Here is a 57671-nt window from a genome sequence, read left to right on the forward strand (position 1 = left end):
CAATAAAGTTAGTTTGTCTAGCATCATAAAAATAAAAATTGACGTTTCACGTTGTTTGTTTCGTTTAGTTTTCAAAGTTCAACATCGCGTTTCAGCGACTTTTATAATTTAACATAATATATTGTTTTCGTCAACAAGTTTTTTTGATAACTTGTATCTCTCATTTGCTGACTTCGCCTATTATATAAGCTTTCTCCTTTCAATGCAAGTATTATTCCAAAAAAAATAAGAGAAGGGAAATCCCTACTCTTATTCTTCTGAAGATTCTTCGCTAACTTCCTCTTCTTCTTCATCTCTTTGAGCTTTCGCTACCGTTGCTACTTCTTGCTCAGTTTCCAAACGAATTAATCGAACACCTTGCGTGTTACGTCCCATTTGAGATATTTGGTCAACTGGCATACGGATAATAATACCCGCAGCTGTTATTAACATAATATCTTCTTCACCCGTTACAGATTTAACAGCTACTAACTTACCGTTCTTATCTGTAATATTGCATGTTTTTAGACCTTTACCGCCGCGACTCTGCAAACGATATTCATCAACTGGTGTACGTTTTCCGTAACCATTTTTCGTTACAATTAGAACATTCATATTCTCTTCAACAATTTCCATGCCTACAACTTGATCTTCATCACCTAATGTAATAGCTTTTACACCTGCGGCATTACGTCCCATAGAACGTACATCTTGTTCGTTGAAGCGGATTAACATACCGTTACTTGTTCCAACGATAATATCCTTGTCACCAGATGTTAAGCGTACAGAAATCACTTCATCCTCTTCACGAAGGGAAATTGCAATCAAACCATTCGTACGGATATTCGCAAATGAGGAAAGAGGTGTCCTCTTAGAAATTCCGTATTTTGTTGTAAAGAATAAGTATTGATCATCACCGAATTCACGAATCGGAATAATAGCGTTGATCCACTCACCTTTTTCCACTTCTAACAGGTTAATAATTGGTATACCTTTCGCTGTACGACTATATTCTGGAATTTCATATCCTTTCGTACGGTATACTTTCCCTTTGTTTGTGAAGAATAAAATATGATCATGAGTGGATGTTGTCAATAAATGCTCCACAAAGTCATCATCATTTGTCCCCATTCCTTGTACACCACGTCCCCCGCGATTCTGCGTTTTGTACGTAGACGCTGGTAGTCGTTTAATATAACCGTTATGGGTAAGTGTAATGGCAATGTTTTGCTCAGGAATTAAATCTTCATCCTCAATCGATTCCATACCACCAATTGTAATCTCTGTTCTTCTTTTATCATTAAAGCGTTCTTTTACATCCGTTAATTCTTCACGAATAATTTCAAGAACTTTTTCTTCGTCCGCTAAAATTGCTTGTAATTCAGCAATTAACTTCATTAAGTCTTGATATTCTTGTTCGATTTTTTCACGTTCTAATCCTGTTAAGCGTTGCAGACGCATGTCTAAAATTGCTTGTGCCTGCTTTTCACTTAGACCGAAACGTTCCATCAATCCTTGTTTCGCAATATCCGCAGTTTTTGAACTACGAATTAACGTAATAACTTCATCAAGATGATCTAATGCAATTCGTAATCCTTCTAAAATATGAGCGCGCGCCTCCGCTTTCTCTAACTCATAAGCAGTACGTCTACGAATAACTACCTTTTGATGTTCTAAATAATGATATAAATTTTGTTTTAAGTTTAATACTTGTGGCTCTCCATTCACAAGCGACAACATATTAATACCGAAGCTTGTTTGAAGTGCTGTATGTTTATATAAATTATTTAATAGTACATTTGCATTTGCATCACGGCGTACTTCCATGACAATGCGCATACCATTTCGATCTGATTCATCACGTAAATCTGTAATACCTTCAATTTTCTTATCGCGAACTAATTCCGCAATTTTTTCAATCAATCGAGCTTTGTTAACTTGATAAGGCAGCTCTGTTACAATAATTGCTTGCTTTCCGTTTGTCTTTTCTTCAATCTCAACCTTAGCACGAAGTATAATAGAACCGCGCCCTGTTTCGTAGGCTCTTCGAATTCCACTTCTACCTAAGATTAGACCTGATGTTGGGAAATCTGGTCCTGGAATAAATTCCATTAATTCTGCAATAGTAATGTCAGGATTATGACTTAATGCTAATACACCATCAATTACTTCACCAAGTTGATGAGGCGGAATGTTTGTCGCCATACCAACCGCGATACCTGTTGTACCATTCACTAACAAGTTAGGAAAGCGTGCAGGTAATACAATTGGCTCTCTTTCAGAACCATCGTAGTTATCTTGATAGTCAATTGTATTCTTTGTAATGTCACGTATTAATTCCATCGAAATTTTAGACATTCTTGCCTCTGTATAACGCATCGCTGCCGCTGAATCTCCATCAACAGAACCGAAGTTACCGTGTCCATCAACAAGCATATAACGTTGACTAAAATCTTGTGCCATACGTACCATTGTTTCGTAAACGGCTGAATCACCATGTGGGTGATACTTACCAATTACTTCACCGACAATACGAGCTGACTTCTTATATGCTTTATCAGCAGTAATCCCTAAATCATTCATTGCGTATAAAACCCTGCGATGTACTGGCTTTAATCCATCACGAACATCTGGTAGTGCACGAGATACGATAACACTCATTGCGTAATCTAAAAATGAGGTACGCATTTCATGACTAATATTAATTTCTCGAATTCGTGCTTGTTGTTGATTATCTGACATCAACGAGCACCTCCTCTTACATTTCCGTTACACATACATTGATTTATACGTAGAAGACAGGAATGCTTAGATTCCTGTCATTACTTACTTAAATATCAAGGTTTTTCACGTATTTTGCATTTTCTTGGATAAAGTTACGACGCGGTTCTACTTTATCACCCATTAGAATTTCAAATGTTTCATCCGCTTCAATTGCATCTTGCAGAGAAACTTGAAGTAATGAACGTACTTCTGGATCCATTGTCGTTTCCCATAGCTGAGTTGGATTCATTTCCCCAAGACCTTTGTAACGTTGAATCCCCGGTTTCGGCTGAGCCGGTAATTCTGATAGTATCTTTTCAAGCTCTTTATCATTATAAGCGTATTGAATTTTTTTACCTTGTTGTACTTTAAACAATGGCGGCTGTGCGATATAGATATAGCCGTGCTCAATAATTTGACGCATATAACGATAGAAGAACGTTAATAATAGGGTACGAATATGCGCACCATCGACGTCAGCATCGGTCATAATAATAACTTTATGATAGCGAGCTTTTTCAATATCAAAATCTCCGCCAATGTTCGTACCAATTGCTGTAATAATTGTACGGACTTCATCATTTGATAAAATCTTATCTAAGCGTGCCTTTTCAACGTTAATAATTTTACCTTTTAACGGTAAAATAGCTTGAAAATGACGATCACGTCCTTGTTTTGCCGATCCTCCCGCAGAGTCACCCTCTACGATATAGATTTCACTAATTGCCGGGTCCTTAGAAGAACAATCTGCTAATTTCCCTGGCAAACTAGATACTTCTAATGCACTTTTTCGGCGTGTTAGTTCACGTGCCTTTTTCGCTGCTACACGTGCACGTGCCGCCATTGTTCCCTTATCTACAATTTTACGAGCGACGTTCGGATTCTCAAGTAAAAACTTTTCAAATGCTTCTGAGAATACAGATTCTGTAATCGTTCTCGCTTCACTATTCCCAAGTTTCGTCTTTGTCTGCCCTTCAAACTGTGGATTAGGGTGTTTAATTGAGACAATTGCCGTTAAACCTTCACGTACATCTTCACCTGTTAAGTTACTGTCCGCATCTTTTAAAATATTATTTTTTCGTCCATAATCATTAATTACACGCGTTAAAGCCGTCTTGAAACCAACCTCATGTGTACCGCCTTCATACGTATGAATGTTATTTGTAAACGAATAAATATGATTTGTATAACCTTCGTTATACTGAAGAGAAACTTCAACTTGAATTCCATCTTTTGAACCTTCTACATATACAGGTTCTTCATGAATCGGTTGTTTTGAACGATTTAAATGCTCAACGTACGATTTAATTCCGCCTTCGTAATGAAATTCTTTCTTTTGCTTATTTTCACGTTTATCTTCAATTGTCAATTTAATATTACGATTTAAAAATGCTAACTCACGCATACGTGTTGCTAATGTATCAAATTCATACTCTGTTGTTTCTTTGAAAATTTCCGGATCGGGCTTGAAACGTGTGATTGTTCCTGTACGATCTGTTTCACCGATCACCTTTAAATCTGCAACTGGAATACCACGTTCATATTTTTGATAATGGATTTTTCCATCGCGATGTACAAATACCTCTAATTCTGTTGATAAAGCATTTACGACAGATGCACCAACACCGTGCAAACCACCAGAAACTTTATAGCCGCCGCCGCCAAATTTACCGCCGGCATGAAGAACCGTCATAATAACTTCTACGGCAGGACGTCCCATTTTTTCTTGTATACCAACTGGAATACCACGACCGTCATCTGTTACAACAATGCTATTATCTTCTTCAATACTGACATTAATCTCATCACAATACCCAGCTAAAGCTTCGTCGATACTGTTATCAACAATTTCCCATACAAGGTGATGAAGACCTTTTCCACTTGTAGAACCAATATACATCCCCGGACGCTTTCGAACTGCTTCCAGTCCCTCAAGCACCTGTATCTGACTTTCATCATATGAATTTTCCTGCATTTGCTTTTGTTCCATTGACACAAAGATCACCTACTTTTCCATTTAAACAGAAGTTAATTCCTGTCTATTTCACAATCTACCGTGCCGTTCGTTACATGAATTGTTTTCGCTTGCTTTAATGTTTCGTGCTCAATTCCGTCGACACTCGTCGTTGTCACAAACGTTTGCACTTTTCCTTGAATTGTATTTAACAGATGTGATTGACGATAATCATCTAATTCTGACAGCACATCATCTAATAAGAGAATTGGATATTCCTTAACTTCTGAATAAATCAATTCAATCTCAGCTAATTTTAGGGAAAGTGCGGTTGTTCGTTGCTGTCCTTGCGAACCAAAGACCTGAACATTCTTGTTATTAACGAAGAATTGTAAATCATCACGATGAGGACCAATTAAAGTCGTACCACGGAAAATTTCACGTTGTTTCACAGTTTGAAAACTTTCATAGTATACTTCTTTTATTTTCGACAAGTCCATTGATTCTGATACATCTACACTTGGTTTATAGACGATTTCTAATTCCTCTAATCCTCTACTAATACCACGATGAATAGGAGCTGCCCATTCTTGTAGCAACTGCAAAAACTCAAAACGTTTTCGCAAAATTTTCGTACCGTGTTCAATAAGTTGAAGTGTAAACACATCCAACATTGTTTCCTCATTTTTACTATTCCCTTGCATTTTCTTAAGCAAGTGGTTTCGCTGCGTGAGCACTTTTTGATACTGACTTAATTCATACAAATAGACAGGAGCTATTTGTCCAAGTTCCATATCTAAAAAGCGTCTTCGTACTTGAGGGCTTCCTTTTACAAGATTTAAATCTTCTGGGGCAAACATAACAACATTCATTTCACCAATGTATTGACTCAACTTTTGTTGTTCAAGTTGATTCAATTTTGCCTTTTTCCCTTTTTTAGAAATATTTAATTCTAAAGACAAGGAACTATTTCTCTTTTGTAATCTACCTTTTATTTTACCATACTCCTCATCCCACCGGATAAGTTCACGATCATTCGAAGTTCGATGAGATTTGGCCATCGCTAATACATAAATAGCTTCCATCAAATTCGTTTTCCCTTGTGCGTTTTCACCAATAATGACGTTAACTTTATCCTCAAAGGAAAGATCTAGATGTTCATAATTGCGATAGTTTTTTAATTGTATTTCTGTAATAAACAAAGGGCTCCCCCTTTATGATTGAACTTGAAATGTTCCGTTTCCCGGAATTTCAACAATATCATTTGCATATAACTTTCGGCCTCTTCTATTTTCAGGCTCTTGATTCACGTACACTTCATACTCTTGCAAGAACCATTTCACAGCGCCACCTGTATCAATTACATCAGCTAACTTTAAAAATTGTCCTAGTGTAATGTACTCTGTTGAAATCTTAATACGTTTCATAAAATCGCTCACTTTCTGAAAGTGTTCATTCTTTCATTGTACTAAATAAACTAACATTAGGAAAGTAATACCCTTAAAAGTACATGTTCAAAAAGGAGGATAAAGATAGCCGAGCAGTTCGAGGCGCGGAAGCCAGGAGAGTGCGGAGTGTAGATGGAACTACATGAGTACCGGACTGGCGACGTAACGAAGAAATGCGACAGCTATTTTTCCCAGACTTTTTGAACATCCCCTAAAATCAAATAAGGGTCACTAGCACATTTAAACTAGCAACCCCGACTCTTACTTAGTAAGTACGAACTGGTAAAATTAATTGGATGATGGAATTATCATTTACTGTACGAATTAAGAATGGTCTCATTGCACCAGTAAAGCTAATTTTAATTTCTGTACTGTCTAATGCTTTTAATGCATCCATCATATATTTTGCACTAAAGGAAATTTTTAATTCTTCCCCTTCTATCTTTTCACATTGAACTTCTTCTACTACCTTTCCAATTTCAGGTGAATTTGAAGAAAGCTCTAACATTTGTTGTTCTAACGTTGATAATTTCACAACGTTATTTCGTCCATCTCTTGCTAATAAGGAAGCACGATCAATTGCTTGTAAAAATTCTTTTGTATTCACAAATATATCAGTTTTACTTTCTGCTGGAATTAAACGTGTTGTATCTGGGTAATTACCTTCTAATAATCTAGAGAAGAATAATAAATGCTTAGTTCGGAATAATACTTGATACTCCGTAATAACGATATCCACCATTTCTTCAGATTCATCTAAAATTTTACTTAATTCATTTAAGCTTTTACCAGGAATAACAACATTCGCTTGAAATTCATCAGAAATTGTATGTCCTTCAATCTTTGCTTTACGAAGTGCTAGCCTGTGACTATCTGTTGCAATACAAGTCAACTCACTGTTATATACTTTCCAGTTTACACCTGTCAAGATTGGACGAGTTTCAGAAGTTGAAACAGCAAATACTGTTTGACGAATCATATGTTTTAGTAAATCTGTTGGAATTTTAAACACATGATGTTCTTCAATTTGTGGTAATAAAGGATACTCTGCAGAATCTAAGCCATTTAAATTAAACTCTGATTTCCCAGATTTTATTTTTGTCATAAAATGATTTTCTACAGAAATCTCTACTGTATCTTTTGGTATTTTTTTTACGATCTCACTAAAATATTTTGCTTGTAAAACAATACTTCCTGATTGTGCAATTTCCACGATCTCTTTTCCGTCTTCTTCAACTGGAATAAAAGATTCAATTGAAATATCAGCGTCACTTCCTGTTAAAGTAACACCTTCTTCAGTAGCTACAACTTTAATCCCTGTAAGAATGGGAATTGTTGTACGAGAGGAAATAGCCTTCATTACATCTTGTACACTTCTTACAAGGTAGTCTTTTTGGATTGTAAAACGCATAACGAAAACCTCCGGTAAGTATAAAATTTTATTTATTTAATAAAGATAAAAAATAGTAGTAATAGTAATAGGGCTTGTGGATATGTGGATAACCCTCTTAAAAGGATGTAAAAACAGTCTATCTACATGTGGATAGACTGTGTGTAAAACAAGAGAAGTTATTCACACTATTCAGCTACTACTTTAAAATATCATTAATTTCTTCAACCTGTTTTTGCAATTGCGTATCCGTTTTTAATAGTTTTGAAATCTTTTCATGTGCATGAATGACTGTTGTATGATCACGTCCACCAAATTCCTCGCCAATCTTAGGTAAAGAAGAATCGGTTAGTTCACGTGATAAATACATTGCAATTTGGCGAGGGAACGCAACAGATTTTGTGCGTTTTTTTGCTTTAAAATCCTCTAGTTTAATTTGATAAACATCTCCAACAGCCTTTTGAATATCATAAATAGAAATAATTTTCGGCTTAGAATTGGGAATAATGTCTTTAAGTGCCTCGGCAGCTAAATCTGCATTAATATCTTTATTAATTAAAGATGAATAAGCAACAACTCGAATAAGTGCACCTTCTAATTCCCGGATGTTTGAATCGATTTGATTTGCAATATAGAGCATAACCTCATTTGGGATATCAAGGCCTTCAGCTTTCGCTTTTTTGCGTAAAATTGCAATTCTTGTTTCTAAATCCGGTGGTGTAATATCTGTAATAAGACCCCATTCAAAACGTGAACGAAGGCGGTCCTCTAAAGTTGGGATTTCTTTCGGTGGTCGATCACTTGAAATTACAATTTGTTTGCTTTCTTCATGTAATGCATTAAATGTATGGAAGAACTCTTCTTGTGTTTGTTCTTTTCCAGCAAGGAATTGAATATCATCTATCAATAAGACATCTACATTACGGTATTTATTACGAAAATCGACGGCCTTATTGTCACGAATTGAATTAATAAATTCGTTCGTAAACTTTTCTGATGATAAATAAACAACTTTTGCATTTGGATTATGCTCGATTACATAATGACCAATGGCGTGCATTAAGTGTGTTTTTCCAAGTCCAACGCCCCCGTAAATAAACAGTGGATTATATGCTTTTGCCGGTGCTTCAGCAACCGCTAAGGAAGCTGCGTGTGCAAAACGATTACCAGAGCCGATGACAAATGTATCAAATGTATATTTAGGATTTAACATGCTCTGTGGTAAGTGATTAGATTCATCATTTGTTTTTTTCTTTTTAGCAGGAGGATAGTCAATCTCCTCTTCAGCTTGACTTTGAGGAATAATAAAGCGAATTTCTAGCTTTGCTCCTGTTAAATCGTAAAGTGTTTCTGAAATTAGCTCTGAATAATGAGATTCTAACCAATCACGGGCAAATTCATTTGGAGCCGTAATAGTTAATATATCTTTCTTCAAAGCGTGTGCTTTTGTTGATTTCAACCAGGTTTCATAACTTGGTTTACTGACCTTTTTTTCTAGTTCTTTCAAGGCACTATTCCATAAATCAGAGATATTTTCCAAAGGTGTCCCTCCTTTACAAATATGGTAAAAGAATAAGGTTGTGCAACGATTGTACAACCTTTAAAAAAATAAATGTATATTTATACGAAACGTATTTTAAAACCTAAAAACGTCGTTTGTATACGAAATAGGGTTTTCGACAAAAAAAGCCAATGTGGACAACTGTTTACCCACATGTGATTATAACTGTCCACATGTTATGCACAAATTGTGGATAAAATACATATGTGGAAAACTTGTTCAAGGTGAAAACACAACTATAATATCAAAAAAAAGTAGCTATAGCAATGAATTTCAGAAAGTTATCCACAAAATCAATACCTTGTGGAATAAACTTGTCCACAATACGATATACTGTGTAAAAGTGAAAAAAATTTTTGTGGATATAAAAAACCGAAAAAAACATTATCCACAGGAAAATAAAACATCTGTGAAAAAAATTGTGAATAGGTTCAAAATGAATATTTGATGAAAATTTGGAGAACCATTGACATTTTCCTAGTTGATTAACTATAATTTATAAGACTGTCTTTAACAGATATTCCTCAGGGAGGTGTCATATAATGAAAAGAACTTACCAACCAAATAAACGTAAGCGCAGCAAAGTACATGGTTTCCGCAGCCGTATGAGCACAGCGAACGGACGTAAAGTGCTAGCAGCTCGTCGTCGTAAAGGAAGAAAAGTATTATCTGCGTAGACCACTGATCGTTCAGTGGTCTTTTTTTCTAGTAATAATGAATTTCCGCTGATGAAATACAGGAGTGTCAATTGATATGAAGAAAAAAAATCGTATAAAAAAGAATGATGAATTTCAGGCTGTTTTTCAAAATGGAAAATCGAATGCAAATCGTCAGTTTGTTGTTTACCAGCTTGAAAAGGCAAAACAACCATACTTTCGAATCGGTCTTTCTGTTAGCAAAAAAATAGGAAATGCAGTAGTACGTAATCGAATTAAGCGTATGATTCGCCAATCGATTATAGAATTAAAAGATGAGATAGATTCTGGAAAAGATTTTGTTATAATAGCAAGGAAGCCTTGTGCAGATATGACATACGAACAATTGAAGAAAAGCTTAATTCATGCCTTCAAGCGCTCTGGTATTAAAATAACAAACAAGTAGCGTAGGAAAAGGAAAATGAATTACACTATATACATACCGAAACAAGGAGGAGCAGGCTGTGAAAAAGAAGATAGGCTTACTAGCCATGGTTATTGCTTTAATGGCGATTACTGCAGGCTGTAATGAAGTGAATCAGCCGATTACGCCGAAAAGTACAGGTATTTGGAATGAATATTTCGTATACCCACTTTCTATGCTAATCACGTATTTTGCAAACTTATTTGGTAGTAATTATGGTTTAGCAATTGTTGTCACAACTCTTATCATTCGTTTTGCATTGTTACCATTAATGATTAAGCAGACGAAGAGTACGAAGGCAATGCAAGCGTTACAACCAGAAATGGCGAAGCTGAAAGAGAAATATAGTTCTAAAGATCAAGCGACGCAGCAAAAGCTGCAACAAGAAATGATGCAGTTGTATAGAACACACGGTGTAAATCCATTAGCAGGTTGTTTACCAATATTTGTTCAAATGCCGATTTTATTCGCATTTTACCATGCGATTATGAGAACGGAAGAGATTAGTAAACATACATTCTTATGGTTTGATTTAGGACAGGCAGATCCGTACTATATCCTTCCAGTTGTTGCGGCAATTACAACATTTATTCAGCAAAAGGTTGCTATGGCAGGAACTGTAGGACAAAATCCGCAAATGGCAATGATGCTATGGCTTATGCCAATTATGATTTTAATCTTTGCAATTAACTTCCCGGCAGCATTATCTTTATATTGGGTAGTTGGTAACATCTTTGGTATCGCTCAAATGTATATGATCAAAGGGCCGGAAATTAAGGCTAGTAAGGCAGGAGGATCAAGCAAGTGAGTATAATTACTGCTAAAGGACAAACAGTCGAGCTGGCAGTACAAGATGCTTTAAGACAATTAAATGTTTCAAAAGATCAAGTTGATGTGAATATTATCGACGAGGGCAAGAGAGGATTCTTAGGTTTATTTGGGAATCGTCCTGCCACCGTAGAAATTGTATTGAAGAAGGATCCAATCCATGAAGCTGAACAATATCTACAAAATGTTGTTCAAAGTATGGGGATGGATGTAATGATTACGAAGGTTGTAAAAGGTCGAGAAGTTGAATTTACGATTTCTGGTAAAAATGTTGGTGTTTTAATTGGGAAAAGAGGTCATACATTAAATTCTTTACAATATTTAACAAAACTGGTTGCGAATCGTAGTACAAAACAGTACATCGGTATAACAATTGATGCCGAAAATTATCGTAGTAAGAGAAAAGATACGTTAGAATCGCTCTCTTATCGATTAGCAAAACAGGTAGTTTCTACCAAAAAGAATGTTGTATTAGAGCCAATGCCTTCTTTTGAACGGAAAATTATTCACCAAGCATTATCCAATCATCCAAATATAGTTACAACTTCTGAAGGTAAAGAACCGCATCGACATGTTGTAATATCTTCCAAATAACCGGTAGCTCATTTGAGCTCCGGTTTTTTTATGCGTATATCTTAATCGGTGAATGATAATTTTTTTAACAATCAAGGCTATATTGTAGGGGAAGTAGGTTGTGGATAACTAAAAATCACTAAACTTATCCACTGTGAATAAGTTTAGTGATTTTTACATGAGGACATAATAAAATGAGTTATTATTCTTTTGTAGATAGGTTCATTATGGTATCCTAATAGTTTAGTGAAGAAAAAATCATGTTGAAATAGAGAGAAATAAGCAAGTGAGGTGAAAGGACATGGAATTTGATACAATTGCTGCAATTTCCACAGCACTTGGGGAAGGGGCAATTGCCATTGTTCGAGTAAGTGGAGAAGATGCGATTGAAAAGGTCAATCGCATTTTTAAAGGGAAGGATTTAACGACAGTTCCGTCCCATACGATTCACTACGGTCATATTGTTGATTTAGATAAAGATCAAGTTATTGAAGAAGTCATGGTGTCAATTATGCGAGCACCAAAGACATTTACACGTGAAAATATTGTAGAAATTAATTGTCACGGTGGTCTTGTTTCAGTGAATAAAGTATTACAACTCATTTTGGCCCAGGGAGTACGTTTGGCAGAACCGGGTGAGTTTACAAAGCGTGCATTTTTAAATGGGCGTATCGATTTATCACAAGCTGAGGCTGTAATGGATTTAATTCGTGCGAAGACAGATCGAGCGATGAGCGTGGCGATTAATCAAATGGAAGGACGTCTATCCAAATTAATTGGACGTCTTCGTCAAGAAATTTTAGAAACATTGGCTCATGTAGAAGTGAATATAGATTATCCTGAATATGACGACGTAGAAGAGATGACACACAATATTTTAATTGAAAAGGCTACGAATGTTCGTGGTGAGATTCAAAAGATATTAGAGACATCTAAGCAAGGGAAAATTTTACGAGAAGGTATTGCAACGGCAATCATCGGGAGACCAAATGTTGGAAAGTCCTCACTACTAAATAGCCTTGTTCAAGAGAAAAAAGCGATTGTGACGGATATAGCAGGAACAACACGTGATGTCATTGAAGAATATGTCAATGTGCGTGGTGTACCACTTAAACTAATTGATACAGCAGGAATTCGTGAAACAGAAGATGTTGTTGAACGAATTGGTGTAGAACGCTCAAAAGAAATGATGGGGCAAGCTGATTTAGTTTTAGTTGTAGTAAACTATAGTGAGGTACTGACAAATGAGGATGAAGAATTATTCCGTGCTGTGCAAGGGAAAGACTTTATTGTCATTGTAAATAAAACCGATTTACCAAAGGTAATTGATATGGACCGTGTTACACATTTTGCGGGTAAAAATCGAATTATTACAACGTCTTTAATCGAAGAAAAGGGTATAGATGATCTTGAAAAAGCGATAGCTGATCTATTCTTTGAAGGAGCAATAGAGTCTACAGATATGACTTATGTTTCTAATGCGAGACATATCGGTTTATTAACACAAGCGGAAAAGACAATTGGAGATGCTATTGATGCAATAGAGAACGGTGTTCCAATTGATATGGTTCAAATCGATTTAACAAGAACGTGGGAAATACTTGGTGAAATTACTGGTGACACTGTCCATGAAAGCTTAATTGACCAATTGTTTTCTCAATTTTGTTTAGGCAAATAACATATAGGCGCTTTAAGGATAGTTAATCTTAGGAGGAATAAATAATGGGATACAATGCCGGTTCTTACGATGTCATAGTAATCGGTGCAGGTCATGCAGGATGTGAAGCTGGTCTTGCAGCAGCACGAATGGGCTCAAAAACATTAATGTTAACAATTAATTTAGATATGGTAGCCTTTATGCCATGTAACCCTTCTGTTGGTGGACCAGCAAAAGGGATTGTTGTCCGTGAAATCGATGCATTGGGCGGCGAGATGGGACGTAATATTGATAAGACTCACATTCAAATGCGTATGTTGAACACAGGGAAGGGTCCAGCTGTGCGTGCTCTTCGTGCACAGGCTGATAAATTTTCATATCAACATGAATTAAAGAAAACTATTGAAGAGACACCGAATCTAACCTTGAGTCAAGGAATGGTAGAACGCTTAATAGTTGAAGACGATATATGTAAAGGGGTAATTACACAATCGGGTGCTGAATATACAGCGAAAACAGTCGTAATTACAACAGGTACATTTTTACGCGGTGAGATCATTATGGGAGATTTGAAATATTCAAGTGGTCCGAATAATCAGCAACCATCTATTACATTATCAGAGCATTTAGAGGAACTTGGATTAGATCTTGTTAGGTTTAAAACAGGTACGCCTCCTCGTGTAAATAGTAATACGATTGATTATAGTAAGACAGAAATTCAACCAGGTGATGATAAACCACGTGCTTTTTCGTTTGAAACAACAAAATTTATTATGGATCAAATTCCGTGCTGGTTAACATATACGAGTGAAGAGACACATCGTTTAATTGATAGAAATCTACATCGTTCAGCTATGTATTCTGGTATGATTAAAGGAACAGGTCCTCGTTACTGTCCTTCAATTGAAGATAAAGTGGTGCGATTCAATGATAAACCACGTCATCAAATTTTCTTAGAACCAGAGGGGCGTAATACGCAGGAAGTATATGTACAAGGCTTGTCAACGAGCTTACCAGAAGATGTACAACGTGAAATGCTTAAAACGATTCCAGGTTTAGAGAATGTTGAAATGATGCGTACAGGTTATGCAATCGAATATGATGCAATTGTACCAACTCAGTTATGGCCAACACTTGAGACGAAAAAAATTAAAAATTTATATACAGCAGGTCAAATTAACGGTACTTCTGGTTATGAAGAAGCAGCTGGACAAGGAATTATGGCTGGGATTAATGCGGCATGTCGTTCTTTAGGTAAAAAAGAAGTTATTTTAGGTCGTTCGGATGCTTATATTGGTGTATTAATCGATGATCTTGTAACGAAAGGGACAAATGAGCCATATCGCTTATTAACTTCACGTGCTGAATATCGTTTATTACTACGTCATGATAATGCTGACCTTCGTTTAACGGAAATTGGCCATGAAATTGGTTTAATTCCTGATGAAAGATATGAACGTTTTACAGTCAAAAAAGGAAAGATCGAACAAGAAAAGGCACGTTTAGAAAGTCTTATTATTAAACCACGTCCTGAAGTGCAGGAATTGATTCGTAGTATTGGTGGCAGCGAGTTAAAAGATGGTATAAGAGCAAGTGATTTACTACGTCGTACAGAAGTGACATATGAACATATTCGTCTTCTTGTTCCAAGTGAAGTTGAAATTAACGATGAAATCGCAGAACAAGTTGAAATCCAAGTTAAGTATGAGGGATACATTGAAAAGTCCTTACAGCAAGTGGATCGAATGAAAAAGATGGAGAACAAAAAGATTCCTGTAGATATTGATTATGATGCAATTTCCGGAATTGCTTCTGAAGCGAGACAAAAATTAAAAGATGTTCGTCCTCTGTCAATGGGGCAAGCATCCCGTATTTCCGGCGTAAATCCAGCTGATATTTCCATTTTACTTGTGTACATTGAACAAGGAAAAATTGCGCGAGTATCGAACCAATAAATAGTAAGGAGATATGGCAAGATGAACATAGAACAATTCCAATCTATGCTAGGAGAAAGAGGAATTACTCTTTCTCCTAGGCAATTAGAGCAATTCGAAATCTACTTTGAAACGTTAGTAGAATGGAATGAGAAAATGAATTTAACAGCTATTACGGAGAAAGAAGAAGTGTATTTAAAGCACTTTTTCGACTCAATTACGGCTGCTTTTTATTATGATTTTTCGAAACCATTTTCTATTTGTGATGTCGGTGCAGGTGCAGGATTTCCAAGCATTCCATTAAAAATCTGTTTCCCACATTTAAAAATAACAATTGTTGATTCGCTGCAAAAACGCATTAACTTTTTAAATCACTTAGCACAAAAGTTAGAATTAAGTGATGTTGCGTTTTGTCATGATCGCGCTGAAACATTTGGGAAAAAAGAAGATGTACGTGAATCCTATGATATTGTCATGGCTCGTGCTGTAGCTCGTCTATCTGTACTGAGTGAGTTATGTTTACCACTTGTAAAAGTAGGTGGAACATTTATTGCAATGAAAGGCGCGGCTGCCAATGAGGAGATTGAAAATGGTAAGTATGCTTTAGAAGTACTTGGCGGTGAGTTAAAAGTGATGTCTACGTTCCAATTACCATTTGAAGAAAGTGAACGTAACATTTTATCAATTGAGAAAAAGCGCAAAACACCAAAGAAATATCCGCGTAAGCCAGGGACACCAAATAAATTACCTATTGAAAAATAAATCTTATTAGACGTAAGATTAAATTATATAAATGAAAACGTAAATGTTTCATAGGAAACATTTTTATGTAGAACATTCAATAGGCCCAAAGGTGGTGGAATATGTATGAAAAGTACGTTTTCTCGTTTGTTTGGCTTTGGTGATAAAGAGAGCGAATTCGAATTACAAAACGAAAGCCATGAAGAAATAGATGAAAAAATACATGAAGAAATACAACAAATTCCGATAGCTAATATCATCCCCAATCGTTATCAACCACGTACGGTTTTTGATGATGCACGTATTGAAGAACTGGCTCTAACTATTCGCACACATGGACTAATCCAGCCAATTGTTTTGAGGCAATATGAAGAAGATAAGTACGAAATTATTGCCGGGGAAAGACGCTTCCGTGCTGCAACAAAATTAGGATGGGAAAAAGTTCCGTCAATTATTAAAAATTTAAATGATACAGAAACAGCTTCTGTTGCTTTGATCGAGAACTTGCAACGTGAAGAATTAACGGCAATTGAAGAAGCTGTTGCCTATCAAAAGCTGATTGAGTTACATAATTTAACACAAGAGGCATTGGCACAAAGGCTCGGAAAGGGACAATCGACAATCGCAAATAAATTGCGATTATTAAAATTGCCTGAAGAAATTAAAAGGTCATTACTAGAAAAGAGTATTACAGAACGTCATGCTCGTGCCCTTATTCCTTTGAAAAATGAGGAACTACAACTAAAGGTTTTACAAGAAATTGTGGAAAAACAATTGAATGTAAAACAGACTGAAGAGCGTATTGCAAAGCTATTAGAGGAAGTAAAACCAAAGCGTAAAACGAAACAAAAAGCAGTGAGTCGTGATATGCGAATTGCGATGAATACGATTAGGCAATCACTGCAAATGGTTGCAAATAGCGGTTTAAATGTAAATTCGGAAGAAGAGGAATTTGATGAGTATTATCAAATTACGATTAAAATTCCTAAAAAAAAGTAATGGATATATGATAGGGGCCTTATCCTTTTGGATAGGTCTCTTTTACTATATTTTTCTTGTTAAATGAAGAAGGAGTTTAGAAATAAATTTTGAAGTTTAATAAGGACGTAAAAGAAAAAGTTTTATTTCATGTTACAATAAACATAATTATTTTTAGAATAAGATAGAAAGGTTGAAAGTAGGTGACATCATGGGGAAAATCATTGCTATTGCTAATCAAAAAGGCGGTGTTGGAAAAACAACAACATCGGTTAATTTAGGAGCTGGAATGGCACAAGTGGGAAAGAAAGTGCTTCTTGTAGACATCGATGCTCAAGGAAACGCAACGACTGGTGTAGGGATTGAAAAATCTGAATTAGATCAATGTATTTATAATGTTCTTGTAGAAGATGCTGACGTTCGAGGAGTTATACAGAAAACCGCAACTGAAAACTTAGATGTTCTACCCGCTACCATTCAATTGGCAGGTGCAGAAATTGAACTGGTTCCAACCATTTCCCGGGAAGTTCGTTTGCAGAGGGCTTTGCAGTCAATTCGTGACGAATATGATTATATTATTATTGATTGTCCACCATCCTTAGGTTTATTAACAATTAATGCATTAACAGCAGCAGACTCTGTTATTATTCCTGTTCAGTGTGAATACTACGCTTTGGAAGGGTTAAGTCAATTACTAAATACAGTTCGACTTGTGCAAAAACATTTAAATAAAAATTTAGCAATTCAAGGTGTATTGCTAACAATGTTAGATGCACGTACAAATTTAGGGATTCAAGTTATAGATGAAGTAAAAAAATATTTTAGAGATAAAGTATATCGTTCTATTATTCCGCGTAATGTTCGTTTAAGCGAGGCACCAAGTCATGGGAAACCAATTATGCAGTATGATGCTAAATCAAGGGGAGCCGAAGTTTATATAGATTTGGCAGAGGAAGTGATTGCAGGTGGCTAAAGGACTAGGACGAGGAATTAATGCATTTTTTCCTGATTTAGATGTGAAAGAGGAAGAAACAATTCAAGAAATTACAGTAACTGAATTAAGGCCAAACCCCTATCAACCACGTAAGAACTTTCAAGAAGAAGCGATTCAAGAATTGGCCGCATCTATTAAAGAACATGGTATTTTACAACCTTTAATTGTAAGGAAAAGTATTAAAGGATATGAAATTGTTGCTGGAGAACGTAGATACCGGGCTGCAAAAGAGGCGCGTCTTGAAACAGTACCAGCTGTGGTGCGAAGTTTAAACGAACAGCAAATGATGGAATTTGCTCTACTTGAAAATTTACAACGTGAGGACTTAAATCCGATGGAAGAAGCGGTTGCATATCAACTGCTTATGGATGAACTGAGTGTGACCCAAGAACAATTAGCAAAACGTCTTGGGAAAAGTAGACCATATATTGCAAATTATATTCGATTACTTACCCTTCCCTCATTTGTTCAAGAGATGATTGCAAGTGGAAAGTTATCGATGGCGCATGGTAGGACGCTACTTACAATAAAAGATGAAGAACAGTTAAAATCTTTATTAAAACGTATTGAAAAAGAAGGTTTGAATGTTAGACAATTGGAGCAAATTGTTCAACAAATTAATCAGCGAGTTTCACGTGAAACAAAGAAAATACCGAAAGAAAGAAATATATTTTTCGAAGAGCGTGAGACGCTATTAAGAGAAAAATTTGGTACAGGTGTAAAAATTAAAGAAACAAAGAAAGAAAAGGGGAAAATTGAAATAGAATTCTTTAATAAAGAAGATCTAAATCGCATTTTGGAATTATTATCAAAGGAAAATTAAAAGCAAACCATCTTTTTACTTATGGATGGTTTGCTTTTTTTAATGCAGATAGTTTTTGATCGGTTTCTTTTATGCTTTGGGCAATAACATCAGCCATTTTCATCACAAGACTTAATCGTGTATTTTGAAGAACAAAAAACTCCATGAAACCATTTAAGTTTACAATGCCATGTATGTGTAAATTTCCAACTGCTGGTAACTTTTTGTTCATTGCTGCTCCGGGTTTACTAGGTCCTTCGCCAACAGTTATGGAACCGATATTCTGAGATTTCCCAAGACAAGCATCAATTGCGATGATAAAAGATTCTGGATTAGCAGATTGTATTTTCTCAATGCTTTCTTCGAGATTTAGTGCATGAATTGGTTCATCAAGCGTGCCAAAGACATGAAAATTTTGAATGTCCAGCTGTTCGAGTTTTGCTCCGACCAAGGGACCTAGTGCATCACCTGTTGATCGGTCTGTTCCAATACATATTAGAGTGAGGGATGTAGTTTGTTTGATAGGGATATGTGAGAGTAAAAAATCACTAATTTCTTCGGAGGCTCCTGAATCGTGGTGCATAACATTTTGTGATTCTTTTTCAAAAAAAGGTAAGCGAAAACTTCTGATATTCATGAAGCATCCATCCTTTTGATAAATTTGATAATCCAATGTGAAAAATTTCTAGTCATAAGTTTTATTTTAGAAGGTCTTAGTAATTGGGAGATTAATCTTTGGTGTAGAGGAAAAATTTACTTGTGTGAACTGTTTGTAAAACTTGAAATACTAGTACTAGTATATATATAATCACTCCATTTTATACCTTAATCCTAGTGAGTAAATAAAAAATACAATGTAAAAAATTTTTTCAGAAATAGGGAAAACTTCTGATACAATAAAAAATGAATAAAAAGAAAATTTTGTTGGAGAGGTAGAATGATATGAACGTATTAAATCAATGGTTTGATGCCATTAAACGATATTTAATGGACTCAGATCGATGGGAGTATGTTGGGATTGTAACGTTAAAAATTTTGGTTATTTTAATAGCTGGTGCGATAGTAGTGCGCGTTGCGAGAGCGATTGTTAGAAATGCGTTTCGCATGGGAAGTCGCTCACCAATCCAGATTTCAGAACGTCGTACAGTTACGGTAGCTAAGTTACTTGAAAATATTGTAGCATACGTTGTTATGTTTATTATGTTAATTGCAATTCTAGGGGTATTTAATATTAACGCATCAGGTTTATTGGCCGGTGCCGGGGTAATCGGTTTAGCAGTCGGTTTTGGTGCTCAAAGTTTAGTGAAAGATGTTATTACAGGATTGTTTATTTTGTTAGAAGATCAATTTTCAGTTGGTGATTATGTTCGTATTGGTCAAATTGAAGGTGTAGTTTTAGAAATTGGATTGCGTACAACGAAGATAAAAAGTTGGACGGGAGAAGTTCATATTTTACCTAATGGAGGGATTACGCAAGTAACAAACTTTTCTATTAGCAATAGTGTAGCATTTGTTGATGTATCTATCTCCTATGAAGGTGACATAACAAGGGCGGAACAGGTTATTGAAGATTTATTAGAAGAATTACCTGCAAAATATGAAGAAATGGTAGCGAAACCAGAATTGTTAGGAGTTCAAACACTTGCTGCATCTGAAGTTGTATTACGTGTTATTTCTGAAGTAGAACCAATGAAGCATGCGATTATTGCTAGGGCTCTTCGTAAAGAGATTAAAAATCGCCTTGATTTACATGGTATTGAAATTCCATATCCGCGTATGGTTTTATATAATCGTGAAGAGATGAATAGTGCTAAAGCAAATTAGTGGTGAGAGGAGTTTGGAGAGTGGAGCAAAAGCAATATAACTTGTACGATGTTGTGGAAATGAAAAAAGCCCATCCTTGTGGTGCAAATCGTTGGAAAATTATTCGTATGGGAATGGATATCCGCATTAAGTGCGAGGGATGTGGCCATTCGGTAATGATTCCTCGAAGAGAGTTTGATCGTAAGGTGAAAAAGGTGCTTGTAAAGCACGAAGAATAGAAAAAAAGTAACGGTTGTCTCAGGCGACTGTTACTTTTTTTGAATTTTAGGGAACTTGTCATTTTATACGTTACTATCTATAATGATGGAAGATTGAGACATAGGAGTGAAAAATATGGGATTAACGGCTGGGATTGTTGGCTTACCTAACGTAGGAAAATCAACATTATTTAATGCAATTACACAAGCAGGAGCAGAATCTGCAAACTATCCATTCTGTACAATTGATCCGAACGTAGGGATTGTAGAAGTACCAGATGAGCGCTTAAATAAATTAACGGAACTAGTAGAACCGAAAAAAACTGTTCCAACTGTATTTGAATTTACTGATATCGCAGGTATCGTAAAAGGCGCAAGTAAAGGTGAAGGGTTAGGAAATAAGTTCTTATCTCATATTCGCCAGGTAGATGCGATTTGCCAAGTTGTTCGCTGTTTTGAAGATGAAAATATTACACATGTTTCAGGAAAAGTAGATCCAATTGATGATATTGAAACAATCAACTTGGAATTAATTTTAGCGGATTTAGAATCTGTTGATAAGCGCATTGAGCGTGTAGCAAAATTAGCAAGACAAAAGGATAAAGAAGCAGTTTATGAACATGAAATTTTAGTTCGCTTAAAAGAAGCGTTTGAAGAGGGAAAACCAGCTCGTACAGTTGAATTTACTGAAGAGCAAATGAAGGTTGTTAAAGGTCTTCACTTATTGACAACAAAAGAAATGCTTTATGTAGCAAACGTAAGTGAAGATGATATCATGGATCCATCTGAAAATGAATATGTAAAAATCGTAAAAGAATTTGCAGCAAAAGAAAATTCGCAAGTAATTGTTGTATGTGCGAAAATCGAATCAGAAATTGCTGAATTAGATGAGGAAGAGAAAAAGGTCTTCCTTGAAGAGCTAGGTATTGAAGAATCAGGTTTAGACCAGTTAATTCGTGCTGCATATGATTTATTAGGTTTAGCGACTTATTTCACAGCTGGTGTACAAGAAGTACGTGCATGGACGTTTAAACAAGGCATGAAAGCACCGCAATGTGCTGGTGTTATCCATACGGACTTCGAACGTGGATTTATCCGTGCTGAAACAGTTTCATACGATGACTTAATGGAGAACGGTTCTATGACAGCGGCTAAGGAAGCTGGAAAAGTACGTTTAGAAGGAAAAGAGTACATTGTAAAAGACGGAGATGTTATGCACTTCCGCTTTAATGTGTAGTTTTTATTTCCTAGGAAAAAATAAAAATAAAAGTTTGGCAAATATATCATATGTTTGCCAAGCTTTTTATTTATTGGTTAGTTGATTCATCTAACCTACTATGATATAATCTAAACTCGTGAGTAATTACTATAATTAATTGCTCCTTGCCCAATATGGGCCGTTTAGACCAAAAGGAGGTGAAAGTGTAATGAAAAAGTACGAAATCATGTACATCATCCGTCCAAACATGGAGGAAGAAGCTCAAAAAGCTTTAGTTGAGCGCTTCGCAGGCGTTTTAACTAGTAATGGTGCAGAAATCATTAACACGAAAGAGTGGGGTAAGCGTCGTTTAGCTTACGAAATCAACGACTTACGTGATGGTTTCTACGTGATCTTAAACGTAAATTCTAACACAGAAGCTGTTACAGAATTCGATCGTTTAGCTAAGATCAACGAAGACATCATGCGTCACATCGTTGTTAAAAACGAAGAATAATAATTAAGATATATAGGGAGAGTGGTTCGATTGATGAATCGTGTTATCCTCGTTGGTCGTTTAACTAAGGACCCTGACTTACGTTACACGCCCAATGGTGTTGCAGTAGCTACTTTCACGTTAGCTGTGAATCGCGCATTTACGAATCAGCAAGGTGAGCGTGAAGCTGACTTTATTAACTGTGTAATATGGCGTAAACAAGCAGAGAACGTGGCGAATTATTTGAAAAAGGGTAGTTTAGCAGGCGTAGATGGACGTCTTCAAACTCGTAATTACGAGGGACAAGATGGTAAACGTGTATATGTGACAGAAGTTCTTGCGGAGAACGTACAATTTTTAGAGCCGCGTAATGGCGGTGGGGAGCAACGCGGTTCATTCAATCAGCAGCCATCAGGAGCTGGTTACGGTAACCAAGGCTCTAACCCATTTGGTCAATCTAGTAATTCAGGTAACTCAGGTAACTCTGGATTTACAAAGAATGATGATCCATTTTCAAACGTGGGTCAACCGATAGACATTTCGGACGACGATTTACCATTCTAATGGTATAGATCGGTAATTTTAAAACAGAATGGAGGGAAATGAACATGGCAGGAGGACGCAAAGGTGGACGTGCGAAACGTCGTAAGGTGTGTTTCTTCACATCTAACGGTATCACTCGTATCGACTATAAAGATGTAGATTTACTAAAACGCTTTGTTTCTGAACGTGGTAAAATTTTACCTCGTCGTGTAACAGGAACTAGCGCGAAATATCAACGTAAACTAACAGTTGCGATTAAACGTGCTCGTCAAATGGCACTTTTACCATATGTTGGTGAATAGTAGCGTATAAAATGCACAGTAGAGTTTTACTCTACTGTGCATTTTGCTATGCTTTTCTTTTTAGAAAGAGAGGATAAAAGATGAAACGTACAAGGCTCATTACAGAGGGAGCGGTTTTATTAGCAGTTTATGCGGTATTGCTTTTAATATCCCTATATATTCCAGTTGTAAGTACTGTTGCATTATTTGCTTTACCTTTACCGTTTTTGTTGTTTATGGTAAGGTACCCGTTTTCTAGTACGTGTATGCTTTTTACAGCTGCACTTCTTGTTACTATTATTGTTAGTTCGCCGCTTAGTCTTGTGAATACATGTATGTCTGGTTTAATAGGTGTTGCTCTAGGATATATGTATAAAAAGAAAAAAAGACCAGTAGAAATATTGTTAGTTGGAATGCTTGCATATTTGTTTAGTTTTGTTCTTATTTATGTTGTAAGTATAAAACTTTTTAACATAGATTTAATTAAGCAAATGCAAGATGTGTTTAAAGAAGGAATAGAACAAAGTGAGAAGATAATGAAAGTTGCCGGTGCACCGATTACGAAAGAGCAAAAAGATTTATTTGGACAGTTTAGCGATATGATCAGGGTTCTCCTGCCAAGTTTGCTTGTAATGGTTTCTTTCGTCTTTTCTTGGATAACGGTATTGATGGCAGGGAATGTTTTAAGAAGGTTGAAGTATACTGTAACACCCTGGCCTAAGTTTCGAAATATGCAACTGCCAAAAGGGATTGTCTGGTATTACGTTATACTTATTTTGCTTTCGATGTTTATGAAGGTAGAATCAGGTTCATATTTAGATATGGCATTCTCTAATCTATACGCTATCTTTTCATTGTTACTCGTATTTCAAGGTTTTTCATGTATAGCCTTTTTTGTACATTTAAAGGGTTATCCAAAAGCTGTTCCTATTATTATTTTTGTTTTATTTCTGTTTGTTCCTATGTTGTTTCCTCTTGTGACAATCTTAGGTATAATTGATTTAGGCTTTTCTTTACGTTCTAAAATACAATCAAAATAGGTAGAACTTGAGGGTGTTTAATTTGTTCGACTAGCTGATAGTGAAAAGTAAATTCCTTTTTATTTGGGTTAGTTTTACTTTATAGGAGTTGGATACATGCCTGAATTTTATAAGAGACAGAGGTTTTTATATCCTGTTTATGTATTGGCATTTTTTATGTTTGTACTTATTACCATTCTCGGTTATTTTCACTGGATGATGGGGATGGCCGCTTTTTTTATTTTTTGTATTGTCCTCTTTTTTGTCATTCGATTCGAACTTGCCTTCCAGAGGAATTTCGAAAAGTATACAACGGATATGGTTACAAGGGTAAAGAAAGTGAGTAACGAAGCATTTAATCAAATGCCAATCGGTATTTTGTTATACAATAAGGATTATGGAATTGATTGGGCAAATCCTTATTTGTCTTCTTGTTTAGGACAACATTCTTTAGCAGGATGGCATCTCTATGATATATCAGAAACGTTACTTCTTTTTATTAAAGGGGAAACAGCGGATGATATCGTATCTTTAAACAATCGTAAGTTCCGTGTATTTGTAAGAAAAGAAGAAAAATTAATTTACTTCTTCGATGTAACGGAACAAACGGAGATTGAAAAGATGTATGAGGACCAGCGTACGGTTCTAGCGGTCATTTATTTGGATAACTATGACGAAGTGACACAAGGGTTAGATGATCAATTACGCACAAATATAACAAGTCTTGTGACATCACGCTTAAATGAGTGGGCCATTAAATATGGTGCGTATTTAAAACGAGCTTCTTCAGAGAGATTTTTTGTTGTGTTAAATGAAAGTATTTTGACGCAAATGGAGAAAGGAAAGTTCGATATTTTAGATCAAGTACGTGAAGAGACGTCAAAACGAAACATTCCACTTACATTAAGTGTTGGTGTTGGATCAGGTGATTTATCTTTATCGGAACTTGGATCAATGGCGCAGTCTGGTTTAGACCTCGCATTAGGAAGAGGTGGAGACCAAGTAGCTATTAAACAAGCAACGGGTAAAGTGAAATTCTATGGTGGTAAGACGAATCCAGTTGAAAAACGTACACGTGTACGTGCAAGGGTTATCTCTCATGCATTAAAAGATTTAGTATTAGAGAGCAGTAATGTTCTTATAATGGGTCATAGAGCCCCAGATATGGATGCAATTGGTGCAGCTATTGGAATCTTAAAGGTAGCGCAGTTAAACGAGCGTGAAGGATACATCGTATTAGACGAGAATGATTCTGATAAGGGGATCAAACGTTTAATGGATAAAGTTAAACAAAATGAGGATTTATGGTCTCGTTTTATTACACCGCAGCAGGCGATGGAATTTGCAACGGAAGATTCATTACTTGTTGTTGTTGATACGCATAAGCCCTCGATGGTAATGGAGGAAAAACTCCTGCATAAAATTGAAAATGTAGTTGTAATTGACCATCATCGTCGTGGTGAAGAATTTATTGAAGACCCTCTTCTCGTATATATGGAGCCGTATGCTTCTTCGACAGCTGAGCTTGTAACAGAGCTTCTTGAATATCAGCCGAAGCGTTTAAAGATGACGATGTTAGAAGCGACAGCTTTACTTGCGGGCATTATAGTAGATACGAAAAGCTTTACATTTCGTACGGGTGCTCGTACATTTGATGCGGCTTCCTATCTCCGTTCACATGGAGCGGATACAGTTCTGGTACAGGAGCTGTTAAAAGAAGATATGAAGCAATATTTACGAGTTGCAAAAACAATTCAAAATGCGTACATTTATAAAAATGGAATTGCTATTGCTAAAGTAGATGGTGAGGAATATTACGATCAAGTGCTAATTGCACAATCAGCTGATACGTTGCTGACGATGACTGGAATAATAGCTTCATTTGTCATTGCAAAACGTGGGGAAAGTTTTATTGGGATTAGTGGACGTTCTTTAGGAGAAGTGAATGTACAGCTAATCATGGAAAACCTAGGTGGCGGTGGGCACTTAACGAATGCCGCTACACAAATGAAAAATGTAACAGTAGATGAAGCTGAAGATAAACTTCAATTTGTTATTGATGACTATTTACAGGGAGGCATACAATCATGAAGGTGATTTTTCTAAAAGATGTAAAAGGTAAAGGGAAAAAAGGAGAAGTAAAAAACGTACCAGATGGTTATGCGAATAACTTCTTGCTAAAACAAGGGCTAGCTGCTGAAGCGACAAATAGTAGCATGAAGACACTTGATGCACAAAAACGTAAAGAAGAAAAAGATGCAGCAGCTGAGCTTGAAAATGCGAAGAAACTAAAAGAAACTTTAGAACAGTTAACAGTAGAATTGAAAGCAAAATCAGGTGAGGGTGGTCGTTTATTCGGTTCTATTACAAGTAAGCAAATTGTAGACGCGATGCAAAAAGCGCACAATATTAAGTTGGATAAACGTAAGTTTGAAATGGCTGATGCAATCCGTGCATTAGGTTATACAAATGTAACTGTAAAATTGCATCCACAAGTAACAGCAACAGTAAAGGTTCATGTTAGTGAACAATAAAAATAAGTTAGGCAAGGAGGATTGCGTATGAGTGACGTACTTGCTGATCGTACCCCTCCGCATAATATAGAGGCTGAGCAAGCAGTTTTAGGGGCTATCTTTCTCGATCAAGATGCGTTAACTTCGGCTTCAGAACTGCTGCTACCTGAATCTTTCTATCGGACAGCGCACCAAAAGATTTTTCAAGTTATGCTTGGATTATCTGATAAAGGAGAACCAATTGATTTAGTTACCGCAACCGCAGCACTTGCTGATCAGGGGTTGTTAGAAGAAGTTGGTGGTGTTTCTTATTTAGCGGAATTAGCGGAGGCTGTCCCAACAGCAGCTAACGTAGAATATTATGCTCGTATTATCGCTGAAAAATCGCTTTTACGTCGTTTGATTCGAACTGCAACTCACATTGTATCAGATGGTTATGAACGTGAAGATGATGTAGAAGGTTTGTTAAACGAAGCAGAGAAAAAGATACTAGAAGTATCACATCAGACTAATACAAAGGCGTTCCAAAATATTAAGGATGTTCTTGTAGATGCTTATGATAAAATTGAACTTTTGCATAATCAAAAAGGTGAGGTCACAGGAATACCGACTGGATTTACTGAATTAGATAAGATGACGGCAGGATTTCAGCGTAACGATTTAATTATTGTGGCAGCTCGTCCTTCGGTGGGAAAAACGGCTTTTTCATTAAATATCGCGCAGAATGTAGCGACTAAAACAGATGAAAACGTTGCGATTTTCAGTTTAGAGATGGGTGCTGATCAACTTGTCATGCGTATGCTTTGTGCAGAAGGAAACATTGATGCGCAAAGGCTACGTACAGGTTCTTTAACTTCAGACGATTGGGCAAAGTTGACAATGGCAATGGGAAGTCTTTCAAATGCTGGTATATATATCGATGATACACCGGGTATTCGGGTGAGTGAGATCAGGGCGAAATGCCGCAGGCTAAAGCAAGAACAAGGTCTTGGAATGATTCTAATTGACTATTTGCAGCTTATTCAAGGAAGTGGGAAATCAGGTGAAAACCGTCAGCAGGAAGTATCTGAAATTTCCCGTACATTAAAAGGAATCGCACGTGAGCTGCAAGTGCCTGTTATTGCCTTGTCTCAGTTATCTCGTGGCGTTGAATCTCGTCAAGATAAGCGCCCTATGATGTCTGATATTCGTGAATCGGGAAGTATTGAGCAGGACGCCGACATTGTAGCGTTCTTATATCGTGAGGATTACTATGATCGGGAAACGGAAAATAAAAATACGATTGAAATCATTATCGCAAAGCAGCGTAATGGTCCGGTAGGTTCTGTAGAACTTGCGTTTGTGAAGGAATTTAACAAATTCGTAAACTTAGAGCGCCGTTTTGATGATGGACATGCACCACCGGCATAGGGAAAGTATAAAAAAGAAACACATTTCTTATAATAAGATGTGTTTCTTTTTATTTAGTATAAAAGATAGGGCTTTCATAAGGGAAATGAATAATTCTTACGAACGAAAAGTATAAAACATAAAAAAATGTTCGTTTTTAAATTGACTTCTCTTTTCATTTTGGTACAATTATATTGTTTGAAAAGATCGTTTGAAAATTGCGGAGGTGCTTGAATAATGTCTTCAGTAGTAGTTGTAGGAACACAGTGGGGCGATGAAGGAAAAGGTAAAATTACTGACTTTCTTTCTGAGCATGCGGAAGTAGTTGCAAGATATCAAGGTGGAAATAACGCAGGACATACAATTGTTTTTGGCGGCGTTAAGTATAAATTACACTTAATTCCATCGGGTATTTTTTATAAAGAAAAAATTTGTGTAATCGGAAACGGTATGGTAGTTGATCCAAAAGCTTTACTTGTAGAATTAAAATACTTACACGATCGTGGTGTAAGCACTGATAATTTACGTATTAGTAACCGTGCACACGTTATCTTACCTTATCATTTAAAACAAGATGAGTTAGAAGAAGAACGTAAAGGTGACAACAAAATTGGTACAACGAAAAAAGGTATCGGTCCTGCATATATGGACAAAGCTGCACGTACAGGTATCCGTATGGCTGACCTGTTAGATCGTGAGTCATTTAAAGAAAAACTTGAGCGTAATCTTGCGGAAAAAAATCGTTTATTTGAAAAAATGTACGATACAGAAGGATTTAATGCGGAAGAGATTTTCGAAGAATATTTTGAGTATGGTCAACAAATCGCGCAATACGTATGCGATACATCTGTTGTATTAAATGATGCATTAGATGAAGGACGTCGCGTGTTATTTGAAGGTGCACAAGGTGTTATGCTTGATATTGACCAAGGTACGTATCCATTCGTTACATCTTCTAATCCAGTTGCTGGTGGTGTAACAATTGGTTCTGGTGTAGGCCCTTCTAAAATTAACCGTGTTGTAGGTGTATGTAAGGCGTATACAAGCCGTGTTGGTGATGGACCGTTCCCAACGGAACTTCATGATGAAATTGGTCACCAAATCCGTGAAGTTGGCCGTGAATACGGTACAACAACAGGTCGTCCACGTCGCGTTGGTTGGTTTGATAGCGTTGTTGTAAGACACGCTCGTCGTGTAAGTGGTTTAACGGACTTATCATTGAATTCTATTGATGTATTAACAGGTATTCCAACTGTGAAGATTTGTACAGCATACAAATATAATGGTGAAGTAATCGATGAGTTCCCAGCAAACTTAAACATTTTAGCGAAATGTGAACCAGTATATGAAGAACTTCCAGGTTGGACAGAAGATATTACAGGTATGAGAACTTTAGCTGAGCTTCCTGAAAATGCAAGACATTACGTAGAGCGTGTGTCTCAATTAACAGGTATTCCATTATCTATGTTCTCTGTTGGACCAGATCGTAACCAAACAAATATTGTTCGTAACGTATACGGTATCTAATTATTGGCATTGATAAAAAATGCTTTATATTAAAAAAGAGCCCATGTGGATATGGGTTCTTTTCTTGTTTTTATAAAAAATAAGAAAAAAGTATTGCAAAGATAAATGATATTATGATAAGATAACTCTTGTCGTCACGAAAATATGACGTTGGTGAGTATGAGCCATTAGCTCAGTTGGTAGAGCATCTGACTTTTAATCAGAGGGTCGAAGGTTCGAATCCTTCATGGCTCACCATTTTATTTTTCGTGGCCCGTTGGTCAAGTGGTTAAGACACCGCCCTTTCACGGCGGTAACACGGGTTCGAATCCCGTACGGGTCATGTTTTTTTATTTTTATATATTTTGTGGTCCCGTGGTGTAGTGGTTAACATGCCTGCCTGTCACGCAGGAGATCGCCGGTTCGACCCCGGTCGGGACCGCCACTTTTGTTTATACCACCATTAGTGGTTTTATATATATTTTTTGGCTCGGTAGCTCAGTCGGTAGAGCAGAGGACTGAAAATCCTCGTGTCGGCGGTTCGATTCCGTCCCGAGCCACTCTCAGGATATTAAGTGGGCCCACTTAATATCCTTTTTATATTGTTCAATTTTACAAATGAGAGTAGTTATTTTACAATAGAATGAGGAGCCTCTAGCAGTTGAAGCTAGAGGTTTTTCTGTAGATCGTATAGGATTCCGTGTAAAAGTGGATCATACATGATTCTATGAGAATAGAGGAGAAAATACTTAAACAAGGGTGCTGTCATATAGAGGTATACTATATAAACATCAGTATGTTTGAGGATGATTGACCATATTTTTATTAGGAGGAAATAAACGATGATGGGAAAGAAAATCTTAGTCGTTGATGATGAAAAGCCGATTGCAGATATTTTAAAATTCAATTTAGAAAAAGAAGGTTTTGAAATTGTAATGGCACATGATGGCGATGAAGCAATTGAAAAGGCGAACGAAGAACAACCAGATATGGTTTTATTGGATATTATGTTACCTGGAAAAGATGGATTAGAGGTTTGCCGTGAAATACGTAAAAGCTCTGAAATGCCAATTATCATGCTGACTGCAAAAGATTCTGAAATTGATAAGGTATTGGGACTTGAGCTTGGTGCAGATGATTATGTAACAAAGCCATTTAGTACGAGAGAATTGTTGGCACGTGTAAAGGCAAACTTACGCCGTCATCAACAGGGCGGATCTGCAGAAAAAGAAGAGAATACAGAAATGGTTATTGGACCAATTGTCATTAATCCAAATGCATATAGTGTAACGAAACGAGAAGAAAATATCGAACTTACACATCGTGAATTTGAATTGCTTCATTATTTAGCAAAGCATTTAGGACAAGTTATGACACGTGAGCATTTATTACAAACAGTGTGGGGGTATGATTACTTTGGTGATGTACGTACAGTAGATGTAACGGTACGTCGTTTACGTGAAAAAATTGAAGATAATCCGAGTCATCCCACTCTAATTGTAACAAGACGTGGAGTAGGTTATTACTTGCGTGATCCAGAGCAGGAATAGTATATGAAGAAAGTTGGCTTCTTTCAATCAATTCATTTAAAGTTTGTACTTATATATATGCTATTAATTTTAATAGCAATGCAGGTTATTGGTGTATATTTTGTTCGAGAGCTGGAGAAAAGTCTCGTACAAAGTTTTAAAGACTCTTTAACGCAGCAAACCAATTTACTTTCGTATAACTTAAAGCAGGAGTTTACAAAAGAGCGTGAAAAAACGGATCCGATTTTAGAAGAAGCTCTTAAAACGTCAATTACTGATTTTGCATCAGACAGAAAAAAGGACATTCAAGAAGTGAGCGTTATTGATCCGAATAGACGTCTATTAGCGATATCTAATCCCTCGCCTTCTAAACAAAGTAGGGTAGGTAGGACATCAACAGATATATCTGTTCAACGGGCTATTGTGCAAAAGAAGGCGGAAGGAAAGATTGAGAAAGATAGAAATACTGGCCACCGCGTTCAAGTTATGGCAACTCCGATTGAAGGAGATAAGGGAAAAATAATTGGTGTCATTTATATTGTTGCTTCTATGGAAGATGTTTATAAACAGATGAAGGATATCAATCAGATTTTTGCGACTGGAACAGTGATTGCCTTATTAGTAACAGCAGTTCTAGGGATTTTATTAGCTCAAACAATTACTAGACCAATTTCAGATATGCGAAGACAAGCAATTGAGATGGCGAAAGGAAATTACTCGCGTAAAGTAAAAGTGCATAGCCATGATGAAATTGGGCAATTGGCGCTATCTTTTAATAACTTATCAAAAAAATTGCAACAAGCACGCTCTTCTACGGAGAGTGAAAGACGTAAGCTGTCATCTGTTTTATCGCATATGACAGATGGTGTAATTGCTACAGATCGAAAAGGGGATATCATTTTATTAAATGATCCTGCTGAAAAAATGTTAAATGTTTCGCGTGAAACAGCACTTGATCAGTCTGTGTTAGAAGTATTAGGTATTCAAGAAGAGTTTACACTCGATCATTTATATGAAGAACCCGATTCCGTATTATTAGATTTCAGTACGCGAAATGAACCATATATATTGCGTGCTAGTTTTTCTGTTATCCAAAAAGATACGGGGAAAGCAAATGGTTTAATCGCTGTATTGTATGATGTGACTGAGCAAGAGCGTATTGACCGTGAGCGACGGGAGTTTGTCGCAAATGTATCACATGAGCTACGAACGCCTCTAACAACGATGCGCAGTTACTTAGAAGCGCTGAGTGAAGGTGCATGGCAAGATCCGAATATTGCACCGCAATTTTTAACGGTTACACAAGAAGAAACGGAAAGAATGATTCGACTTGTAAATGCACTGTTACAGTTGTCTAAATTAGATAGTACAGAACATCGTTTAATGAAAGAATGGGTTGATTTCACAGACTTCTTTAATAATGTTATTGATCGTTTTGAAATGTCGAAGGAACAAAATGTCGTTTTTAAACGCTCATTCTCTAAAAAGTCCCGATTCATTGATATGGATGCGGATAAAATTACACAGGTTCTATATAACATTATTTCAAATGCGTTAAAGTATTCTCCTGAAGGTGGAACGGTAACATATCGTTTGCGTGATCGAGAGGATATGCTAGAAATTAGTGTGAGTGACCAAGGTATGGGAATTCCAAAAGAAAATGTAGATAAGGTTTTTGAGCGTTTTTATCGTGTGGATAAAGCGCGTTCAAGACAGATGGGTGGAACAGGTCTAGGTTTAGCTATCGCTAAAGAAATGATTGAGGCACATGGTGGATCTATTTGGGCGAAAAGTGAGGAAGGAAAAGGGACAACTATTTATTTCACCCTTCCAATGGTGAAGGAAGAAGAGGACGATTGGGAATGAATATGGAAAACTTTAAAACCATTGTTCTAATTAATTTAGTTGTCATTAGTTTGTTTCTTACCTTTAATTTATGGACGTATGTACCTGATTCTCATTCGATGCAAAGTACAAAGTTTGTTCAAGGTAATGCAGCCGCACAAAAGCAAGATGTTTCTAATGTAATCGTCCCATCTTCTATGGTTGTTCATAAAGATAAGAAGCATTTCGTAAGTGAAAAGAAAGAGAATATAAACTTGTTATTTGAAGTTATGGAGAGAGGGCAATTACACGATTTTAAGGAAATCTCTAGTTCGATCCCTAAAAGTGAATTTCTCTCTTATGTGCATGAGGAAGGAAAAATTGAAATTATCTTCCCGACAGATATTCCGTTTGATGCGCTTAGAGGTATTTTAACAATTAAGGATAAAAAATTGGATATGTTCAGTTTTGATCGTATTATTATTGATACATCGAGAAGTCGCGATCAAAATATTGATGTGAATTTTGTCTCGTATAGTAATCGTAAAATATATAAAATGACATTAACAGGCTTGAATCTAAGAGATATTGTAAATGTACAAAACCAATTTATTTCATTAGCAAGACCGTATTTTGATTATCAAATAAACGATACGAAAAAAATCTTCTTACCAGATGACACAACAGAAATGAGAGATTTGTTGTATATTACGACAGAGATGGGAGTGGATTCATTCAAAAATGCACTATTTAGTGATCCACGTTATTTAACTCCTATCTCTACTGAATTAGAAGAAACGTATACAGATGGTATTCGTCTTATGCAAATAAGTGAGCCGCATCGAATGCTGAAATATACAAATTCATCGGTAGCTAATGGTGCACGTATGTACGGCACGCTTCTTATGCAAAAAAGTTTTGAATTTGCTAATAGTCATAGTGGTTTAACTAATGGATACAGATTTGACTATATAAACTCTAAGGGAAAAACAAAATTCCGTTTGTATGAAGAAGATTTACCTGTATTTAACCGAGAAGGAATGACTGAATTAACACAAGTATGGGGAGCAGAAGAGTTAATTAGCTATAAACGACCATTGTTTAATTTGGTAATTGATAAAGCTGGAGATACAAAGACGGTGCTTCCAAATGGCCAGACAGTTATTCAATCCCTAGAAAAAAATTCGAAAATAGATAAAAAGTTAATTCAAGATATAGGAATCGGTTATAAATTAGTAACAGAAAATGGGCCGAATGGACCAAATGGACAAGTTAAAAATGGGATTTTAAAACCCATTTGGTATGTAACCTATGGTGAGGATAGTCAAACATATGAGTGGAGTGAAGAGAAGGAGGGAGATCTAAGTGGACTGGAATCGGATTAAAACAATATTTATTGTTACCTTCTTTATCTTAGACCTCTTCCTTGTTTTTCAATTCATTCAAAAACAAGATAGTGACCAATTAGAACTTATGACAGAAACAAAAGTCGAACAGCAGTTAAAAGACGATAAAATTACCACTGTTGATTTGCCAAAAGAACCGAAGAAGGATTCGTTTATTACAGCGAAAAATAAGGAATTTAAAGAGGAGGATATTCGCTCTTTAAAAAACCAAACGGTTACTTTACAAGATATAAACACAATTGGAAGTATATTGAAGGAACCGTTGTTAAATACTAAAACACTGTCTAAAGATAAATATAATGAATTTTTGAAAAGCTATGTGTTAGATGGTCAAAAATATGAGTTTGGTAAAATAGAAGGATCTAAAATCTATTTCTTTCAAAAATATAAAGATAAACCCATCTTTTACAATGACCACGGGATGGTCGTCGTGGAGTTAAATGAAAAAGGTGACTTGGTTTCATATACACAAACAATGTTAACTGATTTGAAAGAGATGGGCGAGAGTGAAAAAGCAAAAGAGCAAGAGATTATTACAGCTCAAACAGCTTTGGAGAATTTATATTTTAAGAATCAATTAAAGCAAAATACACATTTTAAAGAGGCGCAGATTGGATATGCAACGCTTGTTGCATCTTCTATTTCTAATATACAAGTACTTGCTCCAACATGGAATTTAAAAACAGATCGAAAAGTGGATTATTTTGTGAACGCCATTGAGGGACAAGTTATTAAATTAGGAAAAGAAAAGGAAAACGAGAAAATAATGGAGTGAGCAAAAATGAGTTTGCATTTTAGTGTACTTGCAAGTGGTAGTACAGGAAATGCGCTATATGTAGGGACTGAGAAACAAAAGTTGCTCGTTGACGCAGGTTTGAGTGGAAAGGCGACAGAAGCTTTATTCCAGCAAGCCGAATTAAATATTCAAGACATATCGGGTATTCTCGTTACGCACGAGCATAGTGATCATATTAAAGGTCTCGGTGTTTTAGCACGTAAGTATCAGCTACCTGTATATGCAAATGAAAAAACGTGGAATGCTATGGAACATTTAATTGGTAACATTCCAACTGACCAAAAGTTTATCTTCTCAATTGGAGATGTGAAAACGTTTGGAGATATTGAAGTAGAGTCATTTGGGGTATCTCATGATGCAGCAGAACCAATGTTTTATGCATTCCATCATAATGGTAGGAAACTAGCCCTTATTACCGATACAGGTTATGTAAGTGATCGTATGAAAGGTATTATTAAGGGAGCGAACGCATTTGTATTTGAAAGCAATCATGACGTTGAAATGCTTCGTATGGGACGATACCCATGGAGTATAAAACGACGTATCTTAAGTGATGTAGGTCACGTTTGTAATGAAGATGCTGCCCTTGCAATGACAGATGTTATCACGGACGAGACGAAACATATTTATTTAGCGCATTTAAGTTTAGATAATAACATGAAAGAATTAGCACGTATGTCAGTGACGCAGGTACTAGAAGAAAAAGGTTTTGCAGTTGGGAATGAATTTGAAATACATGATACTGACCCAAAGAATCCGACGAAAATTCAATACGTATAATTCTTGATTTTAGTAAACAATAAAGGTAAATATAGTTGTTTTCAGGAAGATAGGTGAACAAGTATGTCCTTTATTGATGAAGAAGAATTTCGTATGAAACGGACAGATAAAAGGAAGCGTAAAGGTATCATTATTTCTAGCATAACAGGAACAATTGTGGGGGCTTCATTATTTGCCTTTGGAGCCCCGTTATTTTTTGATTATAACTCAGGTAATTTGCAGCAAGCTGAAGCAAGCGAAGAGAATCTATCAGTAACGCAATCGCAAAAAGGTTCAGTACAAGCGAACCATTCTGGCTTTGTAGATGCTGTTGATCGTGCATCAGAAGCGGTTGTTGGTGTGATTAATATTCAACGTGATAATTTTTCAGAAGCCGATTCAGAAGCTGGGACAGGGTCAGGTGTAATCTATAAGAAAACAAATGGTCATGCTTATGTTGTAACGAACCACCATGTTGTTGCGGGAGCAAATCGTATTGAGGTGAGCTTAAGTGATGGCAAAAAAATCCCTGGTAAAGTACTAGGTAGTGATGTAGTTACAGACTTAGCTGTTTTAGAAATTGATGCAGGTCCTGTAAAAAAAGTGATTGAAATTGGTAATTCTAATACAGTTCGTCGTGGTGAAGCGGTGATTGCAATCGGAAATCCACTTGGATTACAATTCTCAGGTACAGTAACACAGGGGATTATTTCTGCTAATGAGCGAATTGTTCCTGTAGATTTAGACCAAGATGGACATTACGATTGGCAAGTAGAAGTCTTACAAACAGATGCTGCCATTAATCCAGGTAATAGTGGTGGTGCGCTCGTAAATGTGGCGGGGCAATTAATTGGAATTAACTCAATGAAAATTGCAGCAAAAGAGGTAGAAGGAATTGGATTAGCTATTCCTGTTACGAGAGCAGTTCCTGTGATGAGTGAACTTGAAAAGTACGGGAAGGTAAGACGACCTTATGTTGGAATTGAGCTTAGATCTTTAAATGAAATTCCGAATTATTACTGGTCTAAAACGTTGCATTTGCCAAGCAGTGTAACAGACGGCGTGTGCATTTTAGATGCTAAAAGTCCATCTCCTGGTGCAGATGCGGGATTACGAGAACATGATGTAATCGTAGCAATTGATGGGAAGCCAGTACATGATATTATTGGATTTAGGACCGTTTTATATAATAAAAAAATCGGTGATAAAATGACACTTACATTGTATCGTGGTACAAAACGGGTAACAACGACAGTGAAATTAGGCAGTCAAAAGTATTAAAAAACAGGAGGGTTGCCCTCCTGTTTTCTATTGTGGAAAAGTGAGGTGAGAAATATGAATTTACCTTGTTGCCTAGAACATGTAGAATTAGCGCTAGATATTATTGTGGATGAGTGTGAAGTGGCGCCAGTTATCAACAGTGTGGATAACTCTGAAAAAGAACAAAAAACATGTGAATTTTGTCAAAATAAGGCGACATATGTTGTATCGAACACAGATTCTCACACAATATGTGGGTAATGCGTGTGGATATGTGGATAAGTTATGTGGATAAGTTGTTTGTAAGGTGGGGAGTAAATGTGAATATCTCAATTGTTTCGATCGGAAAATTAAAGGAAAAATATTTAAAACAAGGTATTGCAGAATACTTAAAACGATTATCATCTTATGCAAAAGTGGAAGTTATTGAATTGCCAGATGAAAAAGCACCAGAAAACTTAAGCGAAGCAGAAATGTTAATTGTAAAAGAAAAAGAAGGTATACGTATACTAGATAAAATTTCAGATGATACGCATGTCATTGCTTTAGCCATTGAAGGTAAACAAAAATCGTCAGAAGAGTTTGCGGAGAGTCTTGATCGTCTTGCTACATATGGGAAAAGTAAAGTAGCATTTGTAATCGGAGGGTCACTTGGACTTAGCTCAGAAGTGATGAAGCGTTCGAATGAATCACTTTCGTTTTCAAAAATGACATTGCCACATCAGTTGATGAGATTGGTACTTTTAGAGCAAGTGTACCGAGCATTTCGGATTAATCGTGGAGAACCGTATCATAAATAAATGTTTTTTTAAGTAAAGGTGTCTCCTAAGACCTTATAAAATGGAACACACTTTAGATTTATCGTAATAACTAGGATAATTCAATATATGGTAGAACATTTTTGGTTACAATTTCGACAACCTACTAGTTCACTAACATCAAAAGACCATTGGAGAAAGTTTCCCGATGGTCTTCTAAATATTGTTGAAATTATAATAGGTCATAATAAGTGGAGGAATCGCTGTTTAGATTGTAACAGGATAAGTAATGTGCAAAATACAATTGTATGCGTCCAAATAGGGAAAATGGTAATATGAATTTCCTTAAATAAGCATGTTTTCATTTATAAAAATTTATGCTGTAATATTGATAGAACAATATTTTATCTTATTATAAGTAGTCAAAGAAGTGAGGAATTGAAGGTGAAGAAGTTTAAGAAGTTTTACTTAGAGATTACAAGTGTATGTAATCTTGCTTGTAGCTTTTGTCCGCCAACAGAAAGGCAGAAGCAATTCATTTCTGTGGAGGATTTTTCTAAAAGATTAGACCAAATTAAACCTCACACAGACTACATTTATTTACATGTAAAAGGTGAGCCGCTGCTCCATCCTAAAATAGACCGATTGTTAGATTTAAGTCATGAAAAAGGGTTTAAAGTTAATATTACAACCAATGGAACATTAATTAATAAAAGGAAGCACAAACTATTAAATAAACCTGCAATAAGGCAGATGAATTTTTCACTCCATAGCTTTGATGGCCATATCGGCTCGAAAGATAAGGAAGGATATGTGAGGAGTATACTTTCTTTTATTAAAGAAGCAACGAGTCAATCGGAAATGATTGTTTCGCTCAGATTATGGAATCTCACACGAGACAATACGACGAATCTTGAAAGACAACGAAACAGAGAATTACTAGAAATCATTGAGAAAGAATTTGATTTAAATTACAAAATTGAAGAGAAGGTCACACCAGGAAGCGGTGTGAAAATTGCGGACCGCATCTTCATCAATCAAGATTATGAGTTTCAATGGCCTGCGTTACATGAAGAAGAGGACGATGGGAAGGGTTTCTGTTATGGTCTTCGAAATCAAGCAGGTATTTTAGCAAACGGAACTGTTATTCCTTGTTGTTTAGATGGTGAAGGCATTATCAACCTTGGAAATATTAATGATGCCTCATTTTCTGATATTATCGAAGGTGATAGAGCGAAAAATCTTGTAGATGGATTTTCACAAAGAGTGGCAGTGGAAGAACTATGTAGAAAATGTGGATATCGCAAAAGATTTGGAAAATAGATAGGTAGATGGCCAGGATTGAGTAAGTTAGACGGATTTATCTAGGTCCATTACCCCGGCTGACATCATAAAAAATTAGAACAATAGTTAAGATCACTAGGCTTAATGTCCTGTTATGATATTGTTATATTTTTCTAATTAAGAAAGAAAACCTCTTGGGAATGGAAAATAGATTCCCAAGAGGTCTTTTTTTCTATCATCACTGATAAGAACGCTCTAACTCATCAATTAATGAACCGACATAAGAAACAGCTTTTCGAATTGAATCTGGCTTCGACATATCAACCCCAGCATGCTTCAGCAATTCAAGTGGTTCCATCGTTCCACCTGCACGCAGCACATCGAGCCAACGATCAATAGCTGGTTGACCTTCTTCTTGAATCAATTGGGCTACAGCAGTCGATGCAGTTAAGCCAGCAGAATACGTATATGAATATAGGCCCATATAATAATGGGGTTGGCGCATCCAGGTCAGACCTGCCCCTTCATCGATTTCAACTGTATCTCCCCAGAACTCAGAAAGAACCTCTGTTTTTACTTCTGTTAAGGTTGTTGCAGTAAGGGCTTTTCCGTTCTCAGCTAAGGTGTATACTCTACGTTGATATTCGGCCTCGAGTAAATGGGTAACAAAGTTATGATAATAGGTTCCTAGTAGCTGCAAGATAACCCATCGGCGCATTCTCTTATCTTCATTTGTAGCGAGCAAATGTTGAGCCAATAACAGTTCATTCATCGTAGATGGTGCTTCAATGAAATACATGGATGGACGAACATTCATCACACGTTGATTTTTATTAGCTAAATAAAAATGTCCAGCATGTCCGAATTCATGTGCCAATGTAAAACATCCACGCATATTACCTTGCCAAGTAATAAGGATGTAAGGATGTGATCCATATGGGCTAGAGCAGAAGGCACCAGTTGATTTTCCAACATTATCTGCAAGGTCTACCCATCTTTCTTTAAAACCTTTCTCTATGATTGCACTGTATTCAGGGCCCAATGCTTTTAAAGATTCTTGAATTAATTTACCAGCTTCTTCGTAAGTTATTGTTGGATTAAAATCTGGATCTAGTGGTGCATGCAAGTCACAAAAAAGCATTTGTTCAAGTCCTAAAACTTTCTTTTTAAGCGCCGCAAAGCGGCGCATATGAGGTGCTAATTCTTTATAAATGATGTCTAGCTGATTGTTATACATTTCGAGTGTTACTTTCTGTGGATCCAAAAGCATATGAGTAGCCGAATCATACTTACGTAAACGAGAGAGTGTTACTTGCTTTGTCACCTCTGTAGAGTAGGTAGTAGCAACGGTGTTTTTATATTGTTTTAGCGTTGAAATAAAAGATGTATACGCTTTTCTACGAATATCTGCACTAGGAGAAAACTCGTAGCGACTTTCAAATAATGCAAAGGATACCGGTAATTCCGCGCCCTGTTCATCTTGAATAGGAGAAAACGCCATATCTGCTAACTTAGTCATACCATAGATTTTATAAGGAGCTCCATGGACTTCACCAAGTGCTGCGAGAGCTTCTTCTGTTTCTGGTGTAAGCTTATGCTTTCTCGTTTCAAGAATCTCTAGTAGTGATTTACGGAAAGGTTCAAGTTCAGCTACTTCCTGAAGGTATTTTTCAATCGTTCCTTCAGGAAGTAGCAGAACTTCATTTGAAATAAAAGATAAAGCTGTATGTAATTTCGTACCTAAGGTAGAAATTTTTGAGGAATTTGCCTGATTAACTGGGTCTGTTCGATCTGCAGATTCTCTTAAGTTCGCAAATGACCAGAGTTTAATCAATTTCATCGAAAGCTGTTCTTGTAAGATTAGGCAATCTAATAAAGCTCTCGGCCCAGTATGTAAGGTTGTTTTAAAGGTATCAATTTTCTTAATATCTTCTTCCAGTACTTTTAGTGCATCCTCCCAAGTTTGATCGGATGCATATAAATCAGTGAGATCCCACGTTAATTCTACCGGAACTTTTGAGCGAGTAAGACGCTTTTCTATTACATTTTCCATTCCTAATCTCCCCCTTATCATGCATGTTATGTGAAAACATACTACTAAAAAATTCGGTTCATTCAAACGATTCACCTGCTTGATAATTGAATTGGAAAATATAAGTGAAATACTAGCAATATAATTTCTTTATCTACTTTAGGAAAACAAAGTATCTTAGAGAATATTTTAAGGATGTGGATGTAAGAAAATAACTTAATTTAAGGAGAATTTTATATGCTAAGGGACTGTAGGGATGAAGATTTAGAAGAACTTCTGAGAATTAGCAACATGGAAGTAATAGATTATTATTTAAATAATATGATAAATAACTTTAGAGATGCAAGGGATTTTATAGTATGGGATGAACTGGGAGTAAAAGGATTTGCGTATATGATTTTAAGAAATGAAGATAAAAGAGAGTGGAACATACAAGTCTATGTAGATCCTAAAGAGAGAAGAAAAGGCATAGGTACTTTACTTCATCAAAAAATTTATAAGTCTGTAGAATTCGAAAATCCCCATGTTTTAGTTACGGAGGTGAGAGTAGATAAGGAAAATCCAGCTTCTTTTTATGAGCGATTAGGATATAAAAAGTGGTTTGGATCGCCGAGTATGGAGTATACAGGGGATGTTCAAAAGGATGTAGATATTGATTTCATTCCTTATGAAGACAAGTTTTATGAACAATATGTAAAGTGTAGAGCAGAATGTTTCTATCAAATGGCTGTAAAGAATGATTTTAAGCCATTTGTTATTCAGCGAAGTGAGAAAGATAAAAGAATGTTATCTAGTAAGCCAATATATATCACATTACATAATAAACAGTTAGTTGGAGCGATTACCGTTGAAGCTGGATATTTAGATCATATTATGGTTTCACCGTCTTATTAGGGAAAAGAATATGGAAAAAAGATTACACAGTTCGGTATCAATAAAGCGTTAAGTAAAGGAGCTACTTCTATTCAACTTTGTTATATAGAAGGGAATCATAAGGCTGAGGCTTTATACAAATTATTAGGATTTAAGACTGTTCAAGTCACATATGTATATAGGGAATTTATAGATTGATGATGTTCGATTAATAAACTTACATCGTTTAAATATATTGTGGTGATCTGCATCACAAATAAAGTTGAAAATAGGTTCTGCAAAACAAAAAATGAGCAAGTACGAGATGAAGTACTTTGCTCATTTTTTCTTATATATATAAATTAATATTTATTACATTTAAAATGGTATATAACCCTTAGTACACTTTATCGCCATTAAAGATTGAATTTTTAACAACAACATAATCTACAGTACGAATTGATTCTAATTTCGTTCCGCCAGCATAAGAAATAGAGGATTGAAGATCTTGTTCCATTTCGATTAATGTATCTTTTAAAGAGCCTTTGTGCTCAACGAACATTTTTTTGCCTTCTACGTTTTTCTTTTCGCCTTTTTGGAATTCTGAAGCTGAACCAAAGTATTCTTTGTAGAGCTTTCCGTCTCTTTCAATTGTTTCCCCTGGAGATTCTTCATGGCCAGCAAATAATGAACCAATCATAACCATAGTTGCACCAAATCGAATTGATTTAGCTACATCACCATGAGTACGAATGCCACCATCAGCAATAATTGGTTTGCTAGCAGCTTTTGCACACCAACGAAGTGCAGCTAATTGCCAACCACCAGTTCCAAATCCTGTTTTAATTTTAGTGATACATACTTTACCAGGTCCGATTCCTACTTTTGTTGCATCGGCACCAGCATTTTCTAATTCTCTTACTGCTTCTGGAGTTCCTACATTTCCTGCAATAACAAAACTTTCGGGTAAGTATTCTTTAATATGTTGAATCATTTTTATCACGGCATTGGAATGACCATGTGCAATATCTATTGTGATATATTCAGGTACAAGCTGTTCTTCAGCTAATTGTTGTATAAATCCATATTCTTCCTCTTTGACTCCAACACTAATAGATGCGATTAATCCAAGTGAATGCATATCTTTAATAAATGAGATACGCTTTTCTGGTTCAAAACGATGCATTACATAGAAGTAACCATTTTCAGCTAAATAAGTAGCGATTTTTTCATCTATAATTGTTTGCATATTTGCAGGGACCACAGGTAATTTAAATTTATGTTTACCTAAATTTACAGTTGTATCACATTCAGAACGGCTATTTACCACACATTTTGCCGGAATCAATTGAATATCTTCATAGTCGAATACGTTTTCCATTATTTACACCCCTAAATACGAATGATTTAATTATTATAAATAAAATTGTTCGTCCAATTGGTAATGTACATCATTTTTATCAACAAGTCAAAGTTTTTAGTGTATATTTATCAAAAATAGGTGTGAAAATTAATTTTTATAGAAGTAATAACGAATTAAGTTTATGTTACATAGAGGAAATGTTCGTATTTTAAAAATATGTATTGCAAAAGTTTAATCAATATTAACGAAATAATATTTCGGTATATAATGTTGCAATAACAAAGAAGAAGGGTATCTTTAATACCCTTCTTCTTTGTTATTTATTATCTTCAAGAGACTGATATTTCTTTTTCAATTCCTTCAAATCATTTACCAATCCCTCCCCAATCGTAGGGGCAAGATCTTCATATAGGGGAGCTAGTGCTTTTTCCCATTCTTTCTTTTCAGCATCAGTTAGTTTATGAATTTGAATGGATGAATTTTGTTTTATAAGCTCAAGTTGTTTTTCATTCATTTGGATGGCTTGTTGATTGTTCCAATCGGTAGTTTCTTTCATTGCTTCAAGTAATATTTGCTTCGTTTTCTCGGTTTGTTGGTTCCATGTTTTTTGATCTATCATGACAACATAGCCTAAATATCCATGGTTACTAATTGTCAAATACTTCTGAACGTTATAGAATTTTTTAGAGTAGATATTTGAAATAGTATTTTCTTCCCCATCAACTTTACCACTTTCAATTAATTTATATGTTGAATTAAATGAATCTTGATGGGCATCAGCCTTTAATAAATTGAATTGAGACTGAATCACATCGCTTTGCATAATGCGAAAGGATTGTCCTTTTATATCTTTCGGTGTATAAATAGGTCCTTTATTTGAGGTGATTTGTTTAAATCCATTTGACCAATGAGCGAGACCTTTAATGTCATCTTTTTGTAAGGAGTGGAGTAATTGTTCTCCAATTTTTCCGTTTAAGCCTTCCTTAATAGCTTTATGGCTTGGAAAAGCAAATGGTAAATCTAAGACGCTCCATTCTTGAGATAGTATGCCAAGTTTCGATGTAGAGGGGGCAATAAAATGAACTTGTCCAGCCTTTAAAGCGCGTATTTCTTCTATATCAGAATAGAGACTTCCATTAGGGAAAATTTCTATTTTTATAGTACCATTGGATTTTTCGTTAACGAGTTCAGCAAACTTACTAGCGGCGAGTCCTTTGGGAGTATTTTCCGCGACAACATGGCTAAATTTGAAAACAATTTGTTTATTTAAACCTTCTTGTTCATCATCATAAGAAAGATTACCTTGAGAAAAAAGGCTGTTATATCCTACAAAGAAAGAACCAGCAATGAGGGCAATAAAAAAGAGAGCCGTAATAGCTATTTTTTTCATCTTAAACCTCCTCTTAATTTCTTATTGTAAGCATACCGAGAAGATTTTTATTCGTAAAGAGGCTTTTAGATGAAAGGAGGGATGGTAATGAAGCAATTGCCGATTCGCTGGAAAATTACAATTTTGTCCTATGTAGTAGTTATCTTTTCATTACTTATAGGTGGAATAGTAATTATCGCAAATATTCAACAAAAAGAAGAGAAAGAGCTTCGAATTAGATCAATGAATACAGCACGGACGGTAGCTGAATTATCGGATGTAAAGAAATCCCTTCAGGAAAAACACGGGTGGTTTACATTAAATCCTGTGGTTGAAAATATTAGGGTAATTAATGAAACAGATTATATTGTAGTAATGAATATGGAACACATTCGATATTCTCATCCTGTAAAAGAAATGATTGGAAAATCATCGAAGGGAACAGATGAAGAACCAGCATTTGCGGAGCATATTTATTTTTCAAAAGCAAAGGGAGAAATAGGTGCTGTAATTCGTGCGTTTATGCCTGTTAAAGACCAAGACTTAAATCAAATTGGGGTTGTCGTTGTAGGAAATAAGATGCCGAACTTTTGGGAGATTATGTTTGGACTAGCAGAAGAGATTTTCTTTATTGTTATATTAACTTTAATATTTGGACTGATTGGCTCATTACTGCTAGCTAATCACATTAAAAAGCAGATGTTTCAATTGGAGCCATATGAAATTAAAAGAATGTTAGAAGAAAGAACAGCAACCTTTCATTCCATTAACGAAGGAGTGATTGCGATTGACAATCAAGGAATTATTACGATTTTCAATGAGAAAGCAAGACAGGTTTTTCGTGTAGATGAAGAGGTTGTAGGAAAGCCGATTCGTACAGTATTAGAGGATACAAGGCTTCCAGAAATCGTGGAAAAGAATCAGCCAGTATACAACGAAGAGATAAAAGTAAGTGGCAAGGTTATTTTAAGCAATCGTATACCAATTAAAAAAGATAATGAATTAATTGGAGCCGTAGCAATCTTTCAAGATCGGACCGAAGTTACAAAACTTGCAGAGGAATTAACTGGAGTGAAAACCTTTGTAGAAGCACTTCGAGTACAAAGCCATGAGCATATGAATAAACTTCATACAATAGCAGGTTTAATTCAACTTGGAAAATCTGATAAGGCATTACAACTTGCTTATAATACTTCGGAGGAACAAGAGAGTGTAACGAATTTTTTGAATGAGACAATTAAAAATGATGCGGTTGCAGGTCTTTTATTAAGTAAAGTCAGCAGGGGGAAAGAACTCGGAATTCAGGTGAGTATTGATCAAAATAGTTATTTAGAAGAATTCCCATATCAATTAGACCAACATGATTTCGTTGTTTTATTAGGTAATTTAATCGAAAATGCTTTTGGATCATTTGAACAAATTGAGGTTGAGAATAAACGAATTGATATTAGTATTGAACAGTTAGAAGATGTATGTGCAATATTGATTGAGGATAATGGATGCGGCATAAAAGAGGAGTATTTACCAAAAGTGTATGAGAAAGGATTTACTGTGAATAAAGTTAGTGGGACAGGTTATGGACTTTTCCTAGTAAAACAAATTGTTGAAAAGGGGAGAGGCGAAATTAGCATTTCATCTTTTCATAGTGAGGGAACTTCTTTTATCATTACTTTTCCAATGGAGGTAGGGGTGGAATTGTATGACATGTAAAGCGGAAATTAAAGTGTTATTAATTGAAGATGATCCAATGGTCCAGGAAGTAAATAAAGAGTTTATAAGAAGTGTAAGTGGATTTCAGGTAATCGCTGTTGCTAGTAATGGTGAAGAGGGGATTGAACTTGTAAAAGAAGTGAATCCAGATCTTGTAATTTTAGACGTTTTTATGCCGAAAAAGGATGGCATTAAGGTATTACAGGAATTTAGAAAGCAAGAATTAGAACCGGATGTCATTGTTGTATCTGCTGCAAAAGATAGAGAAACAATTAAGCTAATGCTTCAAAATGGGGCCATGGACTATATTATTAAGCCTTTTAAATTACACCGAATTCAGCAAGCTTTAGAAAAATATCGCCAGTATAGAATGAGTTTGAAGGAGTCTGGGGTAATTTCGCAAGAACAGCTAGATTTACTATTATATTCTGGGCGGCCTAAGAAAACAGCAAGCAATTTACCGAAAGGATTGAATGAATTTACATTAAATGAAATTGAGGATTATGTAAAAACGCAAGATGAACCGCGTTCGGCAGAAGAAGTTGCAAGTGCAATTGGGATAGCTAGAGTAACTGCTAGACGCTATTTGGATTATCTAGAAAAAAGCGGTTTGATTCGTCTAGCAGTTCAATATGGCGGAGTTGGAAGGCCAATTAATCGTTATGTATTTCGTGAGGTGAAAAAATGAGACCAAAATGACCAAAACATTCGTTATGACCATAAACTTCTCACTTTAAATTGAAAACGCTATCATTATGTAAAACATAGGGATGAGAAAGTTTTCAATACAAAAGGGGGAGAAAAGTTGAAGGTGAAACGACTGTTCAAAAATTTAACCTTTCAAGTATTAACCGCGATTGCACTAGGTGTGTTAGTTGGGCTTCTTTGGCCAAGCGTAGGAAAAGAGATGAAGCCATTAGGCGACACATTTATTAATGCTGTAAAAATGGTCATTGCACCGATTATCTTTTTAACAATTGTACTCGGTATTGCCAAAATGGGAGATATGAAAAAGGTTGGTAAAGTTGGAGGAAAAGCCTTTATTTATTTTGAGGTTGTAACAACATTTGCACTTATTGTTGGATTAATCGTTGTAAATGTTATGAAGCCAGGTTCAGGTCTTAATTTTAACGAACTTGCAAAAGGTGATGTATCAAAATACACACAAGGCGGGGGCCAAGGGATTAATTGGATTGATTTTGTGACTCATATTGTTCCTTCTAATATGGTTGATGCGTTCGCCAAAGGTGACATTTTACAAGTATTATTCTTCTCAATTTTATTCGGGGTTGGGCTAGCTGCTCTTGGTGAAAAAGGAAAAACAGTAATTGATTTCTTAGATAAACTTTCACATGTATTCTTTAAAATTATTGGCTATGTAATGAAAGCAGCGCCACTTGGCGCGTTTGGTGCAATGGCTTATACAATTGGTCATTTCGGTCTAGCTTCACTCGTACCACTTGGAAAATTGATGATGTCAGTATATATTACGATGTTCTTATTTGTATTTGTCGTTTTAAATATTATTTGTAAGATATATGGATTTAGTTTATGGAATTATTTAAAGTTTATTCGAGATGAAATATTAATTGTTTTGGGAACGAGTTCTTCGGAATCTGTATTACCAAGAATGATGAATAAGATGGAGCGATACGGCTGCTCAAAATCTGTTGTTGGTCTTGTTATTCCGACGGGCTATTCCTTTAACTTAGATGGTACATCTATTTATTTATCGATGGCAGTGGTCTTTTTGGCACAAGTATTTGGTGTAGACTTGACGATCGGACAGCAAGTTACAATTATTTTAGTGCTCATGCTAACATCTAAAGGCGCTGCTGGTGTAACAGGAAGTGGATTTATTGTATTAGCCTCGACGTTAGCCGCACTAAAGGTTATTCCTTTAGAAGGGTTAGCATTACTTCTTGGTGTGGATCGCTTTATGAGTGAGGGAAGAGCGATTGTAAACTTAATTGGAAATGGAATTGCTACAATGATTGTTGCAAAGAGTGAAAATGAATTTGATGAAGTAAAACATGCAGAAGCTATTTCTGATATGAAAGTATTGAGGGAGACGAAGGAAGCTGTATAGTTTAGGGAAGCAGACTTAATAATAAGTCTGCTTTTTATTTTGAAATATATATTAATCCCGATTTAGAGGTATGTTCAAGTATAATGAAATAACGTATATGATATTTACGCAATGGTGAAAAATACATAAAAGAATATAAAAAAAATGAGGTTAGTACATGAGTAAAAGAAGTTTTAAAGATTATACATTAAGTAAGGAAATTGTAAGAGCACTTACTAGTTTGCAATATGAAAAGCCAACAGAAGTGCAAGGGAAAGTCATTCCAGTGGCATTAGAAAAGAAAGATCTTGTTGTGAAATCACAAACAGGAAGTGGTAAGACGGCGTCCTTTGGTATCCCGCTTTGTGAAATGGTTGAGTGGGAAGAAAATAAGCCACAAGCGTTAATTCTTACACCAACGCGGGAACTTGCTGTACAGGTGAAAGAAGATATTACGAATATAGGAAGATTTAAACGAATTAAAGCGACTGCGGTTTACGGAAAATCCCCATTTGCAAGACAAAAATTAGAGCTTAAGCAAAAGACACATATTGTGGTCGGAACTCCGGGCCGTGTGTTAGATCATATTGAAAAAGGTACCCTTTCTTTAGATCGCTTAAAGTATTTAGTGATTGATGAGGCAGATGAAATGTTAAATATGGGCTTTATCGATCAAGTAGAAGCAATTATTGATGAGCTACCTACGAATCGAATGACAATGTTATTCTCTGCAACATTACCAGAAGACGTTGAAAAGTTATCGCGTACGTATATGAAATCACCAGTGAACATCGAAATTAAGGCGTCTGGGATTACGACAGATAAAATTGAGCATGCTCTTTTGAAAGTAAGAGAAGAAGAGAAATTTTCGCTTTTGAAAGATATAACAGCGGTTGAAAATCCAGATAGTTGTATCATTTTTTGTCGTACGCAAGAAAATGTAGATCATGTATATAGACAGCTAAATCGCTCTAATTACCCTTGTGATAAAATTCATGGCGGTATGGTGCAGGAAGATCGTTTTGCAGTCATGAATGACTTTAAAAGGGGAGAATTCCGTTATCTCGTGGCAACAGATGTAGCGGCGCGAGGAATTGATATCGAGAATATCACCCACGTTATTAACTACGATATTCCATTAGAAAAAGAAAGTTATGTACACCGGACAGGAAGAACGGGACGTGCTGGTAATAGCGGGAAAGCAATTACATTTGTAACGCCGTATGAAGAGCGATTCTTGGCGGAAATTGAAGAATATATCGGTTTTGAAATTCCACAAATGGATGCTCCATCAAAAGAGGATGTTGCAAAAGGAAAGATAGCATTTGAGGAGAAAATAAGTGCTAAACCAGTCATAAAGAAAGATAAAAGCGCCGGATTAAATAAAGGAATCATGAAGTTGTACTTTAATGGCGGGAAGAAAAAGAAAATTCGAGCGGTAGATTTCGTCGGTACAATTGCTAAAATCCCAGGTGTCACAGCGGATGATATAGGAATTATTACGATACAAGATAATGTTTCTTATGTTGATATATTAAATGGAAAAGGTCCACTTGTTTTAAAAGTAATGAAAAATACGACGATAAAAGGTAAGCAGTTAAAAGTTCACGAGGCGATTAAGTAAAAGAAACTATCCACTCTAACGGGTGGATAGTTTTTTGTTTTTGAAAAATAAGGAAACCATGTAAGGATATATTTATTACATTCGTATATATAAGTGAAGGGGGAGCGGATATGAATGATATGGAGTTAGTAGATGAAATAAAAAAACAGAATACAGAAGCATTGGATCAATTGATTCTTCAATATAGTAAGTTGATTTATGGGGTAATTGGAAGTGTATTAGGGGAACACCATGAAAGAGAAGAAATTGAAGAGTGCTATAATGATGTTCTTCTCATACTTTGGTATAAAATAGATAGTTTTCGAATTGAAAAAGGACAGCTTAAGAACTGGATCATTTCTATTGCAAAGTTTAAGGCGCTAGATTATAAAAGGAAGCTTAAGCGAAAAAAGATTGAACAAACAATAGAACAACTTATTCTACAAGATGATGAAGAGGTAGAAGAGGTATTGCTGAAAGAAGAAGAAAAAGAAATTGTTTTGCAAGCAATTCATCAACTAGATGATGTAGACAGTAGTATCTTTTATCAAAGATATATTGCTGATGAAAGTATAGAGGATATTTCAAAAAAGTTACATATGAGCAGAAGTGCCGTTTATACAAGATTATCAAGGGGAAAGCAAAAATTAAAAAGGGTAATGGAGGGGTATTATGAATCGTGCAAACTATAGTGTAGATCAAATTGTTTTTGAGCAGTGGAATGAACAGGAAATATCCCAATTCGAAGCAATAGGAGAGCGTCTTGTTGGGGGTTTGGAAAATAAGAAAAAAGATATAAGAAAACGAATTGCTAGAGAAAATTTTCAAGAGATAGAAGCAAAGGCGAATAATGAATTAGAAGAAAATGAATTTATTGAATTACAGTTTCAAGGAAATGCTACAGGTGGATACTATTATGGAGCAATGATGTGTTCAGCAGATTATGTAGCAATGCCGCTAGTACTTATGGATATAGGCAATCGATTTGTTGTTTTTGGAACGAGACATAAAATTATGATTTATGAAGTAAGAGAGCTTTATCAAATTCAAAGAGAATATATTATTGATTACGATGATATTTTTAAATACTATTACAAAAAAAGAAAGAGTTATACGGTATTCTGTTTTAAAGCGAAGAAGGATAAGTATAACCAGTTAAGAGAGTGTTCCAACTGGCTGTTATATGGATATTTACAAGGAAGGATTAATATGGTTGTTAATAATTCTGATAGAGATATTATAGCCAATTATTTTGATAGGGAAATTAATTCGAAAAGGACTCATTAAAAAAGAAAAAGTATATTCTCTGGGCGTAAGATGTACTTTTTCTTTTTTATTTTTGGAATTTTACTTACATATTATTTGAAAACAATAGAACGACAATAGAAAGAATAAGCATAGTAAATGCATTAAGTGTCATAGCTGTTTTATGCTTTGCACGAAAGAAATGAGCATGTAATGCCCCTAACATAAGAAAAATAATAAGAATAGCAGAGTATTTTAAGAAGTTTGGATTCCAGAATCCTATAATTACCCCAATAGCACTAGTTAACTCTAATAAAGCAATAACATTCATCAACCATTTAGGATAACGGTACTCACTCCAATGATGAACCATTGATTTTGCACGTGAAACTTTTAGGGAGAATGATAATAAAAACATACATGCTAAAACAACTTGAATAATAACAATATCCATACGATTTCCTCCTTGATAAGATAATAGAATAAATGCTTCTTACATAAGAGTGTAGTATGCTTCATCCTGAAAATATGTAGTCTAGACTACATTAGGGGGAAACTTCATGGATAAAATAAAATATTTATCGAGAATACAGTTGTTTCATGAGTTAGAACTAGAAGAATTAAAGAAAATTGAGCCAGATACGCCTATTGATGTGATGAAAAGAGGAACAATTATTACATCCCCACATATGGAACAAAAATTTTTATATTTGATAAAATCAGGTAAAGTGCGTTTATATAAATTATCTGAAGATGGAAAAGAGCTTACAATCGATATATTAGGTATAGGGCATGTATTTGGGGCAGTGGGTACATTTACAACGGGATCTGAAGGTATATACGCTGAAACATGGGAAGATTCCCTTATTTGTAAAATAGATAAAATCCAATTTGAAAAAATTATACGTGATAGACCAGATATCGCTTTAAAGTTTATAGAAATAATATCTATTCGTTTGAAAGAAATGGAAGAATTGTTAGAGCATATGGCGTATGGTAGTGCGCGGAAACGGTTACTCTTTTTGTTATATAAGTTGTCGAAGAAATTTGGGATAGAAGTAGATTCTACTAGGGATTGGATACCACTTGAAATTTCTATTACACATCAAGAATTAGCAAATATGATGGGAAGTATTCGTGAAACGGTAACAAGCTTACTAAGTGATTTAACTAAGGAAGGTATTATCCGTAGAATGGCCCCGCGTAAACCGATGCAAATTCATTTATTGAAATTAATGATGGCATTAGATAACTGTGAAAAGTAAAGAAAGTCACCTATTTTAGGTGGCTTTCTTATATGTTTAAGATTCTTTCAAATCGTCGACTAATTTTTCTGCTAAACGTCTATACATATTGCTCATTGTTACAAAAGAGGTGAGTAACAAAAACTTTTCTAAATCTTTATCTTCAACGGGAGTAGCAGCTAACTTTACTTCATCCACTCGATTATCTACGTCTTTCTTAAAATGCTCCATATTCTTTTCTGTAAGGGTAAGATAACTTTTATAGAGAGTATCTAGTTCGAAAGAATCTTCATTGACTAATTTCTCATTGAGCCCGGCTAAAGAGCTTTTTATATCATTAATGGAAAGAGCACCTTTTAATTGATAAATTAAACTGATTAAAATCATATGTTCTTTTGAATACTTCTTATTTTTTATAGGAATGAATAATTTTCCTTTTGCGTAGTTATTAATCATTGTTTTTGTTAATACTTTTTCATCTTCTGTTCTTGTTGTATCACTGTAGTTATTTTCAAATAACTGAACAACTTGATCTACGTATAAATCAACATTAGGAATATCTTCTAGTGTAATGTTTTTTTCTAAATGTAATGTTTCTAGTAATTCTTTTATATTTTCCATATAAACCCTCACCTTTGTAGGAATGATGTGAATTTTATCTTTAAATATAGTATTACGAAACAAGTGAATTGTAAATGTTGACCTTTAGTTAAAGTGTGTATATAATTACATGTAGTTATCAAAACTACATGTAATTATATAAGGAGTTGTTAATGTGAATGCTTATGTGAGAGAACCAGTTAATGCGTTTACCCATTTAGGAGGTGCAATCTTATCATTTGTTGCACTTCTAGCCATGCTTGTAAAAGTTTCTGTGAAAATGCCATCTGTTGCTACCATTTCAGCAGTTATACTATTTGGAGTAGGGATGATGATTCTTTATTTGGCTTCGGCTGTGTACCACAGTGTTGTAGCGAGTGAGCGTATTATTTATTTCTTTAGAAAACTGGATCATTCAATGATTTTCATTTTAATTGCAGGCACATATGCACCCTTTTGCTTAATTACATTACAAGCAGCAAATGGTTTGCTATTGTTTGGGCTCGTTTATGCAACAGCTATATGCGGTATTATTTTTAAAATGTTTTGGTTTAACTGTCCGAGATGGTTATCAACAGCAATTTATCTTATGATGGGATGGTTAATTGTTTTATTCTTTTCACCACTATCAGAAAGTTTAAGTATAGAAGGTATTTCGTTTTTAGTACTTGGTGGTGTTTTTTATACAATTGGTGGATGTATTTATGGTGCGAAACCAAAATGGTTGGAATTTAAATATATGGGGCATCATGAGATCTTTCATATATTTGTGTTATTAGGTAGTCTGGCTCACTTTTTATGTGTATATTGTTATGTGATTTAGTACAAATGAATTGTATATATGAAGCTACATGGCAGAAGCTATGTAGCTTTTAATCGTTTAGATAGAAGTGTTATTTTAATATTTATATATGGGATAAAATGTAAGATGTAGTGTTTTCTGAATAAACATATAGTAGGGAATATGTGGTATAATTTTAAAAGTTTATAATGAATGACATAAAATATGGAGGACTATAACTATGGCAATACTTGTAACGGGTGGCGCGGGATATATTGGTAGTCATACATGCGTAGAATTATTAAATGGTGGTTATGAAATTATAGTAGTGGATAACCTTTCTAATAGCTCAGTAGAATCGCTAAATCGAGTAAAAGAAATAACAGGAAAACAATTCAAATTTTATAAAGAAGACCTTTTAAATCGTGAGGCAATGGAAACGATTTTTGAAGAAAATACAATTGAAGCGGTAATTCATTTCGCTGGTTTAAAAGCAGTAGGGGAATCGGTAGCAATTCCGCTTACTTATTACCATAACAACATTACAAGTACATTAGTGCTGTGTGATGTGATGCAGAAACATAATGTGAAGAAAATGATTTTCAGTTCATCTGCAACAGTATATGGTATTCCTGAAACATCACCAATTACAGAAGAGTTTCCTTTAAGTGCGACAAATCCGTATGGTCAAACAAAGTTAATGATTGAACAAATTATGCGTGATGTAGCGGTAGCAGATTCTGAATGGAGTATTGCGTTACTTCGCTATTTCAATCCATTTGGTGCACATGAAAGTGGACGAATTGGAGAAGATCCAAACGGAATTCCAAATAACTTAATGCCATATGTGACGCAAGTGGCAGTTGGTAAGTTAAAAGAATTAAGTGTATTTGGAAACGACTATTCAACAAAAGATGGTACAGGTGTCCGTGATTATATCCACGTTGTTGACCTTGCAAATGGGCATGTGAAAGCTCTTGAAAAAGTATTAGATACAACAGGTGTAGATGCATATAATCTTGGTACAGGTACTGGTTATAGTGTATTAGAAATGGTTGAAGCTTTCGAAAAGGTTTCAGGAAAGGCTGTTCCTTATAAAATGACAGAGCGTCGTCCTGGAGACGTGGCTGTATGTTTTGCAGATGCATCTAAAGCGAAACGTGAGTTAGACTGGGAAGCAAAACGTGGACTTGAAGAAATGTGTGCGGATTCGTGGAAGTGGCAGTCGAATAATAAAAACGGCTATCAAGAAGCATAATATATTGTATAAAAAACGACCTTTTTAGTTCTTCTAAAAAGGTCGTTTTTATTGATCTACCAATTTTTATCAAGAGTAAAGGAAAAGTATATTTTTGAAATATATTCCAATATCTGTATCGTTCTTTGGGTAGGATAATTTTTTTGTTGAAAACGCTTTAAATATAGAGGTTATTGAGTTAATATTTTATATGTCTTTTAATTTTAAGGTAGGAAGTCTGACTTATTTTTTCGTAAAAATATTTTTTATTTGGATGTATTCAGGTCTAAATAAGAAGAAAGATATTATTAGTAGGATTTTATAGTAGGGAGGTTGGTGTGTGAAAAGGGAGTTTTTTTCACACAAACATATATGGGTTATGTAGGATTATTACTTTCAGGTGCAGCGCTATTTTTAAATAGTCTTGTTATATTAGGAAAAGCAGAGATGAAAAGTGCAGGTGTGTTTAATCTTTTTGTAGGTGCGCTACAAATTGTAATTCCGTTTTATCTTATTATGATTTCTGATCAAAGTAATTGGACCGTTTATTCATATGCAGCAACGTTTTTATTTGGTTTGACCTATTTATATGTAGGGGTCACCTTTATTACAGGGATGAATAGTGATGGACTAGGCTGGTTTTGTCTGTGGGTGTCCGTTGTTGCATTGTTTTATATGGTTGTATCGTTTGTGCAATTTCAGGACATCGTTAATGCACTCACTTGGTTTATGTGGGCACTTCTTTGGTACTTATTCTTTGTATTAAATGTACAGAGAAAGAGTATAAATCAATACCTTGGTAGGATAGCATTTGTGCAATCATGGGTAACATTAACACTTCCATCACTTCTATATTTTATGGGAGTATGGGGAACACCAGTAGTATATCAGGTTTGGGTGTATGTCTCAGTGCTCTCCATTTTATATTTTTGTTATTGTATTTTTAAATATCGAGTACGGTAAGAGTTTTAAGAAAAGAAGTGGAGAATCTTTATGGATTCTCTTTTTTATATGGAAATAATTTCAAGTATAATGAGGTAATAGCTATTTATTCAGTCATCATAGAAATGAAAATAACTAGGGGAATGATGAATATGGAAAAGGTATTAGTGTTAGGTGGAACAAGATTTTTTGGAAAACGATTAGTTGAAAGTCTGCTACAAGCTGGACATGATGTGACAATTGCGACGCGAGGGTTTACAGAAGATTCCTTTGGTAGTGCTGTTAAGAGGATCATTGTAGATCGAGAAGATGAAGGGATGCTCCAGGAAATGTTAGCGGGAGAAAGTTATGACGTTGTGTATGATAACTTATGCTATAGTCCCAATGCAGCAAAGGTTATATGCAATGTACTCCATAATAAAGTAAAGAAATATATTGTTATATCTTCAATGGCTGTCTATGAGCCGGCGCTATCTTTAAAGGAAGAAGATTTCAATCCGTATCAGTATCCGATTGTTTATGGGGATAGGCATGATTTCTCTTATAACGAGGGGAAAAGATTAGCTGAGGCTGTATTGTTTAGAGATGCTACATTCCCTGTTATTGCAGTGCGTTTCCCGGTTGTTATTGGTGAAAATGACTATACAAAGAGATTGTATTTTTATGTTGAAAACATCGTAAAGAAAAAGTCTTTTGTAGTAGAAGATATAGAGGGGGAAATGTCTTTTATCCATGAAAAAGAAGCGGGAGAGTTTCTAGCATGGCTTAGTACGATAGACGCAAGTGGTCCAATCAATGCATGCAGTAATGGTGTAATTTCTATGAGAAAAGTTGTTGATTTTATAGAAGAACATACAGGAATAAACTCCTGCATTGAAACAAAAGGAGAAAATAAAGCTCCTTATAATGGGATGACAAATTGTACGGTAAATAATAAGCGAGCGAAAGACTTAGGATTTCAGTTTAGAAATTTAGAGACAGATATAAATAATATATTGAAACACTATATTGAAGTGATTTAATGGTTATTCATAAATCCCCCGGTGGCAATCCGGGGGATTCTGGAGGATTTCGATAATACTAGTTTTACATTACCAAATTTACCTTATACGCATAATTAATGTTTTTGTGATTGAATTGCTTGTAAATACTTTTCGTTTACTTGATCCCAATTAACCGTATTCCACCAGTTTGTAACAAATTCTGGGCGACGGTTTTGATACTTCAAATAATAAGCATGCTCCCATACATCAATTACGAGCAATGGGATTTTTCCTTCTTCTAGTGGTGTATCTTGATTTGGTGTACTCATGACAGAGAGA

The 57671-nt window shown here is 35.5% G+C and carries 55 protein-coding genes and 4 tRNA genes (1 of these 59 running past the window's edge); 46 read left to right on the plus strand and 13 right to left on the minus strand.

Translation table 11 applies throughout. The annotated features are described in order from the left end of the window. Positions 1 to 249: 249 nt before the first annotated feature. The 6 genes from gyrA to dnaA all read right to left on the minus strand — a co-directional run bounded on the left by gyrA (position 250) and on the right by dnaA (position 9074). Positions 250 to 2721: a DNA gyrase subunit A gene (gene gyrA, locus AZF08_RS11235; protein ID WP_033673562.1), complete on the minus strand. Its 2472-nt coding sequence runs from the start codon at positions 2719 to 2721 to the stop codon at positions 250 to 252. A gap of 88 nt (positions 2722 to 2809) precedes the next feature. After that, a complete protein-coding gene (gene gyrB / locus AZF08_RS11240; protein WP_033673559.1) occupies positions 2810 to 4732 on the minus strand; it encodes a DNA topoisomerase (ATP-hydrolyzing) subunit B in 1923 nt (640 codons plus the stop codon). 38 nt (positions 4733 to 4770) lie between these two features. Next, on the minus strand, positions 4771 to 5898 hold the full coding sequence (gene recF, locus AZF08_RS11245) for a DNA replication/repair protein RecF (protein ID WP_033673558.1): 1128 nt from the start codon (positions 5896 to 5898) through the stop codon (positions 4771 to 4773). Positions 5899 to 5910: 12 nt separating this feature from the next. After that, a complete protein-coding gene (gene yaaA, locus AZF08_RS11250; RefSeq protein WP_033673557.1) occupies positions 5911 to 6123 on the minus strand; it encodes a S4 domain-containing protein YaaA in 213 nt (70 codons plus the stop codon). 286 nt (positions 6124 to 6409) lie between these two features. Beyond that, a complete protein-coding gene (gene dnaN / locus AZF08_RS11255; RefSeq protein WP_033673556.1) occupies positions 6410 to 7555 on the minus strand; it encodes a DNA polymerase III subunit beta in 1146 nt (381 codons plus the stop codon). Between the two features lie 178 nt (positions 7556 to 7733). Further along, positions 7734 to 9074, minus strand: a complete 1341-nt coding sequence (gene dnaA, locus AZF08_RS11260) for a chromosomal replication initiator protein DnaA (RefSeq protein WP_033673555.1) — start codon at positions 9072 to 9074, stop codon at positions 7734 to 7736. A 563-nt stretch (positions 9075 to 9637) separates the two neighbouring features. Here dnaA and rpmH point away from each other — a divergent pair. The 10 genes from rpmH to AZF08_RS11315 all read left to right on the plus strand — a co-directional run bounded on the left by rpmH (position 9638) and on the right by AZF08_RS11315 (position 18742). Continuing rightward, positions 9638 to 9772 (plus strand): 50S ribosomal protein L34, encoded by a 135-nt coding sequence (rpmH, locus tag AZF08_RS11270; RefSeq protein WP_000831901.1) that lies wholly within the window; start codon positions 9638 to 9640, stop codon positions 9770 to 9772. Positions 9773 to 9848: 76 nt separating this feature from the next. After that, a complete protein-coding gene (gene rnpA / locus AZF08_RS11275) occupies positions 9849 to 10196 on the plus strand; it encodes a ribonuclease P protein component (RefSeq protein WP_033673553.1) in 348 nt (115 codons plus the stop codon). A 58-nt stretch (positions 10197 to 10254) separates the two neighbouring features. Continuing rightward, a complete protein-coding gene (gene spoIIIJ, locus AZF08_RS11280; RefSeq protein WP_033673552.1) occupies positions 10255 to 11022 on the plus strand; it encodes a YidC family membrane integrase SpoIIIJ in 768 nt (255 codons plus the stop codon). Next, on the plus strand, positions 11019 to 11636 hold the full coding sequence (jag, locus tag AZF08_RS11285; RefSeq protein ID WP_033673551.1) for an RNA-binding cell elongation regulator Jag/EloR: 618 nt from the start codon (positions 11019 to 11021) through the stop codon (positions 11634 to 11636). The genes spoIIIJ and jag overlap by 4 nt, the downstream gene beginning before the upstream one ends. Positions 11637 to 11916: 280 nt before the next feature. Then, positions 11917 to 13293 carry a tRNA uridine-5-carboxymethylaminomethyl(34) synthesis GTPase MnmE gene (mnmE, locus tag AZF08_RS11290; RefSeq protein ID WP_033673550.1) on the plus strand — a complete coding sequence of 459 codons (1377 nt, stop codon included), beginning with the start codon at positions 11917 to 11919 and terminating at the stop codon, positions 13291 to 13293. 44 nt (positions 13294 to 13337) lie between these two features. Beyond that, positions 13338 to 15227 (plus strand): tRNA uridine-5-carboxymethylaminomethyl(34) synthesis enzyme MnmG, encoded by a 1890-nt coding sequence (gene mnmG, locus AZF08_RS11295; protein WP_033673549.1) that lies wholly within the window; start codon positions 13338 to 13340, stop codon positions 15225 to 15227. 21 nt (positions 15228 to 15248) lie between these two features. Next, a complete protein-coding gene (gene rsmG, locus AZF08_RS11300) occupies positions 15249 to 15968 on the plus strand; it encodes a 16S rRNA (guanine(527)-N(7))-methyltransferase RsmG (protein ID WP_033673548.1) in 720 nt (239 codons plus the stop codon). Positions 15969 to 16073: 105 nt separating this feature from the next. Continuing rightward, complete coding sequence (gene noc, locus AZF08_RS11305; protein WP_033673547.1) at positions 16074 to 16946, plus strand: nucleoid occlusion protein; 873 nt, start codon at positions 16074 to 16076, stop codon at positions 16944 to 16946. 190 nt (positions 16947 to 17136) lie between these two features. Next, the gene (gene soj, locus AZF08_RS11310) at positions 17137 to 17898 is read left to right on the plus strand and encodes a sporulation initiation inhibitor protein Soj (RefSeq protein WP_033673546.1); all 762 of its coding nucleotides are present in this window, start codon (positions 17137 to 17139) and stop codon (positions 17896 to 17898) included. After that, positions 17891 to 18742: a ParB/RepB/Spo0J family partition protein gene (locus AZF08_RS11315; RefSeq protein ID WP_153019520.1), complete on the plus strand. Its 852-nt coding sequence runs from the start codon at positions 17891 to 17893 to the stop codon at positions 18740 to 18742. The genes soj and AZF08_RS11315 overlap by 8 nt, the downstream gene beginning before the upstream one ends. 19 nt (positions 18743 to 18761) lie before the next feature. Here the strand turns inward: AZF08_RS11315 and yyaC are convergent, their stop codons facing one another. Then, the gene (gene yyaC, locus AZF08_RS11320; protein ID WP_033673544.1) at positions 18762 to 19358 is read right to left on the minus strand and encodes a spore protease YyaC; all 597 of its coding nucleotides are present in this window, start codon (positions 19356 to 19358) and stop codon (positions 18762 to 18764) included. A gap of 305 nt (positions 19359 to 19663) precedes the next feature. Between yyaC and AZF08_RS11325 the strand changes: the two genes are divergently transcribed. The 24 genes from AZF08_RS11325 (at position 19664) to AZF08_RS11445 (ending at position 39342) form a co-directional block, all read left to right on the plus strand. Further along, complete coding sequence (locus AZF08_RS11325; protein WP_033673543.1) at positions 19664 to 20545, plus strand: mechanosensitive ion channel family protein; 882 nt, start codon at positions 19664 to 19666, stop codon at positions 20543 to 20545. A gap of 20 nt (positions 20546 to 20565) precedes the next feature. Next, complete coding sequence (locus AZF08_RS11330; protein ID WP_033673542.1) at positions 20566 to 20763, plus strand: DUF951 domain-containing protein; 198 nt, start codon at positions 20566 to 20568, stop codon at positions 20761 to 20763. Between the two features lie 115 nt (positions 20764 to 20878). After that, positions 20879 to 21979 (plus strand): redox-regulated ATPase YchF, encoded by a 1101-nt coding sequence (gene ychF / locus AZF08_RS11335; protein ID WP_033673541.1) that lies wholly within the window; start codon positions 20879 to 20881, stop codon positions 21977 to 21979. Positions 21980 to 22169: 190 nt separating this feature from the next. Next, positions 22170 to 22457, plus strand: coding sequence for a 30S ribosomal protein S6 (rpsF, locus tag AZF08_RS11340; RefSeq protein ID WP_033673540.1), 288 nt, complete (start codon positions 22170 to 22172; stop codon positions 22455 to 22457). A 30-nt stretch (positions 22458 to 22487) separates the two neighbouring features. Continuing rightward, a complete protein-coding gene (gene ssb, locus AZF08_RS11345; RefSeq protein ID WP_033673539.1) occupies positions 22488 to 23000 on the plus strand; it encodes a single-stranded DNA-binding protein in 513 nt (170 codons plus the stop codon). 44 nt (positions 23001 to 23044) lie between these two features. After that, a complete protein-coding gene (gene rpsR / locus AZF08_RS11350; RefSeq protein WP_020059677.1) occupies positions 23045 to 23281 on the plus strand; it encodes a 30S ribosomal protein S18 in 237 nt (78 codons plus the stop codon). An 80-nt stretch (positions 23282 to 23361) separates the two neighbouring features. Next, positions 23362 to 24300 carry a YybS family protein gene (locus AZF08_RS11355; protein ID WP_033673538.1) on the plus strand — a complete coding sequence of 313 codons (939 nt, stop codon included), beginning with the start codon at positions 23362 to 23364 and terminating at the stop codon, positions 24298 to 24300. 96 nt (positions 24301 to 24396) lie between these two features. Then, positions 24397 to 26370, plus strand: a complete 1974-nt coding sequence (locus AZF08_RS11360) for a DHH family phosphoesterase (protein ID WP_033673537.1) — start codon at positions 24397 to 24399, stop codon at positions 26368 to 26370. Next, positions 26367 to 26813: a 50S ribosomal protein L9 gene (rplI, locus tag AZF08_RS11365; protein ID WP_033673536.1), complete on the plus strand. Its 447-nt coding sequence runs from the start codon at positions 26367 to 26369 to the stop codon at positions 26811 to 26813. The genes AZF08_RS11360 and rplI overlap by 4 nt, the downstream gene beginning before the upstream one ends. Positions 26814 to 26840: 27 nt before the next feature. Continuing rightward, a complete protein-coding gene (gene dnaB, locus AZF08_RS11370; protein WP_033673535.1) occupies positions 26841 to 28202 on the plus strand; it encodes a replicative DNA helicase in 1362 nt (453 codons plus the stop codon). Positions 28203 to 28418: 216 nt separating this feature from the next. Continuing rightward, a complete protein-coding gene (locus AZF08_RS11375; protein WP_033673534.1) occupies positions 28419 to 29708 on the plus strand; it encodes an adenylosuccinate synthase in 1290 nt (429 codons plus the stop codon). A gap of 161 nt (positions 29709 to 29869) precedes the next feature. Continuing rightward, a tRNA-Lys gene (locus AZF08_RS11380) sits at positions 29870 to 29945 on the plus strand. A 13-nt stretch (positions 29946 to 29958) separates the two neighbouring features. Next, a tRNA-Glu gene (locus AZF08_RS11385) sits at positions 29959 to 30030 on the plus strand. A gap of 26 nt (positions 30031 to 30056) precedes the next feature. After that, positions 30057 to 30132, plus strand: a tRNA-Asp gene (locus AZF08_RS11390). Positions 30133 to 30174: 42 nt separating this feature from the next. Beyond that, positions 30175 to 30247: transfer RNA gene (locus AZF08_RS11395), tRNA-Phe, on the plus strand. Positions 30248 to 30529: 282 nt separating this feature from the next. Then, positions 30530 to 31237, plus strand: a complete 708-nt coding sequence (gene walR / locus AZF08_RS11400; protein WP_000971869.1) for a cell wall metabolism DNA-binding response regulator WalR — start codon at positions 30530 to 30532, stop codon at positions 31235 to 31237. A 3-nt stretch (positions 31238 to 31240) separates the two neighbouring features. Then, on the plus strand, positions 31241 to 33082 hold the full coding sequence (gene walK / locus AZF08_RS11405) for a cell wall metabolism sensor histidine kinase WalK (protein WP_033673533.1): 1842 nt from the start codon (positions 31241 to 31243) through the stop codon (positions 33080 to 33082). Further along, positions 33079 to 34425: a YycH family regulatory protein gene (locus tag AZF08_RS11410; RefSeq protein WP_033673532.1), complete on the plus strand. Its 1347-nt coding sequence runs from the start codon at positions 33079 to 33081 to the stop codon at positions 34423 to 34425. Before walK ends, AZF08_RS11410 begins: the two co-directional genes overlap by 4 nt. Next, a complete protein-coding gene (locus AZF08_RS11415; RefSeq protein WP_153019521.1) occupies positions 34406 to 35221 on the plus strand; it encodes a two-component system regulatory protein YycI in 816 nt (271 codons plus the stop codon). Before AZF08_RS11410 ends, AZF08_RS11415 begins: the two co-directional genes overlap by 20 nt. A 6-nt stretch (positions 35222 to 35227) precedes the next feature. Further along, the gene (locus AZF08_RS11420) at positions 35228 to 36022 is read left to right on the plus strand and encodes an MBL fold metallo-hydrolase (RefSeq protein ID WP_033673531.1); all 795 of its coding nucleotides are present in this window, start codon (positions 35228 to 35230) and stop codon (positions 36020 to 36022) included. 63 nt (positions 36023 to 36085) lie between these two features. Continuing rightward, positions 36086 to 37282 (plus strand): S1C family serine protease, encoded by a 1197-nt coding sequence (locus AZF08_RS11425; protein ID WP_033673530.1) that lies wholly within the window; start codon positions 36086 to 36088, stop codon positions 37280 to 37282. Positions 37283 to 37336: 54 nt separating this feature from the next. Next, entirely contained in the window at positions 37337 to 37522 is a 186-nt protein-coding gene (locus AZF08_RS11430) for a CxxH/CxxC protein (RefSeq protein WP_033673590.1), read from the plus strand. A 59-nt stretch (positions 37523 to 37581) separates the two neighbouring features. After that, entirely contained in the window at positions 37582 to 38061 is a 480-nt protein-coding gene (gene rlmH, locus AZF08_RS11435) for a 23S rRNA (pseudouridine(1915)-N(3))-methyltransferase RlmH (RefSeq protein ID WP_063177285.1), read from the plus strand. Between the two features lie 402 nt (positions 38062 to 38463). Further along, positions 38464 to 39342, plus strand: a complete 879-nt coding sequence (locus AZF08_RS11445) for a radical SAM/SPASM domain-containing protein (protein ID WP_033673527.1) — start codon at positions 38464 to 38466, stop codon at positions 39340 to 39342. 199 nt (positions 39343 to 39541) lie between these two features. Here AZF08_RS11445 and pepF read toward each other — a convergent pair whose 3' ends face one another. After that, entirely contained in the window at positions 39542 to 41356 is a 1815-nt protein-coding gene (gene pepF / locus AZF08_RS11450; RefSeq protein WP_033673525.1) for an oligoendopeptidase F, read from the minus strand. Between the two features lie 216 nt (positions 41357 to 41572). Between pepF and AZF08_RS11455 the strand changes: the two genes are divergently transcribed. Next, complete coding sequence (locus tag AZF08_RS11455) at positions 41573 to 42229, plus strand: GNAT family N-acetyltransferase (protein WP_235190023.1); 657 nt, start codon at positions 41573 to 41575, stop codon at positions 42227 to 42229. A 355-nt stretch (positions 42230 to 42584) separates the two neighbouring features. On the opposite strand, the gene guaC is transcribed toward AZF08_RS11455, so the two are convergent. Together guaC and AZF08_RS11465 are read right to left on the minus strand one after the other, a co-directional pair. Next, the gene (gene guaC, locus AZF08_RS11460) at positions 42585 to 43568 is read right to left on the minus strand and encodes a GMP reductase (protein WP_033673522.1); all 984 of its coding nucleotides are present in this window, start codon (positions 43566 to 43568) and stop codon (positions 42585 to 42587) included. Positions 43569 to 43866: 298 nt separating this feature from the next. Beyond that, a complete protein-coding gene (locus AZF08_RS11465; protein WP_033673520.1) occupies positions 43867 to 44940 on the minus strand; it encodes a DctP family TRAP transporter solute-binding subunit in 1074 nt (357 codons plus the stop codon). Positions 44941 to 45021: 81 nt separating this feature from the next. Here AZF08_RS11465 and AZF08_RS11470 point away from each other — a divergent pair, with 81 nt between their 5' ends. From AZF08_RS11470 to AZF08_RS11495, 6 genes are all read left to right on the plus strand, one after another. Then, positions 45022 to 46629, plus strand: coding sequence for an ATP-binding protein (locus AZF08_RS11470; RefSeq protein ID WP_033673588.1), 1608 nt, complete (start codon positions 45022 to 45024; stop codon positions 46627 to 46629). Then, positions 46619 to 47317, plus strand: coding sequence for a response regulator (locus AZF08_RS11475; RefSeq protein ID WP_033673518.1), 699 nt, complete (start codon positions 46619 to 46621; stop codon positions 47315 to 47317). Before AZF08_RS11470 ends, AZF08_RS11475 begins: the two co-directional genes overlap by 11 nt. A 123-nt stretch (positions 47318 to 47440) precedes the next feature. Further along, the gene (dctP, locus tag AZF08_RS11480; protein WP_200875207.1) at positions 47441 to 48718 is read left to right on the plus strand and encodes a dicarboxylate/amino acid:cation symporter; all 1278 of its coding nucleotides are present in this window, start codon (positions 47441 to 47443) and stop codon (positions 48716 to 48718) included. A gap of 157 nt (positions 48719 to 48875) precedes the next feature. Next, positions 48876 to 50321, plus strand: a complete 1446-nt coding sequence (locus AZF08_RS11485) for a DEAD/DEAH box helicase (RefSeq protein ID WP_033673514.1) — start codon at positions 48876 to 48878, stop codon at positions 50319 to 50321. 110 nt (positions 50322 to 50431) lie between these two features. Next, positions 50432 to 50992 carry a sigma-70 family RNA polymerase sigma factor gene (locus AZF08_RS11490; protein ID WP_033673512.1) on the plus strand — a complete coding sequence of 187 codons (561 nt, stop codon included), beginning with the start codon at positions 50432 to 50434 and terminating at the stop codon, positions 50990 to 50992. After that, positions 50973 to 51587 (plus strand): hypothetical protein, encoded by a 615-nt coding sequence (locus AZF08_RS11495; RefSeq protein WP_033673511.1) that lies wholly within the window; start codon positions 50973 to 50975, stop codon positions 51585 to 51587. Before AZF08_RS11490 ends, AZF08_RS11495 begins: the two co-directional genes overlap by 20 nt. 64 nt (positions 51588 to 51651) lie before the next feature. On the opposite strand, the gene AZF08_RS11500 is transcribed toward AZF08_RS11495, so the two are convergent. Further along, complete coding sequence (locus tag AZF08_RS11500) at positions 51652 to 51999, minus strand: DoxX family protein (RefSeq protein ID WP_033673509.1); 348 nt, start codon at positions 51997 to 51999, stop codon at positions 51652 to 51654. A 106-nt stretch (positions 52000 to 52105) separates the two neighbouring features. On the opposite strand from AZF08_RS11500, the gene AZF08_RS11505 reads away from it, so the two are divergent. Continuing rightward, entirely contained in the window at positions 52106 to 52810 is a 705-nt protein-coding gene (locus AZF08_RS11505) for a Crp/Fnr family transcriptional regulator (RefSeq protein WP_033673507.1), read from the plus strand. Positions 52811 to 52846: 36 nt separating this feature from the next. On the opposite strand, the gene AZF08_RS11510 is transcribed toward AZF08_RS11505, so the two are convergent. After that, on the minus strand, positions 52847 to 53410 hold the full coding sequence (locus AZF08_RS11510) for a DUF1836 domain-containing protein (protein ID WP_033673505.1): 564 nt from the start codon (positions 53408 to 53410) through the stop codon (positions 52847 to 52849). Positions 53411 to 53564: 154 nt separating this feature from the next. Here AZF08_RS11510 and trhA point away from each other — a divergent pair, with 154 nt between their 5' ends. From trhA to AZF08_RS11530, 4 genes are all read left to right on the plus strand, one after another. Next, on the plus strand, positions 53565 to 54212 hold the full coding sequence (trhA, locus tag AZF08_RS11515; protein WP_033673503.1) for a PAQR family membrane homeostasis protein TrhA: 648 nt from the start codon (positions 53565 to 53567) through the stop codon (positions 54210 to 54212). Between the two features lie 199 nt (positions 54213 to 54411). Beyond that, complete coding sequence (gene galE / locus AZF08_RS11520; protein ID WP_033673501.1) at positions 54412 to 55428, plus strand: UDP-glucose 4-epimerase GalE; 1017 nt, start codon at positions 54412 to 54414, stop codon at positions 55426 to 55428. Between the two features lie 351 nt (positions 55429 to 55779). Beyond that, entirely contained in the window at positions 55780 to 56370 is a 591-nt protein-coding gene (locus tag AZF08_RS11525) for an AmiS/UreI family transporter (RefSeq protein ID WP_033673587.1), read from the plus strand. Positions 56371 to 56501: 131 nt separating this feature from the next. Continuing rightward, a complete protein-coding gene (locus AZF08_RS11530; protein WP_063177286.1) occupies positions 56502 to 57371 on the plus strand; it encodes an NAD-dependent epimerase/dehydratase family protein in 870 nt (289 codons plus the stop codon). 95 nt (positions 57372 to 57466) lie between these two features. Here the strand turns inward: AZF08_RS11530 and sodA are convergent, their stop codons facing one another. Beyond that, on the minus strand, positions 57467 to 57671 hold the end of the coding sequence (sodA, locus tag AZF08_RS11535; protein WP_033673497.1) for a superoxide dismutase [Mn]. The gene runs 422 nt beyond the window's last position; the window shows 205 of its 627 coding nt (coding positions 423–627); the start codon falls outside the window, past its right edge; it ends in the stop codon at positions 57467 to 57469.

This window comes from Bacillus gaemokensis (assembly GCF_001590835.1).
GTDB lineage: Bacteria > Bacillota > Bacilli > Bacillales > Bacillaceae_G > Bacillus_A > Bacillus_A gaemokensis.

Bases quoted from the DNA above. Each gene is read 5' to 3' on its own strand.
- gyrA (WP_033673562.1), bottom strand. From the start codon at position 2,721: ATGTCAGATAATCAACAACAAGCACGAATTCGAGAAATTAATATTAGT.
- gyrB (WP_033673559.1), bottom strand. From the start codon at position 4,732: ATGGAACAAAAGCAAATGCAGGAAAATTCATATGATGAAAGTCAGATA.
- yaaA (WP_033673557.1), bottom strand. From the start codon at position 6,123: ATGAAACGTATTAAGATTTCAACAGAGTACATTACACTAGGACAATTT.
- dnaN (WP_033673556.1), bottom strand. From the start codon at position 7,555: ATGCGTTTTACAATCCAAAAAGACTACCTTGTAAGAAGTGTACAAGAT.
- rpmH (WP_000831901.1), top strand. From the start codon at position 9,638: ATGAAAAGAACTTACCAACCAAATAAACGTAAGCGCAGCAAAGTACAT.
- rnpA (WP_033673553.1), top strand. From the start codon at position 9,849: ATGAAGAAAAAAAATCGTATAAAAAAGAATGATGAATTTCAGGCTGTT.
- mnmE (WP_033673550.1), top strand. From the start codon at position 11,917: ATGGAATTTGATACAATTGCTGCAATTTCCACAGCACTTGGGGAAGGG.
- mnmG (WP_033673549.1), top strand. From the start codon at position 13,338: ATGGGATACAATGCCGGTTCTTACGATGTCATAGTAATCGGTGCAGGT.
- rsmG (WP_033673548.1), top strand. From the start codon at position 15,249: ATGAACATAGAACAATTCCAATCTATGCTAGGAGAAAGAGGAATTACT.
- noc (WP_033673547.1), top strand. From the start codon at position 16,074: ATGAAAAGTACGTTTTCTCGTTTGTTTGGCTTTGGTGATAAAGAGAGC.
- soj (WP_033673546.1), top strand. From the start codon at position 17,137: ATGGGGAAAATCATTGCTATTGCTAATCAAAAAGGCGGTGTTGGAAAA.
- yyaC (WP_033673544.1), bottom strand. From the start codon at position 19,358: ATGAATATCAGAAGTTTTCGCTTACCTTTTTTTGAAAAAGAATCACAA.
- AZF08_RS11325 (WP_033673543.1), top strand. From the start codon at position 19,664: ATGAACGTATTAAATCAATGGTTTGATGCCATTAAACGATATTTAATG.
- ychF (WP_033673541.1), top strand. From the start codon at position 20,879: ATGGGATTAACGGCTGGGATTGTTGGCTTACCTAACGTAGGAAAATCA.
- rpsF (WP_033673540.1), top strand. From the start codon at position 22,170: ATGAAAAAGTACGAAATCATGTACATCATCCGTCCAAACATGGAGGAA.
- rpsR (WP_020059677.1), top strand. From the start codon at position 23,045: ATGGCAGGAGGACGCAAAGGTGGACGTGCGAAACGTCGTAAGGTGTGT.
- AZF08_RS11355 (WP_033673538.1), top strand. From the start codon at position 23,362: ATGAAACGTACAAGGCTCATTACAGAGGGAGCGGTTTTATTAGCAGTT.
- AZF08_RS11360 (WP_033673537.1), top strand. From the start codon at position 24,397: ATGCCTGAATTTTATAAGAGACAGAGGTTTTTATATCCTGTTTATGTA.
- rplI (WP_033673536.1), top strand. From the start codon at position 26,367: ATGAAGGTGATTTTTCTAAAAGATGTAAAAGGTAAAGGGAAAAAAGGA.
- dnaB (WP_033673535.1), top strand. From the start codon at position 26,841: ATGAGTGACGTACTTGCTGATCGTACCCCTCCGCATAATATAGAGGCT.
- AZF08_RS11375 (WP_033673534.1), top strand. From the start codon at position 28,419: ATGTCTTCAGTAGTAGTTGTAGGAACACAGTGGGGCGATGAAGGAAAA.
- walR (WP_000971869.1), top strand. From the start codon at position 30,530: ATGATGGGAAAGAAAATCTTAGTCGTTGATGATGAAAAGCCGATTGCA.
- walK (WP_033673533.1), top strand. From the start codon at position 31,241: ATGAAGAAAGTTGGCTTCTTTCAATCAATTCATTTAAAGTTTGTACTT.
- AZF08_RS11410 (WP_033673532.1), top strand. From the start codon at position 33,079: ATGAATATGGAAAACTTTAAAACCATTGTTCTAATTAATTTAGTTGTC.
- AZF08_RS11420 (WP_033673531.1), top strand. From the start codon at position 35,228: ATGAGTTTGCATTTTAGTGTACTTGCAAGTGGTAGTACAGGAAATGCG.
- AZF08_RS11425 (WP_033673530.1), top strand. From the start codon at position 36,086: ATGTCCTTTATTGATGAAGAAGAATTTCGTATGAAACGGACAGATAAA.
- AZF08_RS11430 (WP_033673590.1), top strand. From the start codon at position 37,337: ATGAATTTACCTTGTTGCCTAGAACATGTAGAATTAGCGCTAGATATT.
- pepF (WP_033673525.1), bottom strand. From the start codon at position 41,356: ATGGAAAATGTAATAGAAAAGCGTCTTACTCGCTCAAAAGTTCCGGTA.
- AZF08_RS11455 (WP_235190023.1), top strand. From the start codon at position 41,573: ATGCTAAGGGACTGTAGGGATGAAGATTTAGAAGAACTTCTGAGAATT.
- guaC (WP_033673522.1), bottom strand. From the start codon at position 43,568: ATGGAAAACGTATTCGACTATGAAGATATTCAATTGATTCCGGCAAAA.
- AZF08_RS11465 (WP_033673520.1), bottom strand. From the start codon at position 44,940: ATGAAAAAAATAGCTATTACGGCTCTCTTTTTTATTGCCCTCATTGCT.
- AZF08_RS11470 (WP_033673588.1), top strand. From the start codon at position 45,022: ATGGTAATGAAGCAATTGCCGATTCGCTGGAAAATTACAATTTTGTCC.
- AZF08_RS11475 (WP_033673518.1), top strand. From the start codon at position 46,619: ATGACATGTAAAGCGGAAATTAAAGTGTTATTAATTGAAGATGATCCA.
- AZF08_RS11485 (WP_033673514.1), top strand. From the start codon at position 48,876: ATGAGTAAAAGAAGTTTTAAAGATTATACATTAAGTAAGGAAATTGTA.
- AZF08_RS11490 (WP_033673512.1), top strand. From the start codon at position 50,432: ATGAATGATATGGAGTTAGTAGATGAAATAAAAAAACAGAATACAGAA.
- AZF08_RS11495 (WP_033673511.1), top strand. From the start codon at position 50,973: ATGAATCGTGCAAACTATAGTGTAGATCAAATTGTTTTTGAGCAGTGG.
- AZF08_RS11500 (WP_033673509.1), bottom strand. From the start codon at position 51,999: ATGGATATTGTTATTATTCAAGTTGTTTTAGCATGTATGTTTTTATTA.
- AZF08_RS11505 (WP_033673507.1), top strand. From the start codon at position 52,106: ATGGATAAAATAAAATATTTATCGAGAATACAGTTGTTTCATGAGTTA.
- AZF08_RS11510 (WP_033673505.1), bottom strand. From the start codon at position 53,410: ATGGAAAATATAAAAGAATTACTAGAAACATTACATTTAGAAAAAAAC.
- galE (WP_033673501.1), top strand. From the start codon at position 54,412: ATGGCAATACTTGTAACGGGTGGCGCGGGATATATTGGTAGTCATACA.
- AZF08_RS11525 (WP_033673587.1), top strand. From the start codon at position 55,780: ATGGGTTATGTAGGATTATTACTTTCAGGTGCAGCGCTATTTTTAAAT.
- AZF08_RS11530 (WP_063177286.1), top strand. From the start codon at position 56,502: ATGGAAAAGGTATTAGTGTTAGGTGGAACAAGATTTTTTGGAAAACGA.